At 68.7% G+C, this 55016-nt stretch carries 52 protein-coding genes (2 of these 52 cut by a window edge); 25 read left to right on the top strand and 27 right to left on the bottom strand.

Annotation, left to right across the window (positions count from 1 at the left end; genetic code table 11):
* On the top strand, nt 1-118 hold the 3' portion of the coding sequence (locus LVB77_RS07545; protein WP_232909533.1) for a hypothetical protein. Its footprint begins 404 nt before the window's first position; only the last 118 of its 522 coding nucleotides appear in the window; its start codon lies off the left edge, out of view; its stop codon occupies nt 116-118.
* A gap of 129 nt (nt 119-247) precedes the next feature.
* On the opposite strand, the gene LVB77_RS07540 is transcribed toward LVB77_RS07545, so the two are convergent.
* From LVB77_RS07540 to LVB77_RS07530, 3 genes are all read right to left on the bottom strand, one after another.
* On the bottom strand, nt 248-1672 hold the full coding sequence (locus LVB77_RS07540) for a pitrilysin family protein (RefSeq protein ID WP_232909532.1): 1425 nt from the start codon (nt 1670-1672) through the stop codon (nt 248-250).
* 10 nt (nt 1673-1682) lie between these two features.
* Nucleotides 1683-3071, bottom strand: a complete 1389-nt coding sequence (locus tag LVB77_RS07535) for a pitrilysin family protein (protein WP_232909531.1) — start codon at nt 3069-3071, stop codon at nt 1683-1685.
* 107 nt (nt 3072-3178) lie between these two features.
* Nucleotides 3179-3790 (bottom strand): hypothetical protein, encoded by a 612-nt coding sequence (locus LVB77_RS07530; RefSeq protein ID WP_232909530.1) that lies wholly within the window; start codon nt 3788-3790, stop codon nt 3179-3181.
* A 223-nt stretch (nt 3791-4013) separates the two neighbouring features.
* Between LVB77_RS07530 and bla the strand changes: the two genes are divergently transcribed.
* Nucleotides 4014-4892: a subclass B3 metallo-beta-lactamase gene (gene bla / locus LVB77_RS07525; protein ID WP_232910204.1), complete on the top strand. Its 879-nt coding sequence runs from the start codon at nt 4014-4016 to the stop codon at nt 4890-4892.
* Nucleotides 4892-5380, top strand: a complete 489-nt coding sequence (locus LVB77_RS07520) for an 8-oxo-dGTP diphosphatase (protein WP_232909529.1) — start codon at nt 4892-4894, stop codon at nt 5378-5380. Before bla ends, LVB77_RS07520 begins: the two co-directional genes overlap by 1 nt.
* Before the next feature lie 46 nt (nt 5381-5426).
* Here the strand turns inward: LVB77_RS07520 and LVB77_RS07515 are convergent, their stop codons facing one another.
* Complete coding sequence (locus LVB77_RS07515) at nt 5427-6059, bottom strand: LysE family translocator (RefSeq protein ID WP_232909528.1); 633 nt, start codon at nt 6057-6059, stop codon at nt 5427-5429.
* A 41-nt stretch (nt 6060-6100) separates the two neighbouring features.
* The gene (locus tag LVB77_RS07510; RefSeq protein WP_232909527.1) at nt 6101-7378 is read right to left on the bottom strand and encodes a dicarboxylate/amino acid:cation symporter; all 1278 of its coding nucleotides are present in this window, start codon (nt 7376-7378) and stop codon (nt 6101-6103) included.
* 139 nt (nt 7379-7517) lie between these two features.
* Here LVB77_RS07510 and LVB77_RS07505 point away from each other — a divergent pair, with 139 nt between their 5' ends.
* The gene (locus tag LVB77_RS07505) at nt 7518-9251 is read left to right on the top strand and encodes an alkaline phosphatase (protein ID WP_232909526.1); all 1734 of its coding nucleotides are present in this window, start codon (nt 7518-7520) and stop codon (nt 9249-9251) included.
* Nucleotides 9252-9534: 283 nt separating this feature from the next.
* Here the strand turns inward: LVB77_RS07505 and LVB77_RS07500 are convergent, their stop codons facing one another.
* Both LVB77_RS07500 and LVB77_RS07495 read right to left on the bottom strand, forming a co-directional pair.
* Nucleotides 9535-9672, bottom strand: a complete 138-nt coding sequence (locus LVB77_RS07500) for a hypothetical protein (RefSeq protein ID WP_232909525.1) — start codon at nt 9670-9672, stop codon at nt 9535-9537.
* Nucleotides 9673-10085: 413 nt separating this feature from the next.
* Nucleotides 10086-10508, bottom strand: a complete 423-nt coding sequence (locus tag LVB77_RS07495) for a CopD family protein (RefSeq protein WP_232909524.1) — start codon at nt 10506-10508, stop codon at nt 10086-10088.
* 111 nt (nt 10509-10619) lie between these two features.
* On the opposite strand from LVB77_RS07495, the gene LVB77_RS07490 reads away from it, so the two are divergent.
* Together LVB77_RS07490 and phaZ are read left to right on the top strand one after the other, a co-directional pair.
* Complete coding sequence (locus LVB77_RS07490) at nt 10620-11213, top strand: class I SAM-dependent methyltransferase (protein WP_232909523.1); 594 nt, start codon at nt 10620-10622, stop codon at nt 11211-11213.
* A 100-nt stretch (nt 11214-11313) separates the two neighbouring features.
* Entirely contained in the window at nt 11314-12558 is a 1245-nt protein-coding gene (phaZ, locus tag LVB77_RS07485) for a polyhydroxyalkanoate depolymerase (protein ID WP_232910202.1), read from the top strand.
* Between the two features lie 449 nt (nt 12559-13007).
* On the opposite strand, the gene LVB77_RS07480 is transcribed toward phaZ, so the two are convergent.
* Nucleotides 13008-13925, bottom strand: coding sequence for a sensor domain-containing protein (locus LVB77_RS07480; RefSeq protein WP_232909522.1), 918 nt, complete (start codon nt 13923-13925; stop codon nt 13008-13010).
* Complete coding sequence (locus LVB77_RS07475; RefSeq protein ID WP_232909521.1) at nt 13922-14287, bottom strand: PadR family transcriptional regulator; 366 nt, start codon at nt 14285-14287, stop codon at nt 13922-13924. The genes LVB77_RS07480 and LVB77_RS07475 overlap by 4 nt, the downstream gene beginning before the upstream one ends.
* A 158-nt stretch (nt 14288-14445) precedes the next feature.
* Between LVB77_RS07475 and LVB77_RS07470 the strand changes: the two genes are divergently transcribed.
* Together LVB77_RS07470 and LVB77_RS07465 are read left to right on the top strand one after the other, a co-directional pair.
* The gene (locus LVB77_RS07470) at nt 14446-14667 is read left to right on the top strand and encodes a hypothetical protein (RefSeq protein WP_232909520.1); all 222 of its coding nucleotides are present in this window, start codon (nt 14446-14448) and stop codon (nt 14665-14667) included.
* A gap of 144 nt (nt 14668-14811) precedes the next feature.
* On the top strand, nt 14812-15681 hold the full coding sequence (locus LVB77_RS07465; RefSeq protein WP_232910201.1) for a peptidylprolyl isomerase: 870 nt from the start codon (nt 14812-14814) through the stop codon (nt 15679-15681).
* A 22-nt stretch (nt 15682-15703) separates the two neighbouring features.
* On the opposite strand, the gene speG is transcribed toward LVB77_RS07465, so the two are convergent.
* A complete protein-coding gene (gene speG / locus LVB77_RS07460; RefSeq protein WP_232909519.1) occupies nt 15704-16252 on the bottom strand; it encodes a spermidine N1-acetyltransferase in 549 nt (182 codons plus the stop codon).
* 113 nt (nt 16253-16365) lie between these two features.
* Between speG and LVB77_RS07455 the strand changes: the two genes are divergently transcribed.
* Nucleotides 16366-16662 carry a hypothetical protein gene (locus tag LVB77_RS07455; RefSeq protein ID WP_232909518.1) on the top strand — a complete coding sequence of 99 codons (297 nt, stop codon included), beginning with the start codon at nt 16366-16368 and terminating at the stop codon, nt 16660-16662.
* Nucleotides 16663-16705: 43 nt separating this feature from the next.
* Here the strand turns inward: LVB77_RS07455 and LVB77_RS07450 are convergent, their stop codons facing one another.
* From LVB77_RS07450 to LVB77_RS07435, 4 genes are all read right to left on the bottom strand, one after another.
* Nucleotides 16706-17608, bottom strand: a complete 903-nt coding sequence (locus LVB77_RS07450) for a DUF2785 domain-containing protein (RefSeq protein WP_232909517.1) — start codon at nt 17606-17608, stop codon at nt 16706-16708.
* Nucleotides 17609-18430, bottom strand: coding sequence for a DUF4349 domain-containing protein (locus tag LVB77_RS07445; RefSeq protein ID WP_232909516.1), 822 nt, complete (start codon nt 18428-18430; stop codon nt 17609-17611).
* 165 nt (nt 18431-18595) lie between these two features.
* Nucleotides 18596-21241, bottom strand: coding sequence for a TonB-dependent receptor (locus LVB77_RS07440; RefSeq protein ID WP_232909515.1), 2646 nt, complete (start codon nt 21239-21241; stop codon nt 18596-18598).
* Nucleotides 21242-22285: 1044 nt separating this feature from the next.
* Entirely contained in the window at nt 22286-24190 is a 1905-nt protein-coding gene (locus LVB77_RS07435) for a S9 family peptidase (RefSeq protein ID WP_232909514.1), read from the bottom strand.
* Between the two features lie 196 nt (nt 24191-24386).
* Here LVB77_RS07435 and LVB77_RS07430 point away from each other — a divergent pair, with 196 nt between their 5' ends.
* Nucleotides 24387-26207: a DUF885 domain-containing protein gene (locus LVB77_RS07430; protein WP_232910199.1), complete on the top strand. Its 1821-nt coding sequence runs from the start codon at nt 24387-24389 to the stop codon at nt 26205-26207.
* Nucleotides 26208-26715: 508 nt separating this feature from the next.
* On the opposite strand, the gene LVB77_RS07425 is transcribed toward LVB77_RS07430, so the two are convergent.
* Nucleotides 26716-27066 (bottom strand): GFA family protein, encoded by a 351-nt coding sequence (locus LVB77_RS07425; RefSeq protein ID WP_232910198.1) that lies wholly within the window; start codon nt 27064-27066, stop codon nt 26716-26718.
* A gap of 212 nt (nt 27067-27278) precedes the next feature.
* Here LVB77_RS07425 and fdhD point away from each other — a divergent pair, with 212 nt between their 5' ends.
* From fdhD to LVB77_RS07395, 6 genes are all read left to right on the top strand, one after another.
* A complete protein-coding gene (gene fdhD, locus LVB77_RS07420; RefSeq protein WP_232909513.1) occupies nt 27279-28199 on the top strand; it encodes a formate dehydrogenase accessory sulfurtransferase FdhD in 921 nt (306 codons plus the stop codon).
* Nucleotides 28196-30547: an FdhF/YdeP family oxidoreductase gene (locus LVB77_RS07415; protein WP_232909512.1), complete on the top strand. Its 2352-nt coding sequence runs from the start codon at nt 28196-28198 to the stop codon at nt 30545-30547. The genes fdhD and LVB77_RS07415 overlap by 4 nt, the downstream gene beginning before the upstream one ends.
* On the top strand, nt 30531-30785 hold the full coding sequence (locus LVB77_RS07410) for a hypothetical protein (RefSeq protein WP_232909511.1): 255 nt from the start codon (nt 30531-30533) through the stop codon (nt 30783-30785). The genes LVB77_RS07415 and LVB77_RS07410 overlap by 17 nt, the downstream gene beginning before the upstream one ends.
* 165 nt (nt 30786-30950) lie before the next feature.
* Nucleotides 30951-31844, top strand: a complete 894-nt coding sequence (locus LVB77_RS07405) for a DUF72 domain-containing protein (RefSeq protein WP_232909510.1) — start codon at nt 30951-30953, stop codon at nt 31842-31844.
* A 116-nt stretch (nt 31845-31960) separates the two neighbouring features.
* Nucleotides 31961-32944, top strand: coding sequence for an aldo/keto reductase (locus LVB77_RS07400; RefSeq protein ID WP_232909509.1), 984 nt, complete (start codon nt 31961-31963; stop codon nt 32942-32944).
* A 7-nt stretch (nt 32945-32951) separates the two neighbouring features.
* A complete protein-coding gene (locus tag LVB77_RS07395; protein ID WP_232909508.1) occupies nt 32952-34271 on the top strand; it encodes an MFS transporter in 1320 nt (439 codons plus the stop codon).
* Nucleotides 34272-34277: 6 nt separating this feature from the next.
* On the opposite strand, the gene LVB77_RS21300 is transcribed toward LVB77_RS07395, so the two are convergent.
* The 3 genes from LVB77_RS21300 to LVB77_RS07380 all read right to left on the bottom strand — a co-directional run bounded on the left by LVB77_RS21300 (nt 34278) and on the right by LVB77_RS07380 (nt 37284).
* A complete protein-coding gene (locus tag LVB77_RS21300; RefSeq protein WP_305068929.1) occupies nt 34278-34910 on the bottom strand; it encodes a CatB-related O-acetyltransferase in 633 nt (210 codons plus the stop codon).
* Nucleotides 34911-34968: 58 nt separating this feature from the next.
* A complete protein-coding gene (locus LVB77_RS07385; RefSeq protein ID WP_232909507.1) occupies nt 34969-36528 on the bottom strand; it encodes a tetratricopeptide repeat protein in 1560 nt (519 codons plus the stop codon).
* Nucleotides 36529-36645: 117 nt separating this feature from the next.
* Entirely contained in the window at nt 36646-37284 is a 639-nt protein-coding gene (locus LVB77_RS07380; protein ID WP_232909506.1) for an NAD(P)-dependent oxidoreductase, read from the bottom strand.
* An 81-nt stretch (nt 37285-37365) separates the two neighbouring features.
* Between LVB77_RS07380 and LVB77_RS07375 the strand changes: the two genes are divergently transcribed.
* A complete protein-coding gene (locus LVB77_RS07375; RefSeq protein ID WP_232909505.1) occupies nt 37366-38268 on the top strand; it encodes a LysR family transcriptional regulator in 903 nt (300 codons plus the stop codon).
* A 1-nt stretch (nt 38269) separates the two neighbouring features.
* On the opposite strand, the gene LVB77_RS07370 is transcribed toward LVB77_RS07375, so the two are convergent.
* Both LVB77_RS07370 and LVB77_RS07365 read right to left on the bottom strand, forming a co-directional pair.
* Nucleotides 38270-39181: a cyclase family protein gene (locus LVB77_RS07370; protein WP_232909504.1), complete on the bottom strand. Its 912-nt coding sequence runs from the start codon at nt 39179-39181 to the stop codon at nt 38270-38272.
* 22 nt (nt 39182-39203) lie between these two features.
* Nucleotides 39204-40100 carry a DMT family transporter gene (locus LVB77_RS07365; protein WP_232909503.1) on the bottom strand — a complete coding sequence of 299 codons (897 nt, stop codon included), beginning with the start codon at nt 40098-40100 and terminating at the stop codon, nt 39204-39206.
* A 259-nt stretch (nt 40101-40359) separates the two neighbouring features.
* Here LVB77_RS07365 and LVB77_RS07360 point away from each other — a divergent pair, with 259 nt between their 5' ends.
* Nucleotides 40360-41244: a LysR substrate-binding domain-containing protein gene (locus LVB77_RS07360; RefSeq protein WP_232909502.1), complete on the top strand. Its 885-nt coding sequence runs from the start codon at nt 40360-40362 to the stop codon at nt 41242-41244.
* A 187-nt stretch (nt 41245-41431) separates the two neighbouring features.
* Here the strand turns inward: LVB77_RS07360 and LVB77_RS07355 are convergent, their stop codons facing one another.
* The 3 genes from LVB77_RS07355 to LVB77_RS07345 form a co-directional block, all read right to left on the bottom strand.
* Nucleotides 41432-41800: a TfoX/Sxy family protein gene (locus LVB77_RS07355; RefSeq protein ID WP_232909501.1), complete on the bottom strand. Its 369-nt coding sequence runs from the start codon at nt 41798-41800 to the stop codon at nt 41432-41434.
* A gap of 97 nt (nt 41801-41897) precedes the next feature.
* Entirely contained in the window at nt 41898-44330 is a 2433-nt protein-coding gene (locus LVB77_RS07350; protein ID WP_232909500.1) for a TonB-dependent receptor, read from the bottom strand.
* 134 nt (nt 44331-44464) lie between these two features.
* Nucleotides 44465-45148, bottom strand: coding sequence for a Pr6Pr family membrane protein (locus LVB77_RS07345; RefSeq protein ID WP_232909499.1), 684 nt, complete (start codon nt 45146-45148; stop codon nt 44465-44467).
* A 100-nt stretch (nt 45149-45248) separates the two neighbouring features.
* Between LVB77_RS07345 and LVB77_RS07340 the strand changes: the two genes are divergently transcribed.
* Nucleotides 45249-46196 carry a DMT family transporter gene (locus LVB77_RS07340; RefSeq protein ID WP_232909498.1) on the top strand — a complete coding sequence of 316 codons (948 nt, stop codon included), beginning with the start codon at nt 45249-45251 and terminating at the stop codon, nt 46194-46196.
* Between the two features lie 224 nt (nt 46197-46420).
* Here the strand turns inward: LVB77_RS07340 and LVB77_RS07335 are convergent, their stop codons facing one another.
* Nucleotides 46421-47347 (bottom strand): S41 family peptidase, encoded by a 927-nt coding sequence (locus LVB77_RS07335; protein ID WP_232909497.1) that lies wholly within the window; start codon nt 47345-47347, stop codon nt 46421-46423.
* A gap of 156 nt (nt 47348-47503) precedes the next feature.
* Between LVB77_RS07335 and LVB77_RS07330 the strand changes: the two genes are divergently transcribed.
* Nucleotides 47504-47899, top strand: coding sequence for a DoxX family protein (locus tag LVB77_RS07330; protein WP_232909496.1), 396 nt, complete (start codon nt 47504-47506; stop codon nt 47897-47899).
* Nucleotides 47900-47988: 89 nt separating this feature from the next.
* Here the strand turns inward: LVB77_RS07330 and LVB77_RS07325 are convergent, their stop codons facing one another.
* The 3 genes from LVB77_RS07325 to dbpA form a co-directional block, all read right to left on the bottom strand.
* Nucleotides 47989-48687: a hypothetical protein gene (locus tag LVB77_RS07325; protein ID WP_232909495.1), complete on the bottom strand. Its 699-nt coding sequence runs from the start codon at nt 48685-48687 to the stop codon at nt 47989-47991.
* A gap of 80 nt (nt 48688-48767) precedes the next feature.
* Nucleotides 48768-49829, bottom strand: coding sequence for a sensor domain-containing diguanylate cyclase (locus LVB77_RS07320; RefSeq protein ID WP_232909494.1), 1062 nt, complete (start codon nt 49827-49829; stop codon nt 48768-48770).
* 97 nt (nt 49830-49926) lie between these two features.
* Nucleotides 49927-51309, bottom strand: coding sequence for an ATP-dependent RNA helicase DbpA (gene dbpA / locus LVB77_RS07315; protein ID WP_232909493.1), 1383 nt, complete (start codon nt 51307-51309; stop codon nt 49927-49929).
* 123 nt (nt 51310-51432) lie between these two features.
* On the opposite strand from dbpA, the gene LVB77_RS07310 reads away from it, so the two are divergent.
* From LVB77_RS07310 to LVB77_RS07290, 5 genes are all read left to right on the top strand, one after another.
* On the top strand, nt 51433-52005 hold the full coding sequence (locus tag LVB77_RS07310; protein ID WP_232909492.1) for a hypothetical protein: 573 nt from the start codon (nt 51433-51435) through the stop codon (nt 52003-52005).
* A 146-nt stretch (nt 52006-52151) separates the two neighbouring features.
* A complete protein-coding gene (locus tag LVB77_RS07305) occupies nt 52152-53135 on the top strand; it encodes an acyl-CoA desaturase (protein ID WP_232909491.1) in 984 nt (327 codons plus the stop codon).
* A gap of 89 nt (nt 53136-53224) precedes the next feature.
* Nucleotides 53225-54142, top strand: a complete 918-nt coding sequence (locus LVB77_RS07300) for an SRPBCC family protein (RefSeq protein ID WP_232909490.1) — start codon at nt 53225-53227, stop codon at nt 54140-54142.
* A 127-nt stretch (nt 54143-54269) separates the two neighbouring features.
* Complete coding sequence (locus LVB77_RS07295; RefSeq protein WP_232909489.1) at nt 54270-54767, top strand: sigma-70 family RNA polymerase sigma factor; 498 nt, start codon at nt 54270-54272, stop codon at nt 54765-54767.
* Nucleotides 54768-54809: 42 nt separating this feature from the next.
* Nucleotides 54810-55016, top strand: partial view of a serine/threonine protein kinase gene (locus LVB77_RS07290; protein ID WP_232909488.1) — the 5' end (the start) only. 468 nt of this gene lie beyond the right edge of the window; only the first 207 of its 675 coding nucleotides appear in the window; it begins with the start codon at nt 54810-54812; its stop codon lies off the right edge, out of view.

The following is a 55016-nucleotide window of genomic DNA, read 5'->3' as shown; positions in this document are numbered from 1 at the left end:
CACCGTGCCCGCCAAAGCCAAGCTCAAGGTCGACGCCAGCTTCAGCTGCTCCGGCAAGAACGTCCCCGCGACCGTGCGGGTGTTCGACGTCGAGTACGCGGTCGCGACTCAGTCCTGAACAAACTCAGGCCAGAGGGGCCCGGCTAGGGCCCCCTCGGCCGGGCACGACACCCCTGCCCTCGTCTGCCCCTCTCCTTAGTTTCGGGAGAGGGGCTGGATGCGCAACGCGCAAGCGACGACGCGCACATCACTTCGCCGGCGCGACGAACTCCCCGTAGGCCTTGAGCTGCTCGGCCACCGCCTTGCCATCGCCGACCACCACGATCGACTGATCGCCGGGCACGAAATACTTCTTCGCCAAGGCCTGTACCTGCGCCGCATCGACCGCGCGGATACGCGGCACGTACTGGCCGAGGAAATCCGACGGCAGCCCCATCAGCCACTGATTGGCCAAGGTCGCCGCGACCGAACCCTGTTGCTGGTTGCTGATCATGTAACCGCCGGCGATGTAGCGCTTGGTGTCTTCCAGTTCCTGCGCCGGCACCGGCTCCTGGCCCAAACGTTCGAACTCGTGGAAGAACTCCTTCAGCGCCGCGCCCGTGACCTCGTTGCGCACGTCCGCGCCGCCCTGCACGCGGCCGCCGGCGCGCGCGGCCTGCAGACCGGCGCTGGCGCCGTAGGTGTAGCCCTTGTCCTCGCGCAGGTTCTGGTTGACGCGGCTGCTGAAGCCGCCGCCCAGCACCGTGCTGGCCAGTTGCATCGGCACGTAGTCCGGATCCGTGACCGCAATGGCCGGACGGCCCAGGCGCAGCGTCGACTGCACGCTGCCGTCGCGCTGGATCAGCACGAAGCTGGGCTTGGCCTCGCGGCGCGCGGACGGGGTGTCGGCCACCGCCTCGCCGCTGGCCTTCCAGTCGCCGAAGGAACGCTCGGCGAACTTGAAACCGTCCTCGGGCGTGACCCGGCCGGTGATCACCAACAGCGCGCGGTCGGGGCGGAAGCGGCGCGTGTGTTCGTCGCGCAGCTTCTGCGGCGTGACCGCGGCGATCATGCTCTCGGTCGGTTGGGTGCGGGCGTAAGGATGATCGCCGTAGGTCGCGGTCAGCAGCGCGCGCGCGGCCTTGAACGAGGGCTGCGCCTCGGCCGCCTTCAGCGCCTGCAGGGCGTTGGCCTGGGCCAGCTTGACCTCGTTGTCGGGAAACGCGGGCGTGCGCGCGATCTCGGCCAGCAGCGCCAGCATCGGCTCGGCATTGGACACCAGCGCGTCGCCGTAGAGGTTGATGCCGTCGTTGTTGGCCGCGGCGCCGATGCTGCCGCCGTAGCCTTGCGCGGCTTCGGCGATCGCCTTGGAGTCGCGCTGCGCGGTGCCCTCGTTGAGCAGACCCGCCAGTTGCGCGGCGAAACCGGACGCGTCGGCGGCGTCGGCGGCATAGCCGGCGTTGCGCATCGCCAGCACGTAGTCCACGCGCGGCATGCCGTCGCGCGGCAGCACCCACACTTCCAGCCCGTTCGACAGGGTCTTCTTGACGATGTTGGGCACCGGCAGCGGCCGGTCCGGCGCGTACGCGGGCAACTGCGCGGGCAAGGCGGCCTTGGGGCCGGCGTGGGCGATGCCGGCGACCGCCAGGCTCAGGGAAATCGCGACGGCGATCAGCTTCGGATGGGTATGCATCGTCGTCTCCTCAGTTCGGCTTGGCGGCGGCGGGCGCGGCGGCCGGAGCCAGCATCGCGGCGGGCTTGCGGTCGATCACGGTGCGGCTGGCCGGCGTCAGATAGGTCTTGGCCACGCGCTGCAGGTCGGCGGACGTCACGCCCTCGATCCAGCCGGGAATCTGATTGACCACGCGCGCGTCGCCCCACAGGGTCTGCAGCTTGGCCAGCGCGTCGGCGCGGTCGATGAAGGTTTCCAGGCCGTTGTACCAGTTGGCCAGCAACTGGGTCTTGACGCGCTTCAGCGTCGCCTCGTCCACGCCCTGCTCGGCGACCTTGGCGATTTCCTCGTCGAAGGCCTTGAGCAGCGCGTCGGCGCTGGAGCTGGGCTTGTACAGCGCGTTGACCACGAACAGGGTCGGGCCGTCGTATTCCCATTCGCTGGTCAGGCCGTACAACAGCTCCATGTTGAGCGCGAGCTCGCGGCCCTTGACCGTGCCCTGGTAGAAACGCGAGGCGTCGCCGTCGGCGAGCAACGCGCCCAGCACCGCCATCGGCGCCTGGTCCTTGCTGCCGCGGTCGGGCATTTTCCAGCCCACCGCGATCGCCGGCACCTGCGCCAGCGCGTCGGACTGCACGACGCGTTTTTCCTTAGTGTTCAGGCCTTCGCGGTAGTCCGGCGCGGCCGGCGTCTTGCGCGCCGGAATCCCGCCGAAGTATTTCTGCGCCAGCGCGAAGCCCTGCTCGGGCGTGATGTCGCCGGCCAGGCCGAGCACGGCGTTGTTGGGGCCGTAGTAGTCGCGATGGAACGCGGCCACGTCCTCGAGGCTGGCGTTCTCCAGATCCTGGAAGCTGCCGTAGCCGTCGTGGTTGTTCTCCCACTTCTGGAACGCCTGCTGGCCGATGTCGATCCACATGAAGCCGCCGTAGGGCTGGTTCTTCACGTTGACGCGGATCTCTTCCTTGACCACGTCCTGCTGGTTCTTGAGCGTGGTCGGGTTGAAGTCCAGGGTCTTCATGCGATCGGCTTCGAGCCACAGGATCGGCTCCAGGGCCGAGACCGGCGCGACTTCGATGTAGTTGGTGAAGTCGGCGCGGGTGGAGCCGTTGTTGCGGCCGCCGCCGCCGGTGATCACGCGGTCGAACACGCCTTCCTTCGCATTCGGCGTGCCCTCGAACATCAGGTGCTCGAACAGGTGCGCGAAGCCGGTGCGGTTCTTGGGTTCCAGGCGCATGCCGACGTGATAGACCACGCTGACGCCGACGGTGGGCGAGGTGTGGTCCTCGGACACGACCACGGTCAGGCCGTTGTCGAGTTTCTTGACCGCGACCGGCAAGGTCCAGCGATCGCCGTCGGCCGCGAGCGCGGCCGAGGTGGTCGTCAGGCCGGCCAGCAGCAGCGCGAGATGGCGCAGGCGCATGGAAGTCTCCGTTTTCCCCAGAAGACTCCCACCCTAACCCTGCCCTGGCGCCGGCATACCGGCCAGAAGTCATGCGGCCCGGCGTGGCGCCGGGCCGCGGTGCGAGGTCACTTGGCGATGAACTTCAACGGGCCCTTGTAGTTCGGCCACGCGATCGAGGCATCGCCGCGCAGGTTGAGCGGCTTTTCCTCGCCCGCGCCCGCTTCGGTGACGACGCGGGTCATCAGGGTGGGCACGTAGAAGTCGAGCAGGAACGCGTTGTCGCGCTTGATCACCGGATCGATGCGCAGCGTCGAGGTCTTGCCCGCCTCGATCCGGAACACCACCACGTCCTCGTTCACGAACGCGCCGCGATCGAGGATCTTTTGCACGTTGAAACCGGCGGTCATCTCCAGGCCGATACCGGTGACGCGGTACTCGCCCTCCGGCAGCACCAGGCTTTCGCTCTGGCCGTAGCGGGTCATGTGGTTGATCGGGAAATCCACGTGCTGCTTGCCGACGATGGTGAACACCAGCTGGCGGTCGCGGATGCCCCATTCCAGACCGCCGCTGCGCAGCTGCTTGTCGACCTTTTTCGGCAACTCCTTCTCGCTGCGGAACGGCTGGACGTCGACGAGCAGGGTGCCGGTCGCCGCTGGCGCCGCGGCCACGTCCTGGGCCGAAGCCGGCGCGGCGATCAGGCCGGCGGCGCACAGCAGCATGCTTGCGAAAAACTTCATGATTCCCCCTGTTGCGGTGATGTGCGAATGCGCGCGCATTCTCTCTGCCCGCGGCAGACGCTCACAAGCGTTCGGCGGCGTTTTCGCGAAATTTGATGCGAGCCGGTGGGCGCCCCCGAGAATCGGCGCGCTGCTGCACGAACCGTGCGCGGCGACCCTGGCTGCGCCGGCCCGAATCGCCCAAACTGGAGGCCCCACACCGCCGACCCCGCCGATGCCGTCGCTGCGCCCCGCCGCCCTCGCCCTCGTTCTCTCCCTGATCGCCGCCGGCAGCGCCACCGCCGCCGAACCCCTGCTCCCCGAAGCCCGCGCCTACCCCAGCCGCGACAGCTGGCGCCAGCCGGTGCCGCCGTTCCGAATCGCCGAGCGCAGCTGGTACATCGGCACCGCCGGCCTGAGCGCGGTGCTGGTCAAGACCGACGCCGGCGCGGTGCTGATCGACACCGGCCTGCCGCAGGCCGGCGACATGCTGCTGCAGCGCATGCGCGAACTCGGCGTGGAGCCTTCGCAACTCAAGCTGATCCTGCACAGCCACGCCCATATCGACCACATCGGCGCGCTGGCGCAGATCCAGCGCGCGACCGGCGCGCAGGTGATCGGCAACGCCGAGGCGGCGGTGCTGCTGGCGCGCGGCGGCAGCGACGACATCCATTTCGGCGAGGGCATGCTGTTCGCGCCGGTGCAGGTGCAGCGGCTGATCATGGACGGCGAGACGGTGGAACTGGGCGGCGTGCGCTTCACCGCCCACTTCACGCCCGCGCACACGCCCGGCAGCACCAGCTGGACCTGGGACGACCGCATCGACGGCAAGAACGCGCACATCGCCTATGCCGACAGCCTCAGCGCGCCGGATTACCAGCTGGTCGGCAACCCGCGCTACCCGCGCATCGTCGAGGACTACCGGCGCGGCTTCGCCGCCGTGCGCGCGCTGCCCTGCGACCTGCTGCTGAGCCCGCACCCCGACGCCAGCGGCTGGGACCCGGCCGACACCGCCGCCCCGCACAAGACGCCGACCACCTGCCGCGCTTACGCCGACAAGGCCGAACGCGCGCTCGACAAGACCGTGGCCGAACAAACCGCCAAGGCCAAGGAAGCCCGCTGATGCCCTACACCCCGATCGTCGCCACCTTGGGCTATGTGCTGTCGCCGGACGGGCGCGACGTGCTGATGGTCCATCGCAACGCGCGCCCGGACGATCACCAGCTGGGCAAGTACAACGGCCTGGGCGGCAAGCTGGAGCGCGACGAGGACGTGGTGGCCGGCATGCGCCGCGAGATCCTCGAAGAAGCCGGCATCGACTGCGACGAACTGCACCTGCGCGGCACCATCAGCTGGCCCGGTTTCGGCAAGCAGGGCGAGGACTGGCTGGGTTTCATCTTCACCATCACCCGTTACACCGGCACCCCGTACGCCAGCAATCCCGAGGGCACGCTGGAATGGGTGCCGCTGGAGCGGCTGCACGAGCTGCCGATGTGGGAAGGCGACCGCGAATTCCTGCCGCTGGTATTCGACGCCGATCCGCGCGCGTTCCACGGCGTGATGCCCTATCGCGACGGCCGCATGCAGTCCTGGCGTTACACGCGCGCTTGACGCCCGCAGGCGCGCAACGCGCGCGTGGGGCCTGAGCGCGCCAACCTCAGCGCCGCGCTTCGGTCGCCATGCGCACCGCCAGCGCGGCCAGCACCGTGCCCATCAGCCAGCGCTGCACCGACAGCCAGGTCGGATGGCGGCCCAGAAACGTCGCCAGCGAACCGGCGCTGATCGCGATCAACGCGTTCACCGTCAGGCTGATCGCGATCTGCAAACTGCCCAGCGTCACCGACTGCGCGAACACGCTGCCCTGTGCCGGGTCGATGAACTGCGGCAGCAGCGACAGGTACAGCACCGCGGCCTTGGGATTGAGCAGGTTGGTCATCAGGCCCATCACGAACAGCTTGCGCGGGCTGTCCTGCGGCAGCTCGCGCACCTGGAACGGCGAACGCCCGCCCGGCTTCAACGCCTGCCAGGCCAAATAGCCCAGATAGACCGCGCCGGCCAGGCGTAGCGTGTCGTATGCGTACGGCACCGCCATCACCAGCGCGGTAATGCCCAGCGCCGCGCACAGCATGTAGAACACGAAGCCCAGCGCCACGCCGCCCAGCGAGATCAGACCCGCCTTGGGCCCCTGACAGATCGAGCGCGAGATCAGGTAGACCATGTTCGGCCCGGGCGTGAGCACCATGCCCAGCGCGATCAGGGCGAAGGCGACCAGGTTGGCGGCATCGGGCATCGCGTGGGCTCCGTCGGGTTAGCGGCGAGTCTCGGACAAAATCAAACGCCGTCCTTGCCGGCCGCTTCCAGGCCGACATTGGTCGGCGCGGCCTCGTACACCGCGCGATCGAGCAACCCGGTTTCCTTCGCCACCAGCACCGGCACCAGCATCTGCCCGGTCACGTTGGTCATGGTGCGCATCATGTCGAGCACGCGGTCGATCGCGTACAGATAGCCGATGGTTTCCAACGGCAGGCCGGCCGCGCTGAGCACCACCGTCGCCATCACCACCGCCGTGCCCGGCACGCCGGCGGTACCGAAACTGCCCAGCACCGAGGCCAGCATGATCACCAGGTACTGCGCCAGCGACAGGTCCAGATCGGCGTATTGGGCGATGAACACCGCCGCCATCGCCGGATAGATCGCACCGCAGCCGTCCATCTTGATGGTCGCGCCCAGCGGCACCGCGAACGCGGCGTAGTTCTTGTCCACGCCCAGGTTGTGGGTGACGCTGCGCAGCGAGGCCGGCAGCGCGGCGAAGCTGGACGAGGCCACGAACGCCACCTGCATGCCCGGGAACGCGCCGCGGAAGAACTTCAGCGGATTCAGGCCGTGCGCCAGCAGCAGCGCGCTGTAGACCACCGCGATGTGCAGGCCGCAGGCCAGGTACAGCGCGATCACGAACTTGCCCAGGGGCAGCAGTTTTTCGAACCCGTAGCCGCCGATCAGCGCCGCGATCAGGCCGAAGGTGCCCAGCGGCGTGAACTCCAGCACGAAGCGGGTGATCTGGATCATGGTGTCGCTGGCTTCGCCGGCCAGCTTGCGCAAGCCGGCGACGCGATCGCCCAGCTTGACCAGGGCGAAGCCGACCAGACCGGCGAAGAAAATCACCTGCAGGACCTTGCCCTCGGCCATGGCCTGGAAGGGATTGGACGGCACCACGCCCAGCAGCACCTCGATCGGCGGCGGCACCTCCTTGGGCTTGTAGTCGCCGGCGATCTGCAGCCTGCCCACGCCCTCGCCGGGCGCCATCAGATGCGCCACGGTCAGGCCAACGCCGACCGCGAGCACCGCGGTGAAGGCGAACCAGGCGAAGGTGCGCCCGCCCAGCGCGGCCACCGATTTCTGACCGTGCAGCGACGCCACCGCGTTGATCACCGCGAACAGCACCAGCGGCACCGCGATCATCTTGATCAGGGTCACGTAGAGCTTGCCCAGCGGCCCGAACCAGGTCTCGGCCGCCGGCCCCATCAGCCAGCCGGCCAGCGCGCCGAGCACGAAACCGCCCAGCACCCGTTGCCAGAACGGGATCTTGAACCAGGCCGACACCAGGGTCATGCGCGCACCTCGCCGCTACGAACCGGCACCTTAGCCGAGCCGGCCCACCGCGGCGACCCCCGCCGCTGCAACACCGGTATCCCATTCCAGCAACAACCGCACGGCATAATCGCGGTTTCGTCCGCCACCGGTCCCCGAGATGTCCGCAACGCGCACCGCCTGCCTCGCCCTTGCCGTCACCCTGTCCCTGTCCGCCTGCGCCAGCTCGGCGCCGCGCGCCACCGCCGCTGCAGCCGCCCCCATGGGCAGCACCGCGCTGACGGTGGACGTCGCCGCCATCCGCCATCCCCAGGACGAGACCCCGCAGTGGTGGTTCCGCGACGGCGCCAGCCAGGCCGCCGCACGCGGCGCGATGGGCGGCAAGGCCAAGAACGTGATCCTGTTCGTCGGCGACGGCATGAGCCTGACCACGGTCGCGGCCGCACGCATCTTCGAGGGCCAGAAGAAGGGCGGACCGGGCGAGGAAAACCGCCTGAGCTGGGAGCGCTTCCCGTCCACCGCGCTCAGCAAGACCTACAACACCGACTCGCAGACCCCGGACTCGGCCGGCACCATGAGCGCCATGGCCACCGGCGTGAAGACCCGCGCCGGCGTGCTCAGCATCGGCCAGCAGGCCCCGCGCGGCAGCTGCACCGGCGCCCTCGCCGCGCCGATCCTGAGCCTGTGGGAACTGGCCGCCGGCAGCGGCCTGGCCACCGGCGTGGTCACCACCACCCGCGTCACCCACGCCACGCCCGGCGCGACCTTCAGCCATTCGGCCGACCGCAACTGGGAAAACGACGCCGACCTACCCGAGGACGCCAAGCGCGCCGGCTGCCAGGACATCGCCCGGCAGATGATCGAATCGCCGTACGGCACCGGCCCGGACGTGCTGATGGGCGGCGGCCGCACCAACTTCATGACCGTCGAACAGCGCGATCCCGAGTACGACGACAAGGTCGGCCAGCGCCTGGACGGCCGCGACCTGATCGCGGCCTGGAAGCAGCGCCATCCCGACGGCAGCTACGTCTGGAACGCCAAGCAGTTCGCCGCCGCGCCGGCCGGCAAGCCGCTGCTGGGCCTGTTCGAGCCCGACCACATGCAGTTCGACCACGACCGTCCCCAGGACGGCGCCGGCGAACCCAGCCTGGCGGACATGACCCGCGCCGCGATCGCGCGCCTCAACCGCCTCAGCGCCGACAAGGGCGACAGCGGCTGGGTGCTGCTGGTCGAAGGCGGCCGCATCGATCACGCCCACCACTACGGCAACGCCTACCGCGCGCTCACCGAGACCGTCGCCCTCAGCGACGCGGTGCGCGCCGCCAGCGAAGCGACCTCCGCCGACGACACCCTGATCCTGGTCACCGCCGACCACTCGCACACGCTCAGCTTCGTCGGCTACCCGGTGCGCGGCAATCCGATCCTGGGCAAGGTCCGCGGCACCAGCGGCGAAGACGGCGACGCCAACGACTACGCGCGCGATTCGCTGGGCATGCCCTACACCACGCTCAACTACAGCAACGGCCCCGGCTACGTCGGCGCCAGCGCGCAGCAGCCCGAAGGCCCCAAGCGCTTCCAGCACACCGCCAGCGGTACCCAGCAGGCCGAGCACGGCCGACCGGACCTGACCAAGGTAGACACCGAGCACCCCGACTACCTGCAAGAGGCGCTGGTGCCGACCGGCAACGAGTCCCACGGCGGCGACGACGTCGGCATCTGGGCCCGCGGCCCGGGCAGCGACGCGGTACGCGGCAGCGTCGAACAGAACACGATCTTCCACTTCATGCTGCAGGCGATGCCGAAACTGCGCGGCGCGCTCTGCGCCAAGGGCGACTGCGACGCCCATCAGGTCCCGGTGACGCTACCGAAGCCGGACGATTTCAAGAGCCGTTGAAACCCGCACCGGCCTGAGGGTGCGGCGATAACCGCACCCTACGCGTCGTATCGAGGCACGACGACGATGCGGTTCGCACGCGCCGGTTGAATGAGCGCTAGCCGTAGGGTGCGGTGACAACCGCACCATCGCGTCGCATCGAGGCATGGCGGCGATGCGGTTCGCCTTCGGCTCACCGCATCCTACAGCGGCAAGGGAAAGGTTCTCCGCGCAGTGACTGTTGCGCGGGTCTGCACATTGACGCGATCGCGGCTCACGCCGCTCCCACAGAAAGCCACAAGCGCTACCACGCAGCACATTTGCCGTTGCCGTTGCCGTTGCCGTTGCCGTTGCCGTTGCCGTTGCCGTTGCCGTTGCCGTTGCCGTTGCCGTCGAGTTTGCTCCGGCATTGAAGTCCATAGACCCGAAGCCACACGACCAACCGTAGACCCGGAGGGCGGCGCGCAGGACGCGCGCCGTTTTTCGATAGGACAGGGATGTCCTATCGAAAAATCCCCGCGCCAGAACCGAAGCCACACGAGAGCTCCTGGCTCAGACCCTTCTCTTTGGTTACTTTCTCTTGGGTCAGCAAGAGAAAGTGACCCGCATGCGCAGCAGGCGGAAGCCGTTGACCTTCGGTCAGAAGAAGCAGAGCAAGAACAAAAGCAAATCCTCCCCAACCCTCCTTTGTCAAAGGAGGGAGCCAAGAGCACAGCATCGGTTTCTGAAGGGCAATCAGAATAGGACAGGCGCGATCGCTGGAGTTCGCGGTCGCGGCTCACGCCGCTCCTACAGGGAGCATCCAAGAAGGCGCGTCGATGTGCGACAGGCGAAACACCACCCAACCCGAACCGGTCAGAACGGCTTAGCCAACACCAGATACACCACGCCCACCAGCAACAGCACCGGCAACTCGTTGAACAAGCGCAGCGTCCTCGCACTCGGCAACGCCCGCCCCTTGTCCACCCCCTTCAACCAACGCCCCGACAAAATGTAGTGCCCCAGCATCAGCACCACCAAGGTCAACTTGGCATGCAACCACTCCCCCGCGATGCCGAAATGCAGCCACAACGTCAGCCCCAACACCGCCGCCAACCCGAACATGATGTGGCCGAACCGATACAGCCGCCGCCCCATCAACACCAGCCGCGCCCGTACCGCCGGCTCGTCGCCGGCCTCGGCCAGATTGACCAGGATCCGCGGCAGATAGAACACCCCGCCCATCCACGCCATTACGAACACGACATGGGCGGTCTTGGTCCAAACGTAAGCATTCATCGCAGGCTTCCTGTGGGTGGCGGTTGCGGGCCGGGGGCACGGCCGCGCTAGGATGCCACGCCGCCGCCCGCGGCCGCCGCCACCCCAATCACGCAGCACGCGCAGGACACGATGAGCAAACAGTACGACCGCGACTACTTCCAGCGCTGGTACCGCGATCCCGAGATCGGCGGCCGCGCGCGCCTGGAGCGCAAGGTTGCCCTGGCCGTGGCCAGCGCCGAATACCACCTGGAGCGCCCGATCCGCAGCGTGCTCGACATCGGCGCCGGCGAAGCGGCCTGGCGCGCGCCGCTGCTGAAACTGCGCCCCAAACTGCGCTACCTGGGCTTCGACAGCAGCGAGTATGCGATTGCCCGCCACGGCGCGCGCCGCAACCTGCACTACGCGCGCTTCGGCGATTTCGAATCGCTGCGCCCCTGCCCTGCGGTCGACCTGCTGATCTGCAGCGACGTGCTGCATTACCTGACCCCGCGTGAACTCGAACGCGGCCTGCCCGGCCTGGCCGAGCTGTGCGCGGGAGTGGCGTTCCTGGAGACCTTCACCCGCGAGGACGGCGTCGACGGCGACACGGTCGGCTTCAAGCGCCGCCCGGCCCGCTATTACCGCCAGCGCTTCGAGGCCGTCGGCTTCGCCCCGCTGGGCTCGCACCTGTGGCTGTCGCCGGCCCAGCGCGAGGGCGCCGCCGCGCTGGAAACCACCGCCTGAAGCCCCGCCCCGGCCTTAACGCCGGGGCCCGCGCGATCGGCTATGCTGCGCCGCAGCAAACCGCCGTCCGCAACCGTCGTTCCTGGGGATCCGCCCGATGCTGCTTTACCAGATGCACGAACTCGGCCGCGCCTGGCTGGCGCCGATGACCTACTGGGCCGACGCCGGCGCCAAGATGTTCGCCGCCCCCGGCAGTTGGCTGTCGACGGTACCCGGCGCTTCGCGCGTGGCCGCCGGCTACGAACTGCTGTACCGGATCGGCAAGGACTACGAGAAGCCCGAGTTCGGCATCCACTCGCTGGAGATCGACGGCGACACCTATCCGGTGATCGAGCGCGAGATGAAGCGCAAGCCGTTCTGCCGCCTGCTGCGCTTCAAGCGCTATGCCGACGACGCCGACAACATCGCCGAGCTCAAGGACGATCCGCCGGTGCTGGTGGTCGCACCGCTGTCGGGCCACCACAGCACCCTGCTGCGCGACACCGTCAAGACCCTGCTGCGCGACCACAAGGTCTACATCACCGACTGGATCGACGCGCGCATGGTGCCGGTGAGCGAAGGCGCGTTCACGCTCGACGACTACATCGCCTACATCCAGGAATTCATCCGCCTGATCGGCGCCGAGCGGCTGCACGTGATCAGCGTCTGCCAGCCTACGGTGCCGGTGCTGGCGGCGGTGTCGCTGATGGCCGCGCGCGGCGAGACCACGCCGCGTTCGCTGGTGATGATGGGCGGCCCGATCGACACCCGCGAAAGCCCCACCCAGGTCAACGATCTGGCCGTGCACAAGCCGCTGTGGTGGTTCGAGGGCAACCTGATCCATCACGTGCCGGCCAACTATCCCGGCGGCGGTCGTCGCGTGTATCCGGGCTTCCTGCAGCACGGCGGCTTCGTCGCCATGAATCCGGAGCGGCATTTCCAATCGCACTGGGATTTCTACCAGGACCTGCTCAAGGGCGATCTCGAGGACGCCGCCTCGCACCGGCGCTTCTACGACGAATACAACGCCGTGCTCGACATGCCCGCCGAGTACTACCTCGACACGATCCGCGTGGTGTTCCAGGAACACCTGCTGCCGCGCGGCCTATGGGACGTCGCCGGCGAGCGCGTGAATCCGGCCGCGATCGGCAAGACCGCGCTGCTGACCGTCGAGGGCGAGCTGGACGACATCTCCGGCCAGGGCCAGACCCGCGCCGCGCACCGCCTGTGCACCGGCATCGCCGAAGCCGACCGCCAGCACATCGAGGTCAAGGGCGCCGGCCACTACGGCATCTTCAGCGGCCGCCGCTGGCGCGAACAGGTGTACCCGCAGGTGCGCGATTTCATCGCCAAATACGCAACGTAGCGGTTGCCTTTGCCTTTGCTGCGGCATTGAAGTCCAAAAGCCCTGCACTCACACAGACAAACGTAGACCCGGAGGGCGGCGCGCAGGACGCGCGCCGTTTTTCGATAAGACAGGGATGTCTTATCGAAAAATCCCCGCGCCAGAACCGAAGCCACACGGGAGCTCTGGGCTCAAGCCCTTCTCTTTGGTTACTTTCTCTTGGGCTAGCAAGAGAAAGTGACCCGCATGCGCAGCAGGCGGAAGCCTTTGACCTTCGGTCAGAAGCAGCAGAGCAACAGCAAAAGCAAATCCTCCCCAACCTTCCTTTAAAAAAGGAGGGAGTCAAAAGCTAAGCCTGCATTGCAGTCTCCACCTTTGTTGAGGGGAATAAGGAAGATTTGCTTCTTGCCCAAAAACGAAAGGCCCGACGGATCGCTCCGCCGGGCCTTCGCATGTCGACCACCGCCCGCTCAGTTGTACTGCGACGACTTCACCAGCAGATGCTTGGCCAGCGCGCCGTGGAAGATGCCGACGCCGCGCGCGATGTGCAGGGTCACGAACAGCAGCACGATGCCCAGGGCGATCGACAGCGGCCAGGTCCACGGCGCCGACGCCATGATGTTGGCGTCGTTGATCCAGAAGCCGGCACCCATGTGACCGAGCGCCAGCGCGATCGGCGCCATGATCAGCGACAGCGACAGGCTCAGGCCGGTCACCGCGACAGTGAAGTAAAGGATGCCCAGCGGCATCATCAACACCATGTACAGCAACGTGCCCCAGGTGCGCGGGTCGACGAACATGTCCTTGATGCGGTCCAGCAAGGGCTTGCCGCGCCCGCTGTACAAGGGCCGGCGCGGCATGCGCTCGCCCAGCATCACCTCGACCAGGCGGCCCTCCACCAGCGACAGCACCCGCACCGAACCCAGGAACAGGATCACGAACGGGATGCCGATGATCAGCACCGCCAGACCGGCCGACAGCGAAGCGCCGGTGACCACCCAGGTGAAGTAAAAGATGCCGGTGGCCAGCGACAGCAGCATGTAGAACAGCGCCGCGTAGGTGCGCGGCTCGGCGATCACGCCGAAGAACTGGCCCAGGGTCGACTTGCGCGGCTTCGGACGCGGCGTGCGCAAGGCGGTCTGCACCGTGACTTCGGTGTCGCGGTAGATATCGGCGACCTCGTCCGGCGCGCCGTAGCTGCCGGCGACCGAGGCGATCACCTCGGCCTCGCTCTTGCCGGGGTTCTCGGCCATCTCCGAGCGCAGGTACTCCTCGGCGTCGTAGAGCGCGTCCTGGACCAGCGCGGGATCGGCCCCGGTCAGCGCCGCGCGCAGGCGCTCCAGGTAGTCGGGGATCGAAGTCGGAAGCGTGGCGTTGCTGGCGTTCATGCGGACGGTCCTTCAAGGACGGAATCGACGGAATCTCGGGTGGCGCGCCAGGCCGCGGTCCATTCGATCAGGACCTCGCGACCGGCGTCGGTGATGCGGTAGTAGCGGCGCGGCGGGCCCGACACCGAGGGCTCGACGTGGCTGTCGAGCAGGCCCGCGGCGCCCAGGTTGCGCAGCACCGGGTACAGCGCGCTCTGCTTGCCGCTGAGCACGCCCTCGCCCTCGCGCTCCAGGCGCTTGGCGATCTGATACCCGTACATCGGCTCCTGCGCGGCGCCGAGCACGGCCAGCAATGCCAGCGACACGGTGCCGGCGCTGAGCTCTTTCTGGAACTTGCGGAGGTGGAGTTCTAGGTCGGTCATGGCCCCGGTCCTGCTAGCTTGGTGTCCACAGTAGTACTAAGTTCGGTATACCGCGCATGCCATTAGTAATTAGGCCTCCTTAGCCAGCCTCGCCGTGGCGGTCTGCGTCGTAGGCCAGCCCGATGCCGGGGCGGAGCGCGGGTCAGGGCGCCGCCGGCATGCCCAGCCCGGGCCTCGGGCGCGACCGCCGCGCCGACACCGCGGGGCGACCCGCGCGCACGAATCCGGACGCGGCCGGCTTCAGGACGGAACGACGCATACGGCGACGCATCATCGAGCCGCGCGACGCGGACCGCGCCCGCTTCGTGATCGAGCACCGGTTTCGGTGGCGCCGCGTGTTCACCCAGTTCCTGCGCGACGACTACACTCCCCCGACCTGAAGGGGAGATTCCACGATGCGTTCCAAGCCGTTGCCCAAGCCGCTCCCGTCCAAGACCGCGACCTGGCTGTCGCCCTGGCTGCTCGCCGCCGCCCTGTCGCTGCCGTTGGCCGCCGCGGCCGCCGATGCGGCCAAGCCGCGCTCGATGCAGGAAATCATCGACGCCACCAAGCCTGGCGATTGGCGCGCACTGGATCCGCGCGACACCTTGTACCTGACGCTGCCGCGCGGCCGCGTGGTGATCGAACTGGCGCCGGACTTCGCGCCCGCCCACGTCGCCAACATCCGCGCGCTGGCGCGCAACGGCTACTGGAACGGCCTGAGCATCAACCGCTCGCAGGACAACTTCGTCGTGCAGTGGGGCGACGCGGCCGAGGACGACAAGAGCCGCAAGCCGCTGGGCAAGGGCACCAAGGCCAAGCTGCCGGCCGAGTTCGCGCGCAGCAGCGACAAGCTGCCCTTCCACGTCCTGCCCGATCCGGATGGCTGGGCGCCGCAGGTCGGTTTCGCCGACGGCTTTCCGGCCGCGCGCGATCCCTCGGCCAAGTCGGCCTGGCTCGCGCACTGCTACGGCATGGTCGGCGCCGGCCGCGACGTCGCCGCCGATTCCAGCAACGGCACCGAACTGTATGTGGTGATCGGCCAGTCGCCGCGTCAGCTCGACCGCAACATCACCGTGGTCGGCCGCGTGGTCCAGGGCATGGAACTGCTGTCGGTGCTGCCGCGCGGCACCGGGGCGCTGGGCTTCTACGAGAATCCGGCCCAGCGCGTGCCGATCTCGTCGATCCGCCTGGCCGCCGACGTGGCCAAGAAGGACCGCGTCGCGATCGAAGTGCTGCGCACCGACAGCGCCGCCTTCGACGAGATCGTCGAGTCGCGCCGCAACCGCCGCGACGAGTGGTACAAGCAGCCGGCCGGCCACATCGATCTGTGCAACGTGCCGCTGCCCACGCGCGAAGTCGCCGAGGCGGCGCCGCCGGCCAAGCCGACCAAGGGCAAAGGCAAGGGCAAGTAAGCGACCAGCGCCGCCGCGACGCTCAGCCGTCGCGGCGGTGGTTCAAGACCTGGTGCTGGAACAGCGCCATCCGCACCACGCTGCGGTAACGGCCGTCGCTGAAGAACTCGTCCACCAGCACGCCCTCGCGCTGGAAGCCCGCGCCCTCGTAGATCGCGATCGCGCGCAGGTTGTCTACGTCCACCAGCAGATAGAGCTTGTACAGATTCAGCACCCGGAACGCGTAGCTGATCGCCAGCTTGGTGGCCACGCGCGCGTAGCCGCGCCGCTGCTGCTCGGGCGAGATCATGATCAGGAATTCGCCGCGCCGGTGCAGGTGGTCGATCTCGACCAGCTCGACAAGGCCGACGCGTTCGCCGTGCGCGTCCTCGACGATGAAGCGGCGCTCGGACTGGTCGTGGATGTGCTTGCGGAACAGCTCTTCCAGCTCGACGAAGGACTCGTAGGGCTCCTCGAACCAGTAGCCCATCACGCTGCGGTTGTTGTTGAGCTGATGGACGAAATGCAGGTCGCCGCGTTCGAGCGGACGCAGGGTGACGGCCGGTGCGGCGGCGGATTCGTTGGCGTTCATGCGCGCACCCTACTCCATCCGGATAAACGGCGGATGACGCGCACGCATCCTCACATCGCCTTTTCCCCGCCGCGCCTAGCCTCGTCCTGCTCCCTTGCGATAGGACTGGACCCATGCCCCTGCTGCGACTGCGCGTGACCGGTAGCGAAGACGATGCCCGCGCCATCGGCAACCTTCTGGTGAGCCTGGACGGCATCGAGCACGTCGAGGAGGTCGCCGACCTGATGCCGCGCATGGACGATTCCGATTCCAGTTCGGCCGGCCTGCCCGACGACCAAGGCCCCGGCACCCACGAAATCGAGATCGAGGCGCCCAACCGTTCCAGCGCCGAGAAAGTGCGCGAAGCGGTCGAGGCACTGGCCTTCGACCTGGACGTGCTGGTCGAGTTCGAGAGCGAGGAAGAACGCTGAGCCGCTGCGCACGCTGGCGAGCCGCGCCGGCACCGCGAACCGGTTAACGCAAGGCCTTCAACGCCGCCGTCGCGCCCGGCAGCAGCGTGCGCACGCGCGCGTCGTCGGAAGTCGCGGCTCCCACGTAGACCGCATGCAGGAACGCGACCAGATCGTGGCGGCGCGCCAGCCAGGCCGGGTCGCGATAGGCCAGGGCGGCATCGCCCAGCCGCGACGGCAGCGCCGCGAACCAGGCCGTCCACTGCGCCTCATCGCGAAAGCCGCGCCGCGCCGCGTACAGCACCGGCGCAGCCAGCCGCTCGGGCTCGCCGAAGGTGTAGGCATGCGCACGCTCCGGCACGGCCTGCGACGCGACCGCATCGGCGATCGCCGCCAGTTGCGCATCGTCCACGGCCGGATTCAGGCTCAACTGCATCAGCCAGTCGGCGCCGTGGGCGACGCCGTGGCGCCAGCCGCCGACCGGCTCATAGCCGCGGTAGTCGCGCACCGAGGTCTCGTAGCGCACCGCGCGCGCGACCATCGCCGCGCGCTCGTCCGCGCTCATCCAGGCCGCGATGCGGTCGGTGCGCGCGACCTCGGCCAGCACCAGCGCCGCGAACGGATGCGCGTAGCCCGCGCCCTCCGGACCGTCCAGGCTCGCATACAGATCGTCGCGCAACGCGCGCAAGGTCGGCGTCGGCAATGCGCCCTGGCGCATCCATGCCGACAACGCTTCGAAGGCGATGCCGTCGCGCAGGGCGGGATCCGGATCGGACAGACAGGCCGTCAACGCACGCACCAGGGCGTCGCGACGCGCTGCATCCGACACAGCGAACTGTTCGCGCTTCAACGTGTTCAGCGCGGCGCGGTCCCAGCCCGCCGGCGGGCAAGCCGCGACCGGTGCCGCGACGGCTTGCGCCGAAGCGGCCAGCAGCCACAGCGACAGCGCGCACGCCGCGGCGCGCACTCAGGCCGCCTTGCGCCCGCGCCGGCGCAGCAGGCGCACCAGCCACACCACGCCCAGCACGACCACGCCCAAGGGCAGCAACACCGCGAACGCGCGGATCATCCAAGCCACCACGCCGGTCACGATGGCGCCGAAATCGCCCAGCGCCTGACCGATCTCGCTGCGGTTGGCCTGCGACTGCGGCGCGTTGAAGCGCAGCGTCAGCAATTGGGTATCGACCCGGCGCTGTTGCTGCGCGCCTTCCTGTTGCGCGCCCTGCAACTGCGCCTCGATCTGCGCGATCTGATTGGACAGGACCATCATGTCCTGGATCTTGAGATCGCTGCGGCCCTGGAATTCCAGCAGGCGCGCATGCTCCTTGCGCAGACGGTCCTGCAGCAGGGTGTTGTCGCGCATCACCACCGCCAGGTCCTCGGCGTGCGTGTTGCGACTGGCGATCTCGTCGCCCTTGCCGGCCAGCGCGATCAGCGGGTCCACGCCCGCGGGCACCACCCGCACCTGCAGGCTGGCGCTGGGAACGTCGCCGCCCTGCTGCTGCAGGCCCAGCACCGCGCAAGGACCGAACTTGCCGCCGTTGCAGGCGTCCTGTGCGGCGCGCAGGCGTTTGGGAATGTCGGCCGCTTCGACCTTGAGGTCCACTTCGTGTTCGTAGGCCAGTTTCACGCCCAGGCTCTCGGCGGCGCCACCGGCGCGGCCTGGCGCGGCGGACGCGCTGTCGGCCGGGGCCGCCGCGGAGGCCATCTCGGCCTGCTTGCTGTTGCTGCAGGCGACCAGGGTCGCCAAGCTCAAGGCCAGGACGGCCGTGGTCCAAACGCTGCGCATCGCGATGCTCCCCGCGCCCCCTGTGGGCTGGGCCGACTATGGCATCGCCCCGCCGGCGTTCGCCAGCGGGGTGGCCAAGGGGCGTTCAGCGCGGCGCAAGCCGCTCGTCAGGCGGTCGCAACCGCTGCGGCCCCGCGCCCGAGACGCGGCTCCGCAATGCCGGTCTCAGAACCGGTGCTTGAAGCCGACCGTCACGAACCGGCCCAGTCCGTCGTATTGGGTGATGTCGTAGGGCAGCGCGCCACCGGCCGGATCGAACGGCGGATCGCGGTCAGTGAGGTTCTGCACCGACAGGTAGACGGTGCTATCGCGCACGCCTTGGTAAGCCAGATACAGGTCGAAGGTATGGCTGTCCTCGACCTTGCCGCGCAGTCCGGGATTGCTGCGCGCATCGACCACCTGCTGGGCGTAGCCGCCGATGTAGCGCCACGACAGTTGCGCGTTCCAGTCGCCGCGGCCGACGCCCAGCGAGGTGATGCCGCGCCACTTCGGCAGCGCGCCGAAGCGATTGCCGCCCGCGCCTTCCAGCGCGCGCTCGCCGGCGACCTGCGGCTGCTCGTAGCTGAGCAGGCGCGTCCAGCTGCCGTCCAGGGTCCAGTCGACGTCGCCGGCATGCCAGACCTGGCGCCCCTCGATGTCGAAACCGGTGGTCGTCAGCGTGCCCTGGTTCGCGTAGCGGTTCTCGATCAGCTGCAGACGCCCTTGCGCGTCGCGCGTCACGCGGCCGGGATACGCCGCCGGGTTGGACACGATGGCCTGCAGGCTGTCGGGACCGATCAGGTCGCGCTGGCGGATGCGGTACAGGTCCACGCCCAGGCTGGTGTCGGCGCTGGGCGACCACAACGCGCCCAGGTTGACGTTGCTGGAACGCTCGGCGTCCAGGTCCGGGTTGCCGGCGCGCAGGATGGTGACGCCGCGCGAGCCGCCGGGCTGCACCGGATCGTAGGGGTCGATCACGCTGCCGTAGCTGATCGTGGTGCTCTGCGCGATTTCCGGCAGCGACGGCGCGCGGAAGCCACGCGAGGCGTTGAGCCGCAGCAGCCAGTCCTCGCTGGGCTGCCAGCGCACGCCCAGCTTGGGCGAGAACGCGCTGCCGAAGTCGCTGTAATGGTCGCCGCGCCCGGCCAGCTGCACCTCCACGTTCTCGAACGGCTTGAGGCTGAACTCGACGAACGCCGCCGACACGCGGCGCTGGCCGTCGATCAGGTTGATCGCCGGGCGCAGCTCGGTGCCCGACAGCACCTGCGGGCTGGTGCGTGCGTCCTGCGCCTCGTCGCGGAACTCGACGCCGCCGGCGACGCCGACGTCGCCCGCGCGCCACTGCCAGGGGAAGCCGGACACCTTGGCGTTGACCGTGGCCAGACGATAGGTACCCGGGCGGCGCGTGGACAGGCGCAGCGATTCCAGCGCCAGCGGCGTGCTAGCCGGATTCAGGAAATCGTAGCTGCCGTCGGCGAGCACGCGCTCGAACGCATAACGGTCGACGAAGTTGCGCACGTACTCGCGCTGCCGGCTCTCGGAGTAGTTGGCCGCCAGTTCCCAATCCCACACCTCGCCGCGTCCGCGCAGTCCGACCAGGGTGCGCTGGAACTGCGACTTGTTGATCTTGTAGCGCGCGCCCAGGTCCAGGAACGTGGTTTCGAACGGCGTCGGCACCCCGAACGGGTTGTTCGGATGCCCGACCGGCAGCACCACCGGAATATCGACCAGGCGGCCGGTGTTGCGGTCGTAGGCGCGCAGGCCCGCGCCCACCGACAGCGGCGCGCCGAAATAGGTGCCGTTATGGCTGGTGCTGTACAGCAGTTCGGCGAAGCCCTGCACCGAATCGTTGAACCAGTAGTCGCCGGCCAGCGAGGCCTGATAGCGCTCCACGTCCGGCAACAGGGTGCGATAGGGCTGGGTGTTGAACGCGCAGGCCTCGCCCGGCAGCGGGCTGCCGAAATCGGCGTAGGGCCGCGCCTGCGTGCCGGGCTGGCAATGGGCGAAACGCTGCGGCGCGCGCGGATTGCTCAGATACGCACCGCCCTGGGTCGACCAGCCCGCCAGCCGTCCGCCGGGCTGGTCGCGGTAGTCGCCGTCGCGCGTCAGATCGCGCTCGTCGGCATCGAGACGGCCGCGGTCCAGCACGTCCAGGCTGAAGCGCAGGCTGTAGCCGTCCTTGTCCGGATCGCCCAGGCCCGCACGCACACCGATGCTGCGCTGGTCGATGCCGCCTTCGGTGGCGGCGCCGTACGCCGCATCCAACTCCACGCCCTCGATCTTGCGGCGCAGGATGATGTTGACCACACCGGCGATCGCGTCGGAACCGTACAGCGCCGAGGCGCCGTCCTTGAGCACCTCGATCCGCTCCACCGCGCCCAGCGGCAGCGCATTGAGATCGACGAAGTTGTCCTGGGTGTTTTGGGCGAAACCGTAGGCGGCCACGCGGTAGCCGTTGACCAGCACCAGCGTGTTCTTCTGGCTCAGGCCGCGCAGCGACACGCCGGCCGAACCGTTGGCGAAGCTGCCGGTGTACTGCTCGTTGAAGCTGTTGCCGCTGTTGGCGGTCAGGCTGCGCAGCAGGTCGGACACCGTGACCTTGCCGCTGCGTTCGATGGTGGCGCGATCCAGCACCAGCACCGGATTGACGCCGGCCTCGTCGCTGCGGCGCAGATTGGTGCCGGTAACCTGCACCGCATCGAGGGTGACGCCGGCATCGGCGGCGGTTTCGTCGGCCTGCGCCAGCGGCGCGGCCAGGGCCAGCGCCAAGGCCAGGATCAGCGGACGCGGACGCGGCGGAGAAAAGCGGGATACGGCATCGGACAACGACATGCGAACACTCCAGTAAGCGATCAAGAGAAGGCAAGAACGACGAAAGGTCCGCCCGTAGCGGCACGCCGCAGCGCACCCGCGCCACCACGCGTGAGGCGCGACCTGGGAGAGGGAGAGAAGCCGCGAGTCGGATGCGCTCGCGTGCCGCTACGGGACGGTAGGCGTTGGCAGGCTCAGCCGATGTAAGGCATCGCCTGCGATCTACACCGGCCGGCGCGGACGCGCGGCATATCGGTGCGTAGACGGCGCGCCAGCGGCGCGCGGAAGTAGGAGTGCGGGGTCATGCGGAACTCGTGAGGACAGCGGCGGAACGGAAGTCGACGGTCGCCTCAGCGACAACACCGCTTCGTACAGCGCAGGGCGTTGGCCGGCATGCGGCGGAAACGCGATGAAAATTGTCCGGTGACGATCACGAGTTGCGGGTCTTGCAGTGGCCGCGTGCTGCGGCGATGAGCAATTTGTTGCATTGCGTCAGACACGCGTCAAGCGGCGGCGGCGACCCAGGCAGGGCCACAAGGCCGACGCGAATCGCTTTTCCAAACGAAGCCTGAATGCGAAGGCCGTGAGGGCGAAGACGGCTGCGCATTCAAGTCCGAGGTCGGCGGCCGATGTCTCGAGACGGGACCGCACCACAGACCGCGGCCGACGCGCAGTCCATGCGCCACCACACAGCGCTGGTGCGAAGAAGGCTGAAACCCAGCAGCCGCAAGGACTTCCGGTGCCGGCGCGGCCGCGAGCAGGCCGCCGCGCACGAGCGGGGACGGTCTCGCACGCGGGTGTTCGTACCGTGCACTACCGCCGCGAAACAGGCAGCGTCCCACCCGCCGGCCGCCTTTGCGCGCTCTCTGCGACAGCACGGCCTGGCGGCGTCCCGACGAGCCGATGCTCCATGAGCGCATAAGCGATGGTTATGTGGGGCCCGCCCGAAGATCGGACCAAATTCCGCACTCGCTATCGCCTTGCGCGCGCGTTTGCGCGGAATCGGCACGGACGCAGCCGGGGCCATCGGGCCGCGCACGACCGCGCCGGAACGCATACGCGTACTCAGCGCAGGTGCTTGTCCAGGAAGGCCAGCACGGTGTCGTAGTACTTACGCCGGCTGGCGTCACCGTAGAACCCGTGCGCTTCCTGGGCGGGGAAATAGGTCTCGTAGTACTTGCCCGCCTTATCCAGCGCGCGCTTCATCGCCTTGGCGTGGGCCGGCGGCACCCGCTCGTCCAGCATGCCGTGCACCAGCAAGATGCCGGCCTTGATTTCGCCGGCATGACTGGCCGGCGAAATCCGCTCCAGCTCCGCTTCGTCCTTGCCCAGCGTGGTGCGCAGGAAGCCACGGCCGTAACGGCTGCGACGGATGTCGCCCTTGCTGTACATCAGAGAAAGATCGTAGGGCCCGGCAAAGCCGACCACGCAGCGGTACAGATCGGGCTCGCGCACCGCGCCCATCAACGCCGCGTAGCCGCCGTAGCTGCCGCCCCAAATGCAGATGCGGCGCGCATCGACGCCCGCATTCGCGATCGCCCACCGGGTCGCATCGGTGAGGTCGTCCTGCATCGCCGCGCCCCATTGACGGTACCCGGCTTCCATGAAGTCGCGTCCACGCCCGCCCGAGCCGCGGAAATTGACCCGCAACACCGCGTAGCCGCGCGTGGCCAGCATCTGCACTTCGCTGTCGTAGTACCACTCGTCCTCGACATCGAACGGCCCGCCGTGCGGCATCAGCACCAGCGGCACCGGGGCGCTGCCTTCCGGACGCGTCAGCCAACCGCGGATGCTCAGCCCGTCCCTGGCCTTGAACTCGACCGGACGCGTCGGCGCCATGTCGGCGGCATTCAACCAGGGCCGGCTCTTGACCAGCAATTCGAGCTTGCCGGTGCCGGTATGCAGCAAGTAGTAGCGCGACGGTTCCTTGGCGCCCTCCACCATCACCACCGCCAGGCTGCCGTCGCGGCTGGCACTGGTGATGTGCGCGAGTTCGTTCGGAAACTCCTGCTCCATCGCGCGCAGCAGGCGCGCGTGCGGATGGGCCTCGTCGAAGAACTGGGTCTTGGGCTGCATGCCGCCGTAGACCGCACCGACCGGCTCCCTGCGATCCAGCGACCACACCAGGCCCTGCGGGTTGCTGTCCGGATCGGAGGCCACGACGATGCGTTCGCCGTTGTCCAGGTCGATACGCTCGATGACGTCCGGCCCCTGCTTGCGCTCGCTCCACAGGTAACCGTAGCGCCCGTCGGCGCTGGTGCCGTACGGCGTGACGCTGACGCCGCTGACGGATTCGTCGTTCACCAGCAACCACTGCTCGCCCTGGCGCCGATACAGGTGTTGCTTGCTGTCCTTGTCCCAGCTCCAACTGAACGACACCCGGCCTTTGCTGTCGGCCAGGAACTCGGAGTCCGGTTCGGGCGAACCCACCACTTCTTTGCGCTTTTTTCCAAGCTCATCGTCGAGGTGGCGTTTGTACACTCCGGATGCGCATTCAAAACGATCGCCACTGCGCAAACGGCTACGGCTCGGGTCGCAGCCCCTCACCAGGACCATGCCCGGCTCGTCGAGAAAGCTCAGTACATTGGCGCCCCAGCTCGCGCCGTTCTTGCCGTCCACGTCCAGCCAACGAACGCCCAGCATCTCGTCCGGCTGCTCGGCCTTGCCTTCGCGCTCCAGAATCGTCGCGTACACGCGTCGGTCGGATACCCAGTAGTAGTCGTCGACGAAGCGGTTCGCCCCCGGATTGAAATGGGCGACCAGCTTGAGATCGTCGCGGCGCAGGATCGCCATCACCGTCCGATCGGCCTGCGGCACCTTGACGACGAAATACTCGCCACTGGGCGACAGGATCAACTGCTCGAAACGCGCGTCCTTGAGAAAGTCGTCCAGCGTGGGCGTCCCGGCCCAGGCATTCGCGGCCGTAGCCGCGGTCGTGGCCAGCAAGGCGGCCAACAGCAGTACACGCATGATTTCCCCTGATGCCGGATTGCCCGGCGCGGCTAGGGTAGCCCGTTCCCGCGCGTCCAGGAACCGGCCGCGCCGGCCTCAGCGGCCGGATCGGCAAAGCCCCAGGCGCGACCAACGGCCTATGCGGGCCGCCCCGCGCGCGCGATATCCTGAGCGGATCGCGGCGTCCGCCGCCTCCTAGAGACCCCGTATGCGCCTGCGTAAGTCGCCGCTAGCCCTGGCCCTGCTGACCGTCACCCTCGCCGCCTGCCAGCCGAAGACGGCCGACGCGCCGCAGGCGCCCGCAGCCGCCGCCGGTGCCGCGACCGCCAGCGCCGACGCCGCCGTCGACGCCCGCTTCGCGGCCCTGTCCAAGCAGTGGCTGGACGGCTGGCTCAAGCTCAATCCGGTCTCGGCTACCCAGATCGGCGAGCACGCCTACGACAGCGAGGTCGACGACCTCAGCGAGGCCGGCCGCAAGGCCCAGGTCGATTTCGCCAAGAAGCTGCTGGCCGAGCTCGACACGGTCGATCTGGGCAAGCTGTCGCGCGAGAACCAGATCGACGCGGCGATCCTGCGCAACCAGCTGCGCTCGGACGTGTGGGGCATCGAAACCCTGCAGAGCTGGGCCTGGGATCCGCAGGTCTATAGCGGCCTGGCCGGCGGCGCGATCTACAACCTGATGGCGCGCGAGTTCGCGCCGATGCCGCAGCGCCTGAAGGCGGCGACCGCGCGCATGGAGAAGATCCCGCAGATCTTCGCCCAGGCCCGCGCCAACCTCGACCCGACCCGGGTGCCGAAGATCCACGCCGAGACCGTCGCCAAGCAGAACGCCGGCGTGCTCAGCCTGGTCGACACCTTCATCGTGCCCAACGCCGGCAAGCTGCAGGGCGCCGACCGCAAGCGCCTGGACGCTGCCGTCGCCGGCCTGCGCAAGGCGGTGGCCGAGCAGCAGAAGTGGCTGGACGAGACCCTGGTGCCCAACGCCAAGGGCAATTTCCGCATCGGCCAGACCCTGTACGACGAAAAGCTGCAGTACTCGCTGAACTCGTCGCTGTCGCGCGCCGAAATCAAGCAGCGCGCCGAGGGCGAGCTGGTGCGCGTGCGCAACGACATGTACGCGATCGCGCAGAAGGTGCTGAAGGACAAGGCCGGCGCGCCCGCGCTGCCGGACAAGCCCAGCGCCGAGGAACAGCAGAAGGCGATCGAGGCCGCGCTGGAACTGGCCTACGCCGAGAAGCCCGCACGCGACAAGGTGGTCGACTTCGCCAAGCAAACCCTGGCCGACGCCACCGCGTTCACGCGCGCCAAGGACCTGGTCACGGTGCCCAACGACCCGGTCAAGATCATCCTGATGCCGGAGTTCCAGCGCGGCGTCGCGGTGGCCTATTGCGACTCGCCCGGCCCGCTGGATCGCGGCCTGGACACCTACTACGCGATCTCGCCGATCCCGGACGACTGGAGCGACAAGCAGGTCGATTCGTTCCTGCGCGAGTACAACAACCGCATGATCCACCTGCTGTCGATCCACGAGGCGATGCCCGGTCATTACCTGGAAGGCGCGCATTCGGCCAAGTCGCCGTCGACGCTGCGCGCGGTGCTGCGCTCGGGCCTGTTCGCCGAAGGCTGGGCGGTCTACACCGAGGACATGATGGCCGACGCCGGCTATCTGGATAACGACCCGCTGTTCCGCCTGGTCCAGCTGAAGTTCTACCTGCGCACCATCGCCAACGCCATCCTCGACCAGGGCGTGCAGGTCGACAACTGGAGCAAGGAACAGGCGATGGAGCTGATGACCAAGCAGGCCTTCCAGCAGGCCAGCGAGGCCGAAGGCAAGTGGGTGCGCGCGCAGCTGACCTCGGCGCAGCTGCCGACCTACTTCGTCGGCGCGCAGGAGCACTTCGACATGCGCAAGGCGGTGGAGACCAAGCTGGGCGCGCAGTTCAACGCCAAGGCCTACCACGACCGGGTGCTGTCCTACGGCGCCCCGCCGGTGCGGTTCGTGCGCCAGATGATGCTGGACGAGCCGATCAAGTGACGCATCGGCCCGCGTGCGCAGCACGCGGCTTTACCGATGCGTCATCCCCGCGAACGCCCGAGCGCGTAGCGCTCGGGCCGGGACAGCAAGTCGCGTCGCAGTGCGCCGAAGGCGATACGAAGCATGGCGCTGAAGCCACTGGATCCCCGCTTTCGCGGGGATGACGAATCGGGGGTGGCGTTGCCGCCAGGAGCTTCGACGGAATCGCGCGACATGGGACATATCGCACGACACGGGGCATGGCGCTGAAGCCACTGGATCCCCGCTTTCGCGGGGATGACGAATTGGGGGTGGCGTTGCCGCCGGTAGCTCCGACGGGGATCGCACGGCAGATCAGTCGAAAGCAATTCCGCTTCCGCTCCATCTCCGGCTTCGGCCTCATCTCCGGCTCCTGCTTCGGCTTAAGCTCGTCATCCCCGCGAAAGCGGGGATCCAGGAACTTCAGCGCGGACGGCACCAATCGCGGTTCACGGCCCGCGAGCCGTCAACGACCGCAACAGCCGTCCCCTCAATGATCCCGTCCGTTCCACTTCATTACGTTCAACGACGACAGATCCACGCCCTCCAAGCAACGCACATTCACGCACCCCATCGGCGACCCATCCGGTCCCGTGCCTTCGCTGAAAGGCGACACACCGCAATTCGTGCAGAAGTGGTGCGCGATCGCGCCGGTGTTGAAGCGATAGGTGCCCAGGTTCGCCTCGTCCGTGGTCACCTGCAGCGCCGAACGCGGCACGAACCAGAGCAGGCCGCCGCGCCGATGGCACATCGAGCAGTTGCAGTCCAGAACCTGATCGATGTCGCCTTCGACCTGGTAGGCGACCTTGCCGCAATGACAGCTACCGGTATGCGTCGTCATCTCGTCCTCGTGGGTGGGCACGCCGCGATCGGCGCGTGCGGAGCTTAACTCGGGCGCGCCGTGGTCCGCGCGTGACCCGGGCATCCGATCGGCTCGGATCGTGGCGGTCGACGCCGCTGACGCCGCGGTCGGCGTACCCTTGGCGCTGGGGCCTGCGGCTCGCCCCGCAGGCCCGCTCCGAACGCCACCGCCGCACGACCCGGCACGATCCGATGAAACCAGCGCCCTCCAAATCCGCGTCTCGCCAGCCTGCCGCCCCGTCCGCCGCGGGCGCCGTGCAACGCCGCGTGCATCGCCGCCGCGGCGCGCGCGTGAGCGAAGGGCTGGACGCGATCGCGGACGAGGTGCCGATCGCGCTGAGTTACAACGGCAGCGCGTTCGCGGTGATGATGGCCACGCCCGAAGACGTGGGCGATTTCGCGTTGGGCTTTTCGCTCAGCGAGGGCATCGTCGCCCGCGCCGACGAGCTGCGCGTCGACGGGATCGCGACCTCGCTGGAAGGCATCCGCGTGTCCATGACCATCCCCGAGCCGCGCGCGGCCGCGCTCGAGCAGCGCCGCCGCAACCTGCAAGGCCGCAGCGGCTGCGGCGTGTGCGGCAGCGAGAGCATCGAGGCGGTGCTGCGTCCGCCGCCGCGGGTCGGCGACGGTATCCGGATCCGGACCGATGCGCTGCACCGTGCCCTGCACGAGTTGCAGCAGGGCCAGCCGCTCAACGCCCTGACCGGCGCCACCCATGCCGCGGCCTGGGCCGACGGCGAAGGCCGGGTGCGGCTGGTCCGCGAGGACGTCGGCCGCCACAACGCGCTCGACAAGCTGATCGGCGCGCTGGTCGCGGCCGGACACGAGCCGTCGCAGGGCTTCGCCGTGGTCACCAGCCGCGCGAGCTACGAGATGGCGATGAAGGCCGCGCAGGCCGGGATACCGCTGCTGGCCGCTATCTCGGCGCCGACCGCGCTGGCGATCGCGCTGGCGCAATCGGCGAATCTGACCCTGATCGGCTTCGCCCGCGACGACGGCCATGCCGTCTACACCCACAGGCAACGCCTGATCGAAGACGATGCCGACGACGCCGCGCGCGCCATGCGAGCGGCGCCCTCCCGCGCGCGCAAGGCCACGGAACGCAAGCCATGAGCAAGAAGACCATCCGCCCCTACGACGGCCCGGCCGGCGGCTGGGGCGCGCTGCGCAGCGTCGCCAAGCATCTGTTGGAGCAGGACGTGCCGGTGCACGGCGCGCGCACCCTGCTGTCGGCCAACCAGCCCGACGGCTTCGACTGTCCCGGCTGCGCCTGGCCCGACCGCGACCACACTTCGACCTTCGAGTTCTGCGAGAACGGCGCCAAGGCCGTGGCCGCCGAGGCCACGCGCCATCGCGCCACGCCGGAACTGCTGGGCGAGTACACCGTCGCCGAACTGGCCGGCTACAGCGACCAGTGGCTGGAGAACCTGGGCCGCTTGACCCATCCGATGCGCTGGGACGCAGCCAGCGACCGCTACCGGCCGATCGCCTGGGACGAAGCCTTCGCCCGCATCGGCGCGCACCTCAACGCGCTGGACTCGCCCGACCAGGCGCTGTTCTACACCTCCGGGCGCTGCAGCAACGAGGCCGCGTTCCTGTACCAGTTGTTCGTGCGCGAGTACGGCACCAACAACTTCCCCGACTGCTCGAACATGTGCCACGAACCTTCGGGCACGGCCATGAAGGCGCAGCTGGGGACCGGCAAGGGCACCGTGCAGCTGCACGATTTCGAGATCGCCGAGGCGATCCTGATCTTCGGTCAGAACCCGGGCACCAACCATCCGCGCATGCTCGGCGAGCTGCGCAAGGCCGCGCAACGCGGCGCGGCGATCGTGTCGTTCAATCCCTTGCGCGAACGCGGGCTGGAGCGGTTCGCCGATCCGCAGGACAAGCTGCAGATGCTGCACAACGGTTCGACGCGGATCTCGTCGGATTACTTCCAGTTGCGCATCGGCGGCGACCTGGCCGCGGTCAAGGGCATGATCAAGCGCACGCTGGAAGTCGATGCGCAGGCCCAGCGCGAAGGCCGCGAACGGGTGATCGACCTGGATTTCATCGCCGAGCATACGCAGGGTTTCGAGGCTTTCGCGGCCGAGGTCGCAGGCGAATCCTGGGACACCATCGAGACCGAGTCCGGCCTCAGCCGCGCGCAGCTCGAACGCGCCGGCGACATCTATCTGCAGGCCAAGAGCGTGATCTGCTGCTGGGGCATGGGCATCACCCAGCACAAGCACTCGGTCGCGACCATCCAGATGCTCTGCAACCTGCTGCTGTTGCGCGGCAACATCGGCCGCCCCGGCGCCGGCCCCTGCCCGGTGCGCGGCCACAGCAATGTGCAGGGCGACCGCACCATGGGCATTTACGAGAAGCCCGCGCCCGAATTCCTGGATCGCCTGCGCGAGGTGTTCGGTTTCGAGCCGCCGCGCGAACACGGCCACGACACCGTCGGCGCGATCGAGGCCATGCTCGACGGCCGCTGCAAGACCTTCTTCGGCCTGGGCGGCAATTTCGCCACCGCCACGCCGGACACCGAGGCCACCCACCGCGCGCTGCGGCGTTGCGAGCTGACCGTGCACGTGACCACCAAGCTCAACCGCAGCCACCTGGTCCACGGCCGCGACGCCTACATCCTGCCCTGCCTGGGCCGCACCGAGATCGACATCCAGGAAGGCGGGGCGCAGGCGGTGACGGTGGAGGACTCGATGAGCATGGTCCACCTCTCGGCCGGCATCAACGCGCCGGCCTCGCCGGACCTGCTGTCGGAACCGGCCATCGTCGCGCGCCTGGCTGCGGCCACCCTGGGCGCGCGCAGCCGGCTGCCGTGGCTGTGGCTGATCGGCGACTACGACCGCATCCGCGACCGCATCGCCGCGGTGTTCGACGACTTCCACGATTTCAACCAGCGCGTGCGCGTGCCCGGCGGTTTCCATCTGACCAATCCGGCGGCCGAGCGGCGCTGGACCAATGCCGCCGGCAAGGCGCTGTTCAAGGCCCACGCGGTGCCGACCGATCTGCCCGTGCATCGCGCCCGCGCCGGCCGCGAGCAACCGGTGTTCACGCTGGCGACCACGCGCTCGCACGACCAGTACAACACCACCATCTACGGCAGCAACGACCGCTACCGCGGCGTGTTCGGCGAACGCCGGGTGCTGTTCATCCATCGCGACGACATTGCCCGACTCGGCCTGCAAGCCGGCGACTGGGTCGATCTGGAAAGCCTGTGCGAGGACCAGGTCCGACGCATCGCCCGGCGTTTCCTGCTGGTCGAGTACGACATCCCGCGCGGCTGCCTGGCCGCCTACTACCCCGAGACCAACGCGCTGGTGCCGCTGTCCAGCTTCGCCGACGAGGCGCGCACGCCGACCTCCAAATCGATCCCGGTGATCGTGCATCCGCACCAGCCGCAAGCGGCGCAGGGCCTGCAATCGCCTCGGGACATCGGCCTTGTCCGAGTTGACTGAGCCGCTGCTGGCGGCGTTGGCCGAACATCCGGCCGGGGTTTCGCTGCCGCGCCTGTGCAAGCGTCTGCGCGTGCGCATGAGCGTGCTGCTGCGCGAACTGGCCTGGATCGGCGACGACGCGATCGGCGGCGAGCCGGGGCCGGGTTGGGTGCGGGTGGAAACCCAGGGCGAAAGCCGGTTGGCGGTCCTGACCGAACGCGGACGCGAGCGCCTGCGGCAAGGCGGCATCGCCGGCTGAGCGCGGTGTCGCGGTTCGGATGCGACACGGGTCCACGAGCGCTTCACCTCGCACGGCTATGCTCGGACACGATGCGATCGGCGGCCGCCGCTGGCGGTACGATCTGCCTCCCACGATGCCGCGTCTGCGATCGAGCGGCCGCCCCTTCCGGATGACGACACCCGCATGAGCCCCTCGCGCACCCAGAAAACCGCTCCCGCCGGCGACTTGTTCTCCGCGCCGCCCGGCCACGACGATGCGGCGCGCCGCGTGCCGCCGGTGGACGGCATCCGCGTCGGCATCGGCGGTTGGACCTACGCGCCCTGGCGCGACAATTTCTATCCCAAGGGACTGGTGCAGCGCCGCGAGTTGGAATACGCCAGCCGCGAGCTCAGCAGCATCGAGATCAACGGCACCTTCTACAGCGCGCAGAAACCGGCCACCTACGCCAAGTGGGCCGCGGAAACGCCGGACAGCTTCGTGTTCTCGCTCAAGGCACCGGGTCGGATCACCCAGTCGGGCGCGCTGGCGCGCAACATCAAGGCCGCGCAGGCCTTCGTCGACGGCGGCCTGGCCGAGTTCGGCACGCGTCTGGGGCCGATCCTGTGGCAGTTGGCGCCCAGCCGCGTGTTCGATCGCGACGATGTCGCCGCCTTCCTCGACGGTCTGCCGCGCGAACTCGAGGGCCGCGCGCTGCGGCATGTGCTGGAGGTGCGCAACGACAGCTTCCGCGATCCCGACTACCTGCGCCTGGCGCGCGAGCGCAAGGTCGCGACCGTTTACACCGACTCCGACGAATACCCTTCGCTGGCCGACATCACCGGCGACTTCGTCTACGCGCGCCTGATGCGTTCGCGCGCCGACGTGAGCACCGGCTATGCCGATGCCGAACTCGACGCATGGGCGGCTCGCGCCCGCGCATGGGCCGGCGGTGGCGATCCGACCGATCTGCCGCATGTCGGCGGCGTCGGCGAGGCCGGCGCGCGCCCGCGCGAGGTCTACCTGTATTTCATCAGCGCCGCCAAGGCGCGCAATCCGGCCGCGGCCATGGCCTTGCTGCAGCGTCTCGGCGCGCGCTGATTCGCGACCGCGCCGGCCTGGCGCCGGCGCACATGGCTAACGGCACTGTCCGCGGCCGCCGCCAGCGGCGAGGCTGCGGTGGATCCACGCCTACTCCGCAACGCGAGAAACGCGCCATGGCCAGCCGTCGGGATTTCATCGCCACCGCCACCCTCACCGCCACCGGACTGGCGCTGGCGCCTTTGGCGGCCTGCAGTCAGGACACGCCGCGCCCCTTGAGCGGCGAGCCGGCGAAACCCACCGGCGCACTCACCGCCGAGCAACCCTTCCGCGGCCCGCTGCTCAAGCGCGCGATCCCGGCCAGCGGCGAGCAGCTGCCGGTGATCGGCATGGGCACCTCCGGCAGTTTCGAAGTCGGCGCCGGCACCGACGCGCGCGCGCCGCTGCGCGAGGTGCTGGCGCGCTTCATCGACGCCGGCGCGACCCTGATCGACACCGCGCCCACCTACTCCAGCGCCGAGGACGTGCTGGGCGACCTGCTGGCCGAAGCGCAGGCACGGCCGAAGCTGTTTCTGGCCACCAAGCTGTCCGGCGTCAGCGGCCGCGACGAGGGCCTGGCGCAGTTCGGCGAATCGCTGCGGCGCCTGCGCACCGACAAGATCGACCTGCTGCAAGTGCATAACCTGCGCGACACCCGCACCCAGCTGGCGCTGGCGCGCGAGCTCAAGCAGCAGGGCAAGGTGCGCTACGTCGGCCTCACTCACTACCGCGACGATGCCCAGGCCCAGCTCGCCGAGGAAATGCGCGCGCTGAAGCCGGAATTCGTGCAGATCAACTACTCGCCGGTTTCGCGCGGCGCCGAGCGCACGATCTTTCCGCTCGCGCGCGAATTGGGCATCGCGGTGATCGTCAACCGCGCGTTCGAGGACGGGCGCCTGTTCGCGCAGGTGCGCGACAAACCGGTGCCGGCGTGGGCGGCCGAGGTCGGCGCCGACTCCTGGGCGCAGCTGTTCCTGAAATTCGTGCTCAGCGAACCGGCGGTGACGGTGGTGATACCGGCTACCTCCAAGCCCAAGAACCAGACCGACAACCTCAAGGCCGGCGTCGGCGCCCTGCTGGACGCCAAGCAGCGCGCGGCGCTGGTCGCCGCGATCGGCTGAGCCGCGCATGAGCGCCACTGCGCTGCAACGCCGTCTGGCCGGCCTGTTCGGCATCGACGAACGCGAGGCCGAGCCGGCGGCGATGGGCGTGCTGCTGTTCTTTCTGCTGTTCGCCGGCTATTTCATGCTGCGCCCGGTGCGCGAGACCATGGGCATCGCCGGCGGCGTGGACAATCTGCAATGGCTGTTCACCGGCACCTTCGTCGCCACGCTGGCGGTGATGCCGCTGTTCGGCTGGCTGGCCGCGCGCGTGCGGCGCCGGCGCGTGCTGCCCTGGACCTTCGGGTTCTTCGCCGTGAATCTGGCCGGCTTCGCGCTGGGCTTCCATTGGGCGCCGGACAACCTGTGGTTCGCGCGCGCGTTCTACATCTGGCTGTCGGTGTTCAACCTGATCGCGATCTCGGTGGCCTGGAGCGTGCTGGCCGATCTATTCCCGATCGACCAGGCCAAGCGCGTGTTCGCCCTGATGGCCTCGGGCGCGAGCTTCGGCGGACTGGTCGGCCCGCTGCTCGGCGTCGCCCTGGTGGGCCGCATCGGTCACGCCGGCTTGCTGTGGCTGTCGGCGGCGCTGTTGATCGCGGCCATCGACGTCGGCCGGCGCCTGCAGCGCTGGCGCGACGCCCATCCGCTGCCTGCGCAAGCCAGCGCCGCTGCGCGCGCGCGGCCGCTGGGCGGCAGCCCGTTCGCCGGCTTCACCGATGTGCTGCGCTCTCCGTTCCTGCTCGGCATCGCCGCCTTCGTGCTGTTGCTGGCCAGCGTCAGCACCTTCCTGTACTTCGAGCAGGCGCGTCTGGTCGAACTGACCTACCCCGACCGCGCCGACCAGACCCGCGTGTTCGGCACCATCGACGTGGTGGTACAGAGCCTGGCGATCCTGTCGCAGTTGTTCCTGACCGGCCGTCTGGCGCAGCGACTGGGCATCGGCGTGCTGCTGGTGGCGGTGCCGCTGGTGACCGTGTTCGGCTTCCTGTGGCTGGCGCTGGCGCCGACCTTCGCCGTGCTGGCGGTGGTGATGGTGGTGCGGCGCGCCGGCGAGTACGCCTTCGTGCGTCCGGGCCGCGAGATGCTGTTCACCACGGTGCCCACGCAGGCCAAGTACAAGGCCAAGAACTTCATCGACTCGGTGGTTTACCGAGGCGCCGATGCGGTCAGCGGCTGGGCCAAGGCCTTGCTCGATGCGCTGGCCCAGCATCCGGCGCTGGCCGCCCTGATCGGCGCCGCGATCGCGCTGGTGTGGGCCGGCACCGGCTACGCGCTGGCGCGGGCGCAGAGCCGCCGCGGCGCCGCCGATGCGGAGCTGCCGCAGAACGCGGCGTCTACGCCCTGACCGCGCTCACTGCGCGGCTTCCAGGGCGTCCAGGTCGCCGCCGACGATCGATTCCAGATTGCGGCTGACCTTGGCCGCGTCCCACTCCCACCAGGCGATGCGCAGCAGGCGTTCGACCTGATCCGGCCGGTAGCGCATGCGCAGCACGCGCGCCGGATTGCCGCCGACGATCGCGTACGCGGGCACGTCCGCGGTCACCACCGAACGCGCGGCGACGATGGCGCCGTCGCCGACGTTCACGCCGGGCATCAGCAGCGCCTGATAGCCGATCCAGACATCGTTGCCGATCACCGTATCGCCCTTGTACGGCAGCTCCTCCGGCAACGGCGTGGTCCGCTCCCAGCCGTTGCCGAAGATATTGAAGGGATAAGTCGAGAACCCCGACATGCGGTGATTGGCGCCGTTCATGACGAAGGTCGCGCCGCGCGCGATCGCGCAATAGCGGCCGATGACCAGGCGGTCGCCGATGAACGGAAACAGGTACAGCACATTGCGCTCGAACCCTTCCGAATCCTCGGGATCGTCGTAGTAGCTGTATTCGCCGACCTGGATCTGCGGATTGTCGACGGTGTTGCGGATGTAGCAGATCTGCGGGAAGCCGCGCATCGGATGCGGGTCGTTAGGATCGGGGCCGTGCATGCGGGCTCCTGCCTGGGCCGTGGCGCCCGAGTATGCCAGCCGCCAGGATGGGCGACGCTCAATCCATTTCGTTCGTGGCATGGATGCCGTAGGACTCGATGCGGCCCACCTGTGCGATCGCGGCCTGCACGCGCTCGCGCGCGATCAGTTCGGCTTTGCGCGCGCGCCGGTCGCGATCGCCCGGCAGCGCATCGGCCTCACGGAAGCGTTGCAACCAGTACAGCGCGTCGGCGCGTTCGCTGGCGGACGCCAGCGACGCCAACAGCGCCTGCTCGGCTTCGTCCATGCGGCCGGCTTGCAGCAGCCCTTCCAACAGCACAGTCCCGTCCTCCCGACGATGCTCGCGCAAGTAAGCCAAGGCGCGCGCGACCTGCGCGGCATCGCCACGCTGCGACTGCGCGCGCAGCTCCACCAGAGCCTGCACCATGCGGCCATAGCCATTGATGTCCGTGCCCACGGCGGCGACCGTCGCCAGCGCCTCGTCCGACCGTCCCAGGGAGGCGTAGTAGTCGCCCAGATTCAGGATCTGGCTGACGTTGACGCTGTCGCCCTCGCGCCGCTCGCTGGCGCGTCGCAATTCCTGCAGGGCCTCGTCCAGACGGCCCAGCCGGCGCAAGGCGATCGCGCGGTTGTTCATCAGCCACACGCGGTACTCGGCGTCGTCGGCATAGGGCGGACGATCGGCCGGGGCATCGGCGATGGCTTTCAGTGCGTCGTCGCACAAGGCCAGGGCCTCTTCGCTGCGGCCCAACATCAGCAGGGCGCGACTGAGCTGGGTGTGCAATTGCAGCGAGTCGGGCCGCGCCGCCAACAGCGTGCGTTGCAGCTCCACCTCGCGCAGCGCCGCGTTGTCCACGTCGAAGGCCATGGCTTGGCGATCGACCAAGCCGTCGAAACGACGATCGGCGCGCAACAGGATCAGCTCGCGCGAGGCGGATATGCGCCGGATCGCCGCGCGCGCGGCGTCGGCTTCGCCGCGATCCACGCGCATCAGCGCCAGCTCGTACCAGGCCGTGTCGGCGCCCTGCCCCTTGCGCTGCCAGTTGGCGTCGTACAGCGCCTGCAAGAGATCCAGGCGGACTTGCGCGCGCGGCTCAAGCTGATGAATCAGCGCGAAGATCGATTGATCTTGAACGTGATCCAGCAATTCCGGCCAATGTTCGATCACATGGATCATCGCGCGCGCCGAGGCTGCGTGATCGCCTTGCACGCGCTCCAGCACGGACAGGCGGTACCAGTCGTCGGCTTCGTCGGGAGATAGTGCGACCACACGGCGATACAGATCGCGCGCCTGCGGGTAGTGCTGCAATTGCCAGGCATTGGTCGCCGCAGCGGACAACGTGGTGTATCGGTCCTGCACCGACAGACGCGCGAAGCGTCGGTCGTCGATAGCGGTGGCCAGGGCGCGTTCGGCCTCCGGACGGTAGGCGCATTCGGCCAATACCAGCGCGACCAGCCGACGTTTTTTATAGGTGCGGAACCAGAACGGCCGGCCCTGCCGCTCGGCGGCGACGGCCTGCGCGCCCAGATGCTCGCACTGCGCTTGCGCGGACGCATCGCCGGCCACGCACAACCCGAAAACCAGCGCGAACGCCGCCCCCGCACGCTTGAAGCCCATGTGTCCCCTGCCGGCGCATCGCCACGACCGCCCCCGATGCGGGCAGGTTAGCCGATCCCCACGCGCGGGACGAAGCGACGGGGCGCGGCGCGACCGCGCTGCGCCCCGTCGTCGCGCTCAGTACGCGATGCTGAAACGGCGGCGGCTGTGCGCGGGCTGCTCCAACTCGTCGATCAGCGCCAGCGCGTAGTCCTCGACCGAGATCTTGGAATCGCCGGCCTCGTCCACCAGCAGCTGCTCGCCGCCGAGGCGGTAGCGGCCGGTGCGTTGGCCGGGTTCGATCAGCGCGGCCGGACTGAGGTAGGTCCAGTCCAGCGTCGGCTCCTGGCGCAGCGCTTCGAGCACGTCGCGGCCGCCCAGCGCTGAGCCCTTCCACTGCGCGGGGAACTCGGGCGTGTCGACCAGTTGCAGGCCGGGGGCGACTTCCAGGCTGCCGGCGCCGCCGACCACCAGCAGGCGCGGCACGCCGGCCTGTTTGACCGCGGCGACGATCGCCGCGCTGCCGCGGTTGAAATAGTCGCGTACGTCGTCCTGGCTGTGGCCGCTGAAGGCGCTGATCACCGCGTCGTGGCCGGCCAGCTGCTGGGCCAGGCGCTGCGTGTCGAGCACGTCGGCGGCGAACGCAGTCAGGCCCGGCGCGGCCTCCAACCGCTGCGGGCGGCCGACCAGGGCAGTCACGCGATGGCCGCGCGACAGGGCTTCGTTACGCAGCGCCGAGCCGATGAAGCCGCTGGCGCCGATCAGGGCGATGTTCATGGGATTGCTCCGGTGTGGTCAGGTGGCGCTAGTATTCCCACTACAAGATTGGCCGATAAGACCAGGATTCGGACTAGAACCATGAAGCTGGACTTCACGATAGACCGCCTCAAGCGCATGGCCCTGTACGCCCGCGTGGTCGAACTGGGCTCGATGAGCGCGGCCGCGCGCGAGCTGGACATGACGCCGTCGGCGGTCAGCCAGCAGCTGCGGCGGCTGGAGGAGGAGATCGGCGTGGTGCTGCTGCACCGCTCCACCCGCAAGCTCACCACCACCGAGGCCGGCCAGGCCTACTACGAGGACTGCGCCGGCATGCTGCACGCCGCGCGCGCCGCCGAACGCCGGCTGGGCGATCTGCGCGACGAGCCGCGCGGCGAATTGCGCGTCGCCGTGCCGGTGGGCTTCGCCCGCTATCTGGCCGAGGCGCTGGCGCCGTTGCTACGTGCGCATCCGGCGCTGTCGCTGCGCCTGTTCGCCGAAGACCGTCAGATCGACCTGATCGGCGAGCGCATCGACCTGGCCGTGCGCGTGGGCACGATGGGCGATTCCAGCCTGATCGCGCGCCGTCTGACCGAGTGGCGTTATCTGCTGGTGTGCACGCCTGCGTACGCGCAGGCGCACGGGCTGCCGCAAACGCCGGAGGAACTGAGCGAACATCCGCTGCTGATCTTGAGCGTGATCAACCAACCCGAGTACGTCGAGCTGCATCGTCCGGGCGAGCCGTCGCGGCGCGTGCGCGTGGGCGGACGCATCGTCGGCAACAGCGCCGAGGCGCTCAAGCAGATGATGCTGCAGGACCTGGGCATCATGCGCCTGCCCGGGCCCGACGCGACGCAGTTGCTCGCCGACGGCGGCGTGGTCGCGGTGCTGCCGGAATGGTCGATGTCGCCGCTGGGCGTGTACGCGGTCACCGCCCAGCGCGATTCGCAACCGGCCAAGGTGCGGCTGGCGATCGCCGCACTGCAGGCCTATCTGAGCGACTGACTCAATCCAGCCGCGCCAGCGCGCGCACCGGGAAGGTTCCGGCACCGCGCACCTTGGGCGGCACGGCGCTGAAGCTGAAGCCCTGGTCCGGCAGCGCGGCCAGATTGCGCAGATGCTCGACGATCAGAATGTCGGCGCCCAGCAAGGTGCTGTGCACCGGCCGCGCGCGGCCGCGGGTGTCGTCGATGTTCATCGAATCGATGCCGACCAACTTGACCCCGCAATCGCGCAGGTACACCGCCGCGTCCTCGGTCAGGAACGGATGCCCGACCGCGTAGCTGGGATCGGCCCAATGCGCGTCCCAACCGGTGTGCACCAGCACGGCGCGGCCGCGGATTTCCTTGTCGCGGAACCAGGACGCATCGATCGCGTTGACCTGGCGATGGTCGGCGCGGATCACGATGCCTTCCAGATCCGCGCAGGCCTCGGGCCGCAATCCGGCCAGGTCGTGGCCGTGCGCGTAGCGGTGCGAGGGACAGTCGATGTAGGTGCCGGTGTTGGCGACCATTTCGATGCGCGCGATCTGGAACTCGGTGCCCTCTTCGTAGATCGCACGCGAGGCCTCGCGGCTGAGGTAGTCGCACACGCGCGCCGCCGGCATGCCCGGATACGTGACCAGGCCGTCCTCGATGGTGTGGCTGAGGTCGACGTAGACGCGACGCCCGGGATCGGCGGCCTCGCCCTTGCGCTTGTGCGCCTCGACGATGATCGCCTTGTTGAGGATGCGCGCCTGGCCGACCATCAGCAGACGCAGGTCGCGCACGATGTAGTCGACCAGCGCGGCGTCGGCGATGTCGTCGCCGTCGATGTCGAGGCGGAAATCCTGGCCCTGGATGCCGCCGCCGTTGGTGAACTCGATCTCGAAGTCGAAGCGGACGCGGTGTTGCACGGAATCGTGGGACGTGTCGTTCATGGATGTGCGGTTCCTATGCCGATCAACGCGCGCTGCGCTGGCTGAGCGCGACGCTGCCCAGGATCATCGCGCCGGCGATGCCCATGGTCAGGGTCAGCGGTTCGTCCAACAGCAGCCAGGCCCAGGCCACGCCGAACACCGGGATCAGATAGGTCACGGTGGAAGCGCGGTTGGCGCCGATGCGCGCGATCAGGCGGTAGTACATGACGAAGGCCGCGCCGGTGCACAGCACGCCCAGCAGGGTCGCCGAGAACCAGGACTTCATCGGAATCGCATGGGTCGGCCAGCTGCTGAGCGCGAACGGCAGCACCAGCAGCGCCGAAACGCCTAGCGTGGCCGAGGCGACCGCGGCCGGCGGCAGGCCGGTCAGATGACGGCGCACCAGGTTGATGCCGATGCCGTACAGGAAGGCCGCGCCGGCGCCGGCCGCCACCGCCCAGCTGATGCTGGCACCGGCGGTCTTGCCGCTGGCCAGCACCACCACGCCGAGAAAACCGACCAGCAACGCGACGCTGCGGCGCCCGCCGATCTTTTCGCCGAAGAACAGGAAGCCGACCAGCGCGGTGAACAGCACGGTCATGGCGTTGGCGATCGCGCCGATGCCGGCCGGCGCGCGTTGCGCGGCCCAGGCGAACAGCATGAAGGGCACCGCCGAGTTGATCGCGCCGATCACCACGATCTTCGGCCACAGTTTGGCCGGGAACTGCGCGCGGGCGCGCCACAGGAACGGCAGCAGCACCAGCGAGCCCAGCGCCAATCGCACCTCGACCAGCGGTATCGCGCCGAAGTCGTGCACGGCCACGCGCATGAACAGAAACGAGGCGCCCCAGATCGCGCCCAGCACGCCCAGTTCCAGCGGCGTCAGCCAGGCCCGTGTCGCGGGCGTTTCCAAGGGAACGACGGTATCGATCGAAGGCATGACGGGGCTCGCATGGGGGCGGTGGGGGTGCTGCGGTCTTGCGCTGCGGTGCGCTGCAGGTCGATCGGGCGGGCGCTCAGGGACTCGCACGCCGGTGAAGTGACGGCGGTTCGGCCGCCCGGGTCGTCGCGACCAAGGCCGTGTCCGAGCCGGGCTGCGGCAACAGCCAAATTGCTGTCTGCGACCATTGTCCTCACCCGTATCGGCGCCACAAGCGCATACTTTGGAGGTCAGGCACAAACAGGATTTGAGGCTAACCATGGCCCTGCGTTCCGACCTGCTGCCGGCGTTGGCCGCCTTCGAAGCCGCCGCCCGCCATCAGAATTTCGCCCATGCCGCCGACGAGCTGCACCTGACCGCCAGCGCGGTCAGCCACCACGTGCGCAAGCTCGAGGCACGGCTGGAGGTCAGCCTGTTCCAGCGCCACGCGCGTGGCGTGTCGCTGACCGCCGAAGGGCGCCAGCTCGCCGACGCCGCGGGCTCGGCGATGGCCGACATGGAGGGCGTGCTGCGCAGCCTGCGGGTGGCGCGCGCCGAACACGACCGCGTGCGCGTCACCACCCTGCACTCGCTGGCCTACACCTGGCTGCTGCCGCGCCTGCCCGGCTTCGTTGCCGCGCACCCGCAGTTGCGCCTGAGCGTGGACACCGAGATCGCCCTCACCCGGTTCGACGAAGGCGGCCCCGACCTGGGCATCCGCCACGGCCCCGGTCATTGGCCGGGCCTGACCGCGCATCACCTGATGGACGATTCCCTGTTTCCGGTCGCCGCGCCGAGCCTGCCCGGCGTGTCGGAATTGCGCGAGGCCGCGCAGGTCGCGCGCCTGCCGCTGATCTCCGACCACGCGCGCCAGGGCTGGCACGACTGGTTCCGCGCCGCCGAGGTGCACGGCGTCAAGCTGGACGAGCGCTACAGTTTCAGCGACACCACCGACGCCCTGCAGGCCGCGGTGCACGGCCTGGGCGCGGCGCTGGCGCGCGAACAGATCGCGGTGCCTTACCTGCGCTCGGGCGAACTGGTGCGCCTGCCCGGCCCGTCGGTGAAGGCGCGCTGGGGCTATTACGCGGTCTATCCCTCGCACCGCCGGCTGCGCGCCTCGGCGCGGCTGTTTCTGGATTGGTTGTTGGCGGTGGAGAAGGAGTGACGCCGCTGCCCGCTGCCGGGGCCTGGGTGTAGGAGCGGCGCAAGCCGCGCGCCTGCCTTCTGTGGGAGCGGCGTGAGCCGCGATGGGACTGAGTCGCTGCGAGATCACGATCGCGGCTCACGCCGCTCCCACAGAGAGCACACCCGCCTGGTTTTCCGGTCGCAACGACGGCCCTAACCCACCGCCGTCACTTCGGCTTGCGCGCGCTTCGCAGCTTCTTCTTCGGCCCCGCCTCGCGCTTGCGCAAGGCCGCTTCGTAGGCAAGATCCAGCCACGGCCGCAGATCCTCGGCCGAATCCAGCGCCGATTCGGGCGCCGACCAATAGCTCGTTTCGACCCGCTGCCCCTGCTTGAGGAAACCGAACGGGGCGCAGCCCGCCGCTTCGAAACGCGCGCGGCTGGCGTCATCGGCCTTCAGATAGAGCACATCCTCGTCGACCAGGGCGAAGAACACCTCGTCGCGGTACAAGCCGTGCCCGCCGAACATGCGCCGCACCGTGACCGTGCCGAAGCCGGCCATCAGCTCGCGCAGGTAATTCAGATAGTCGCTGCTCACCAGTACCCGGCTCCTTCCGGCGCGGACGCCGGAAGGATACGCGCATCGGATGCGGTCGGACTGTACCGATCAGACCGCATCCGCCAGGCCGCACCGATCAGAACCGGTGCCACAGCCTCACGAAGTAAGCCGCGCCATTGAGGCCGAACTGCACGCTGTCGAACACGTGGCCGTTGTCGGTCTCGTTGGGGTCCTGGCGGGTCGGCTTGACGTCGAACACGTTGGCGCCGCCGACGGTGAGCTTGGTGTTCTCGCCGAACGCGTAGGTCACGCTGATGTCGGCCGAGGTCTTGGCGTCGTAGCGCGCGTTGGGCACGCCGCCGGCGGTGCCGGAGAAGGTGCCCAGGGTCTGCGGGCCGAAGTAGATCACCTTCAGATCGCCTTCCCAGGCGCCGCGGCTGTAGTCGAAACCGACCACGGCCTTGGACTTGGGCGCGCCCTGCTCGATGAACAGACGCTCGCGCTCGGACAGCAGCACGTCCTCGCGCCCGACCAGGGCCGGCGGCGCGTGGATGCCGGTGACCTTGGTGCGGTTGAGGTTGAGCGCGACGAAGGTGCCGAGCTTGCCGCCGCCCCACTCCGCCTCGTGATTGAAGGTCAGGTCCACGCCCTCGGTCTTGGTGTCGACCGAGTTGACGAAGAACTGCGCCTGGCCCACGCCCAGCGACTGCAGGATCGCGCCGATGGTCGGATCGGTGGTGTCGAAGCGGCCGCTGAGCACGATGCGGTCGTCGATGTTGATGCGGTAGGCGTCCAGCGTGAACGAGGTGTTCGCGGTCGGCGACCAGGTCAGGCCCAGCGTGTAGTTGCGCGAAGTTTCGTCCTGCAGCAGCGGCAGGCCGGCGGCGTTGGCGATGGTGCCGCCGTTGGGCGCGATCACCACGTCCACCGGTTCGCCGTTGATGAAGTCGGTGATGGTGGAGGAGAAGTACTTCTGCTGCAGCGACGGCGCGCGGAAGCCGGTGCTGGCCGAGGCGCGCAGCATCAGGGTATCGGTGGCACGGAAACCGGCGGCGAGCTTGCCGGTCAGGGTGTCGCCGAAGTCGCTGTAGTCCTCGTAGCGCAGCGCGAAACCGGTGGTCAGGCGGTCGGTGAAGTCCGCTTCCAGGTCCACGTAGGCGGCCCAGCTGTCGCGCTCGTGGCTGCCGGCGTCGCTGGGCTGGAAGCCCGGGAAGCCCTGGCTGCCCGCATTACCGCCCACGCCCACGCCGTCGGCGTCGATGTAGGAACCCGGCTCGCCGGCGTAGATGCTGTAGCGCTCGTCGCGGCGTTCCAGACCGAAGGCGGCGTTGAAGCCGTTGAAGACGGTGTCGAAGTAGCGGCTGACGTCGAAGTTGTAGGTGTTCTGGCGGAACGAGAACCCACCGGCATCGAAGCGGCTGGCGCTGACGCCGCGGCCGCCATTTTGCAGATCGAGGTTGGCGATGGAAGCGTTGAGGGTGTGGTTGATGTCGTAGCGCAGCTCGTTGTAGCCGTAGGTGGCCGACAGGTCGGCCTGCCATTCGCCCATGCCCCAACGCAGACCGACGGTGCCGAAGCGGTCTTCCAGGTCGCCGTCGATGAAGGGCACGAAGCCGTTGGGGTACATGGCCTCGGAGTTGCGCGAGGGGATGTCTTCCGAACCGATGCCCTCGCGCGCGAACGCGGCCGAGGACGCATCGCGGTTCTGCAGGCCGGCGGTGAAGTACAGCGTGGCGTTCTCGCTCAGCGGCTTTTCGCCGTTGAGGAACAGGGTCTGATTGCGGATCTTGGAGTCGCCGATGATGCGCGGGCTGCCCTTGGGTTCGGAGCGGTCGGAACGGCCGCGGTCCTGATACTCCACGGTGATGCCGAGCACGCCGTCGGTGCCCAGGCCGACGCCGCAGTAGCCCGAGGCCAGCCAGTTCTCGCCGTCGCCGCGCGAGTATTGGCCCCAGCCGGCCACCGCTTCGCAGCCCTTGCGCTTCTTCAGCGCGATGTTCATCACGCCGGCGATCGCGTCCGAGCCGTACTGGGCGGCGGCGCCGTCGCGCAGGATCTCGACGCTGTCGATGGCCATCAGCGGGATGGTGTTGAGGTCGGTGCCGGTGTTGCCGCGGTTACGTGCGCCGAACAGGTTGACCAGGGCGGTGGTGTGATGGCGCTTGCCGTTGACCAACACCAGCGTCTGATCCGAACCCAGCCCGCGCAGCGCGGCCGAGTCGATCAGGTCGGCGCCGTCGGCGCCGGTCTGGCGGGTGGAGTTGAACGAAGGCGCGGCGTACTGCAGCGACTGCGCCAGATCGAACTGCGCGCCCTCCTCGGTGGCCTGCGCCATCGGCAGCACGTCCACGGGCGAGATCGAGGCGGTGTCGGAGGAACGCTGGCTGCGACGCGAGCCGAGCACGGACACGGTGTCCAGGGTCTTGGCCTCGCTGGCCGGCTCGGCCGGCGCGGCGGCGTCCTGGGCCAAGGCCGGCGAGACGGCGGCCAGGCCACCGGCCAGGCAGAGCGCGTAGTGGACGGCGCGGAACAAGCGTGCACGCGGGAAACGGGTGCGGTGTTGCGTCATTGGCCTAACCCCAGGTGTCGAAACTGGCGCCTAGCCTAAGCCGACTCGCCGCCGAATGGCCAAAATCCGTAAAGAATCCGCTAAGAATTTGCAAAGCAGGTCCGGTATACGCCCCGGCCCGGCTCGCGACCGCCTCAGCCGGCCCGGCCGCGACGCCCCAGCAGACGGTCGACCCCGAGCAGCCCGGCGCCGAACGCCAGGAACAACGCCAGCACCCCACCGGCATTGCGCAGCACCGTCGGCCAGCCCAGCTGCAGCACGTCCAGGAACGGATACGGGTACTGCTGCACGGCCGCGCCGCGCAGGAAGGTCCACACCAGGTAGCAGGCCGGAAACCACAGCCAGCGCCACAGGTCGCGCCCGCCCAGGCGGCCGTGCGGCACCGCCAGCAGCCACCACGCCAGATACAGGGCCGGCGTCGCGTAGTGCAGGCCGGAGTCCACCCACCATTGCGCGCCTTGCGGCTGCCACAGGTGGCGCAGGACGACGAAGTAGACCGTGCCGGTCACCCCGATCGCCAGCGCGACCCCGCCGCGCACGCGCGCGCCCGCCAGCCAGCGCCCCAGCCGCGCACCGCCGCCCAGCGCGGCCTGCACGCAGACCGCGCTGACCAGCAGGTTGCTGAGGATGGTGAAGTAGCTCAGGTAGCGCAGCGTCGCCGCCGCGGGCCCCTCGGTGTGCAGCGTCGCCGCGATCAGCAGCCAGTACTGGCCGATCAGCGCGGCCAGCGACACCGCCGCGACCAGGGCGGCCAGCGCGCGGCTCCAGGCCGGGGCCGGCTCGGGCGCGGCGGTGGAACGGGCTTCGCTGCTGGGCATGGCGCTGCGCTCTCTCCCTGGCTCGCGGCGCAGCTTCGCACGCGCACGCGCGCCGCGCATCAGGCTCGCGAGGGATAATGCGCTTCCGTCCGCGACCGCGATGCCGATGACCCCGACCGCCAAGGCGCAAGTCCAGATCCACTTTTGCGTGTTGCTGTGGGGCTTCACCGCGATCCTGGGCAAGCTGATCTCGCTGCCGGCGCTGCCGCTGGTGTGGTGGCGCATGCTGATCGTGGTCGCCGCGCTGGCCTTGCTGCCCAAGGTCTGGCGCGGCCTGCGCGCGATGCCGGCGCGCTTGCTGTGGTCCTACGCCGGCATCGGCGTGCTGGTGGCGCTGCACTGGCTGACGTTCTACGGCGCGATCAAGCTCGCCAACGCGTCCGTCGCCGCGACCTGCATCGCGTTGGCGACGGTGTTCACCGCGCTGATCGAACCCAAGCTGGCCAAGCGCCGGTTCTCCAAGCGCGAACTCGCCTTGGGCGTGGCGGTGCTGCCAGGTGTGGCGCTGGTGGTCGGCGGCGTCCCGCACGGGATGCGCCTGGGCGTGGCGGTCGGCGCGCTGTCGGCGCTGCTGGTGGCGCTGTTCTCCTCGCTCAACAAGCGCCTGGTCGAACACGGCGATCCGCTGACCGTGACCGCGCTGGAACTCGGCGCCGGCACGCTGGCGCTGACCGCGCTGGCGCCGGTGATGCCGCTGCTGTTCCCGGCCTTCGCCGGCGAGCTGCTGGTGCTGCCCGGCGCGCGCGACGCGGCGCTGCTGGTGCTGCTGTCGCTGGTCTGCACCCTGCTGCCGTTCGCGCTGTCGCTGGTGGCGCTGCGCCACATGACCGCGTTCGCCGCGCAGCTGGCGATCAACCTGGAGCCGGTCTACGCGATCGTGCTGGCCATCGCCTTGCTGGGCGAGCAGCGCGAACTGAGCACGCTGTTCTACGTCGGCGTGGCGATCATCCTGTCGGCGGTGTTCGTGCACCCCTTGATCAGCCGCCCGCGCGGCGCGCCGCAGCCGGAGCTGTTGGGCACGTCCGAGGCCAAGCAGGTGTCGGAGTAGGCGTTCGCGATAAGGGCATCGATGCCGCGGCGTCGCCTTGCCCGGCCGATCACTCCAAGCGCGTATCCAGACCCGCCGCCGCGCGCCGGATCAGCCAGGGCTCGATCAGCTTGAGCGCGATGCGACGGGTACGCGTTTGCGGGCGTATGGGGATCCTTCCGCGTGGGAGACGTCTGCCGCAATACCGGACGGCTGCGCGAACGCGGCAGGCACCCGCGTAACCGTCAGCGACGGCATTGCGCGCCGATCCAGTCGGCCGCATCGCCGATCGGATCGGCGGACTGCACGTCGGGCACGAGTTCCTGCTCGTAGGCGCGTCCGTTGCGATCCAGTGTCGCGGAGGTGGTCAGCAACAACAGGCCGCCGTTCGGCAAACGTATCGTGGCGTTCGAGGTCGAATAGCCCGCCGTCTCCGTACCAAAGAAGCGGACATTGGCCTGACCGCGGAACATGATCGGCGTGATCTCGCCCGAGCTGGCCGAATGCTTGCCGATCACGAACGCGATGGACTTCGGCAGGCGCGGCGGCAGCTGGCTCAGCACCTGGTTGAGAAAGTGCGCACCGCCGTCGTAGTGAATGATTCCGCCTCGGTTTTCGATGACGATCTCCCCGCCCTTGGCATCGCGAAACGCACCGACCTGTCCCTCCGACAACAACGGCGCCAAGCCGATCAGCATCGGCCACATGTTGCCGCCCGTGTTCGACGAGAAATCCAGGATCAGGCCGCAATCGGACACTTGCAGCGAACGGATCAGGCTCTCGCGCACGCTGACGGCCGCGGCGCGTTGTTCCTGGGCGTTGCCGCTCCAGGCATTGATCCGCAGCACCGGGATGCCTTGCCGGGCCGGAAGCTCGACGGCGATTGCCGGAACCGCGGCGGCGGCGGCGGAACCCGCCGCGGGCGGTCGGGTTTGATTGGCCGAACGGTAGAAGGTGTGCCGGTCGCCCAGCGCACTCACCACATACGCGATCGCGGCGTCTTCGCCCTCGCTGCGCTCGACGGCCGCGGCCTGGGTCTCCACCTGCGGCCAGTCGACGCGCGAAGAGCGATACGCCCGTTCCTTGGCCGTGGCGATGACCATGCTCAGACTCTCCGCCGCCTGCGCCGTCAGTGTCGCGGCCAACAACGAGAACGCCAGCAGGATGCGCATGCGACCGGTTCCACCAGGGAGGTGGGGCCGATTCTGGCCGTCGCGTCGCGAGCCGGTCAAACCCGGCGGGACGGCCCGAAGTCGGCGCCCCCGCAGACACGAACGCCCGCGCCGACTATCCTGCGCCAGGTCCATGCTCACGCCCCAGGAACCCCGATGAACCCGAACACCCAACAGGATCTCGCCCGTCTGTTCATGCGCATCGTCCTGGGCGCGCTGATCCTGTTGCACGGCATCGCCAAGCTCAAGGGCGGCATGGGCGGCATCGTGCGCCTGGTCGAATCCCACGGCCTGCCCGGCTTCCTCGGCTACGGCGTGCTGCTGGGCGAAGTGTTGGCGCCGATCCTGCTGATCGTGGGCTGGCATGCGCGCGTCGGCGGCGCCCTGATCGCGATCAACATGCTGTTCGCGATCTTTCTGGTCCATCTGGGCCAGCTCAACAGCCTCAACGACCAGGGCGGCTGGGCGTTGGAACTGCAGGCGATGTTCCTGGTCTCGGGCGTGGCCATCGCCCTGCTCGGTCCGGGCAGCTTCAGCGCCAACGGAAAATAAAGGCGCACCTGAGCGTGCGGTTCGGACGCGCTCGCGAGGCTGCGTCCGGTGCTTGGGATAGTCTGGAGGCTACGAGCGCAGCTCCTGCCCTACGGCTGCGTTTTTTGCTTGCAAACCTCAATCAGCGCATCGGCCGAGACGCACCAGACTCGTAGACTTTCGATGTAGTCTTCCAGGTACCACACATAGGTTTCCGCTGCGTCGTTTTCGTACCGACGGGCGTTCTTGATAGCCTCCACCGCCTTTGCCGCATCGTAGGCGTTGCCGAGCAGGGGAATCTGCGCCACTGCGTGGTCGAGCAGCTTGAGCACGGCCTCGGCATTGAAACGCTTTTCATTGGGCTCGAATATCTGCTCGAACAAGGTACTCGCGAGCGACAGGGCCAGAGACCCCGGCGAAGGCTTCAATCCCTGTACTTGGAGCTCAATTTCCCGCCTGCTAAGAAAAAAGCGGTAGGTCTGTTTCTGGATTGCATAAAACGTCTTCGCCAACCGTCGCTGCGCCTCATCGGGCGCAGCAGCGATCGCTCTATTCGCTTCAGCCAGCTGCCGCTCATACCATTCCTGTTGGTCGTCATGGCCTGCATTGTCCGCATCCATACGCTCGCGGCGTGCGAGCTCGTAGCCTCCGACAGCCTCGAACAACGCTTCCGCTTTCATTGAGGCGCTTTCTGTAGCCTCCAAGGCCGACTGCTTAAGTCGACGCAAAGTGTCGGTCGTGCTGCTCGCCACCTGCTCCTGCAATTGATCCATGCGGCGCACGTAAATGGCTCCCCACCTGTCGTCCATACGCCCCCTTGTCGTCGCAGATCATCGTTATGCCAAGTGCGGGCAGCTTCAGCGCCAACAACAAGTAAGCGCGGCGCCGCTCACTCCTCGGACGCGACCACGCGGTTGCGTCCGCCGCGCTTGGCCGCGTACAGGGCCTGGTCGGCGCGCGCGAACAAGTGCTCGGCGCTTTCGCCCTCGCGCGCGGCGGCCACGCCGATGCTGGTGGTGACCGCCAGGGTCTGGGTGGTGTGCTCCACCGATTCGCGCAAGTACTCGCATTGCAGCACCGCGTCGTTCAAGCCGCGGTCGTGGATCAGCCAGACGAATTCCTCGCCGCCGTAACGCGCGACCAGACCGCTGCCGCCGCTGGCCGAACGCAGCACACGCGCGACGTCCTGCAGCACCTCGTCGCCGACCGCGTGGCCGTGGACGTCGTTGACGATCTTGAAGTGGTCGATGTCCAGCACCGCCACCGCGGTCGGGCGGCCGGCTTGCAGCGCCTGCTCCAACGCGACGGCGAACGCGCGCCGGTTGGCCAGGCCGGTCAGGACATCGGTGCGGGTCTGTTCGGTGAGGTCGGCGTTCTGCGCTTCCAGCGCCTGCTGGTAATGCTGCAGCTGCTCCTCGTACCACTGGCGCTCGTTGAGCTGGTGGCTGAGTTCGTGACTGACGCGGCGCAGCTCCATCAGGTGGGTGACCTGGCGCGACAGGGCTTCCAGCGCCTTGATCTGGAACGGCGCCAGCTCGCGCGGCTGATCGTCCAGCACGCACAAGGTGCCCACCGGATACCCGTCGGGCGTCACCAGCGGCGCGCCGGCGTAGAAACGGATATTGGGATCGCCGGTGACCAGCGGATTGCCCTGGAAGCGCGCGTCGTCGCGCGCGTCGGGCACCACCAGCACTTTCTCCGGTTCCAGGATCGCATGCGCGCAGAACGCCAGATCGCGCGGCGTTTCCTCCGCTTCCAGCCCGCGCCGGCCCTTGAACCACTGGCGCTCGGCGTCGATCAGCGACACCGTGCTCATGGGCGTGGCGCAGATCGCGCCGGCGATCGCGGTCAGGTCGTCGAACGCCGAATCCGGAGGCGTGTCCAGGATCGCGTAGCGCTGCAAGGCGGCCAGGCGCTGCGTTTCGTTGGCGGGCTTCTGCGGCTTGATCATCGTCACTCTCTTGGACAGTGGCGGCGTCGCGGCCGTGACGCGGCGACCGGCGCAGCTTCGCGCAACCGCGCGCGGCCCGCCAGCCCACGTCGCGTGCTTACAGTTTATGCACGCGGAACTTGCGCCCCTTGATCTTGCCTTCACGCAACCGTGCCAGCGCCTGCGGCGCCTGCGCGCGCGCGACGGCCACGTAGCTGCGGGTCGGGAACACGTCGATCTTGCCGACCTGGTCGGCCTTGAGGCCGGCGTCGCCGGTGAGCGCGCCCAGCACGTCGCCGGGCCGCAGCTTGTCGGTGCGGCCGGCGTCGATGCGCAAGGTCGTCATCGGCGCGGTCGGCACGTTGCTGGCGCGGCCGGCCAGCGGCGCGGCGCGTTCCCAGCGCAGCGGACGGCCCTGGCGCTCCTCGATCGGCTGCGCGCGCGCGATCTCGCGCGGGCTGCACAAGCTCAGCGCCACACCGCCGCGGCCGGCGCGACCGGTGCGGCCGATGCGGTGGATGTAGACGTCCGGATCGGTCGGCAGCTCGTAGTTCACCACCGCCGCCAGGTCCTGCACGTCCAGACCGCGCGCGGCGACGTCGCTGGCGACCAGCACGTTGCAGCTGCGGTTGGCGAAGCGCACCAGCACCTCGTCGCGGTCGCGCTGCTCCATGTCGCCGTGCAGGGCCAGCGCGGCGAAGCCGTAGTGATTGAGCGAGCCCACGACTTCCTCGGTGTCGCGGCGCATGTTGCAGAACACCACGCAGGAGTCGGGGCGGAACTCCAGCAGCAGCGCCGCCAGCAGCGGCGTCTTGCGGTCGGGCTCGACCTCGTAGAAATGCTGTTCGACCGCGGGCTGGTCGGCCGCGCCCTCGACCGTGACCTCGGCCGGCTCGCGCATCATCTTCGCCGCCAGGGTGCGGATCGCATCCGGGAACGTCGCCGAGAACAACAGGGTCTGGCGCTTGCGCGGGGTCTTGCCGACCAGCTCGCGGATCGGCTCCTCGAAGCCCATGTCGAGCATGCGGTCGGCCTCGTCCAGCACCAGCACCGACACCGCGTCCAGGCGCAGCGCTTGCTTGCGCACCAGCTCCTGCAGGCGGCCGGGCGTGCCGACCACCACGTGCGGGGCGTGCTCCAGCGAGGCCAGCTGCGGGCCCAGCGGCATGCCGCCGCACAGCACCGAGACCTTGAGGTTGGGAATCGCGAACGCGAGCTTGCGCAGCTGGCGCCCGACCTGGTCGGCCAGCTCGCGCGTGGGGCACAGCACCAAGCCCTGGGTGCGGCCGTCGGCCGGGTCCAGCTTGTGCAGCAGGCCCAGCCCGAAGGCCGCGGTCTTGCCGCTGCCGGTCGGCGCTTGCGCGATCAGGTCGCGGCCCTGCAACAGGGTCGGCAGGCCCTGGGCCTGGATGGGGGTCATGCGCTCGTAGCCGAGCGCGGCCACGCCCTGCAACAGGGCGGGCGACAGCGGGAGGGAGGCGAAATCGTCGGTCTGGCTCATGCGCCATGATCGCAGCATTGGCCCGAGCCTGCGCTCCAACCGCGCCGCGCCGTTCCCGCCGGGCTTATGCTGCCCCCGTCGGCGCCGGCCGCAGCCGCCGGCGCCACCGATCTGGGAGCGCGCATGGAGCCGCAATTCGTCCACGTCCGGATCCTACTCGGCATCGTCCTGGGCCTGGCGATCACCACCCTGCTCAAGGGCATGGCGCGCTTCGTCCAGCACCCGGGCCGCGAACGCATCTACTGGGTGCACCTGGGCTGGGCGCTGTCGATGTTCGTGTTGCTCACCCATTTCTGGTGGTGGGAGTTCCGCCTGATCCACGTCCATCCGTGGAGCTTCACCGCCTACGCGTTCCTGATCGTGTACGTGGTGGTGCTGTTCCTGCTGTGCACCCTGCTGTTTCCCGACGACATCGGCGACTACAGCGGCTGGCAGGATTATTTCCAGTCGCGCCGCGGCTGGTTCTTCGGAATCATGGCGCTGAGCTACGCGATCGACCTCATCGACACCGCGATCAAGGGCCGCGCCTATTTCGCCAGCATGGGGCCGGAGTATCCACTGCGGAACCTCGCCTACATCGCTGCGTGCCTGATCGCGATACGCACGCGCGCGGAGTGGTTCCACCGCGCGTTCGTGATCGCCGGCATCGTCTACGAGCTGTCGTGGATCTACCGGCTGTACGACTTCCTCGACTGAACCCTTCGGGTCGCGATGCCGTCCGTCGGCGTGCGCTTGACAGCGGCCCTGGCAAGAAATAAACATTTAGCGAATTAGTTAAATATTGAAATCACATCCGCGCCCCGCCACGGCGCGGAACGCCGAAGGTTCAGCCGGAGTCGCCCATGGATGTACTGCCCGACAGCCTGCGCACGCACCGCGTGCGCGCTTCCAGCGATAGCGCCCTCGCCGTGCGCTCGGTCAGCCGGGGCCGCGTGGCCTGGGAGCCGGTGCGTTCGCTGTGGTTCACCGCCATGGCGCTGGGCGCCTCGATAGGCGGCGCGCTGACCTTCAGCCTGTCGGCCCTGGTCCTGTTCGTCGCCAGCACCGCTACCGTGCTCCTGCTCGGCCATTCCCTGGGCATGCATCGCAAACTGATCCACGACAGCTACGACTGCCCGAAGTGGCTGGAGTACCTGCTGGTCTACTGCGGTGTGCAGGTCGGCCTGGCCGGCCCGCTGGGCCTGGTCCGCGCCCACGACCTGCGCGACTACGCTCAGCGCCTGCCGCATTGCCACGACTTCCTCGCCCATCGCCAACCGTTCCTGATCGACGCCTGGTGGCAGCTGCATTGCGAACTGCGATTGCAGAATCCGCCGCCGATCGCGATCGAGGCGCGCATCGCCGACGACGCCTTCTACCGTTTCCTGCAACGCACCTGGATGCTGCAGCACCTGCCTTGGGCGCTGCTGTTCTTCGCGCTCGGCGGCTGGGGCTGGGTGTGCTGGGGCGTGTGCGCGCGCGTGACCGCGGGCGTGTTCGGCCACTGGTTGATCGGCCATTTCGCCCACAACCAGGGCGACATGCACCACGAGGTGCGCGGCGCCGCGGTGCAAGGACGCAACGTGCGCTTCGCCTCGCTGCTGACCATGGGCGAGAGCTGGCACAACAACCACCACGCGTTTCCGGGCTCGGCGCGGTTGGGGCTGTATGCGGGCGAATGGGATCCGGGCTGGTGGACGCTGCGCGCGCTGGAACGCATCGGTTGGGTGAGCCGGCTGCGCTTGCCCGAGGATCTGCCGGCGCGGCCGGAGCTGCATCGCCTGCCCGAACCGGCACCGGCGCCGTGCGCGTTCTGTCAGGGGCTGCGCGCGCGGGTGCTGCCGTGAACGGCCGCGTTCCGTCGACGCCAGCGACACCTTCGCGGCGCTGGCATTGGCTGTGGCCATTGGTCGCGGGCGTGGCAACCGGACTGGCCTTGCGCACAGTTTTCAATGGCCGGCTCGACGGCCGCTACGAGGCCATGATGTTCTCGTTCATGGTGCTGGCGCCGCTGCTGGTCGGCATGGTCGCGGTTTACGTAGCCGAGCGACATGTGCGCCATGGCTGGGGGCATCACGCTGGCGTCGGCGCCCTGGCGAACATCATTTTCACCGTGGGCACACTGGCGATCGGCCAGGAAGGCCTGATCTGCGTGATCATCGCCGTACCGATGTTCGCGACCATCGGCGCCGTCGGCGGCCTGTTGATGGGCGCCATCTGCCGTTACCTGAAGCGCCCCCGCCAGACCCTGTACGGCTTCGTGCTGCTGCCGCTGGCCCTGGGCGCGATCGAAAATCCCAACCCCGAAGGCCGCGTCGAACGCGTCGAGCGCCGCATCCTCATCGCCGCGCCGCCGGCGGAAGTCTGGCGTCAGCTGATGACCGTCGACGCCATCCGCGCGGACGAAGTCGACAGCGCCTGGACCTACCGCATCGGCGTGCCCAAGCCGCTGGCCGGCGTCGTGCGCGAAACGCCGACCGGCCTGGTGCGCGAAGTGACCATGGGCAAGGGCATCCACTTCCAGCAGATGTCGACCGATTGGCAGCCGCAGCGTTACGTCAACTGGCGCTACCACTTCGATGCCGACTCGGTGCCGGCCGGCGCACTCGACGACCATGTGCGCATCGGCGGCAAATATTTCGACCTGCTGGACACCGCCTACACCCTGACCCCGCGCGCTGGCGGCACCGAGCTGTCCATGACCCTGGACTACCGCGTCAGCACCGCCTTCGACTGGTACGCCGCACCGCTGGGGCGCTGGTTGCTGGGCGGTCAAAGCGAAACCCTGCTGGCCTTCTACCGGCGCCGCGCCGAAGCCCGGCACCGCCCGGCCGCCCATCCTCCAGCGGGCTGAGGCCGCTTTCGGAGCCATTCGACCCCGGCTGTGATATTTCGCCCCCACCCCGCGAATCATGTGTTCGACTAGGGCGGAACCGGCGGCAGCGGCGATGGAACGGGCGGAATCACAGGGGGCGATCGGCATGGACAAGGCGCGGCAGCGCTTCGGCGAACTGCTGGAAGCGCATCGCAAGATCGTGTTCAAGGTCGGCAATACCTATTGCCGGCACCCCGACGATCGCGCCGACCTGGCCCAGGAGATCGCCACCCAGCTGTGGCGCGCCTACCCCAGCTACGACCCCGCGCGACCGTTCTCGACCTGGATGTACCGGATCGCGCTGAACGTGGCGATCTCCTACGTGCGTAACGAAAGCCCGCGTCAGCGCAACGCCGTGCCCCTGGACGAAGACCTGCACGAGCTCGCCGACGAAGCCGCCGGCGACCCCGAAAGCGCCCAGCGCGTGCGCGACCTGCACCGTTTCATCGGCCAGCTGGAACCGCTCAATCGCGCGCTGTTGCTGCTGTACCTGGAAGACCGCAGCTATCGCGAGATCGCCGAAGTGCTGGGCATCAGCGAAACCAACGTGGCCACCAAGATCAGCCGGCTCAAACAACGCATACGCAGCGAAATGCCGGCCTGACGCCAGCACGCTCCCCTCTCCCCCCACGCGGCACACATCACGATGAGCGCAACGACGATGGAACTCGACGATCTCAAACAAGCCTGGCAGGACCTCGACCGCAAGCTCGACCGCCAGTACAGCCTGGACCTGCTGCGCTTCCGCGAGGAACGCGGCCGCAAGATGAAGTCCGGCCTGCGCCCGTTGGTCTGGGGGCAGGCGTTGCAGATGCTGGTCGGCGTGGCGGTGCTGCTGTTTGGCGTGGACGTG

Source organism: Lysobacter sp. 5GHs7-4, assembly GCF_021284765.1.
Classification (GTDB): domain Bacteria; phylum Pseudomonadota; class Gammaproteobacteria; order Xanthomonadales; family Xanthomonadaceae; genus Lysobacter.
Note: the sequence above shows the minus strand (reverse complement) of the source record. Positions and strands in the feature narration are given on the sequence as shown.

What these genes read in the sequence shown, in the direction of transcription:
- LVB77_RS07540 (WP_232909532.1), bottom strand. Translation starts at nt 1,672, where the DNA reads ATGCATACCCATCCGAAGCTGATCGCCGTCGCGATTTCCCTGAGCCTG.
- LVB77_RS07535 (WP_232909531.1), bottom strand. Translation starts at nt 3,071, where the DNA reads ATGCGCCTGCGCCATCTCGCGCTGCTGCTGGCCGGCCTGACGACCACC.
- LVB77_RS07530 (WP_232909530.1), bottom strand. Translation starts at nt 3,790, where the DNA reads ATGAAGTTTTTCGCAAGCATGCTGCTGTGCGCCGCCGGCCTGATCGCC.
- LVB77_RS07520 (WP_232909529.1), top strand. Translation starts at nt 4,892, where the DNA reads ATGCCCTACACCCCGATCGTCGCCACCTTGGGCTATGTGCTGTCGCCG.
- LVB77_RS07515 (WP_232909528.1), bottom strand. Translation starts at nt 6,059, where the DNA reads ATGCCCGATGCCGCCAACCTGGTCGCCTTCGCCCTGATCGCGCTGGGC.
- LVB77_RS07510 (WP_232909527.1), bottom strand. Translation starts at nt 7,378, where the DNA reads ATGACCCTGGTGTCGGCCTGGTTCAAGATCCCGTTCTGGCAACGGGTG.
- LVB77_RS07505 (WP_232909526.1), top strand. Translation starts at nt 7,518, where the DNA reads ATGTCCGCAACGCGCACCGCCTGCCTCGCCCTTGCCGTCACCCTGTCC.
- LVB77_RS07495 (WP_232909524.1), bottom strand. Translation starts at nt 10,508, where the DNA reads ATGAATGCTTACGTTTGGACCAAGACCGCCCATGTCGTGTTCGTAATG.
- LVB77_RS07490 (WP_232909523.1), top strand. Translation starts at nt 10,620, where the DNA reads ATGAGCAAACAGTACGACCGCGACTACTTCCAGCGCTGGTACCGCGAT.
- LVB77_RS07480 (WP_232909522.1), bottom strand. Translation starts at nt 13,925, where the DNA reads ATGAACGCCAGCAACGCCACGCTTCCGACTTCGATCCCCGACTACCTG.
- LVB77_RS07475 (WP_232909521.1), bottom strand. Translation starts at nt 14,287, where the DNA reads ATGACCGACCTAGAACTCCACCTCCGCAAGTTCCAGAAAGAGCTCAGC.
- LVB77_RS07470 (WP_232909520.1), top strand. Translation starts at nt 14,446, where the DNA reads ATGCCCAGCCCGGGCCTCGGGCGCGACCGCCGCGCCGACACCGCGGGG.
- LVB77_RS07465 (WP_232910201.1), top strand. Translation starts at nt 14,812, where the DNA reads ATGCAGGAAATCATCGACGCCACCAAGCCTGGCGATTGGCGCGCACTG.
- speG (WP_232909519.1), bottom strand. Translation starts at nt 16,252, where the DNA reads ATGAACGCCAACGAATCCGCCGCCGCACCGGCCGTCACCCTGCGTCCG.
- LVB77_RS07455 (WP_232909518.1), top strand. Translation starts at nt 16,366, where the DNA reads ATGCCCCTGCTGCGACTGCGCGTGACCGGTAGCGAAGACGATGCCCGC.
- LVB77_RS07445 (WP_232909516.1), bottom strand. Translation starts at nt 18,430, where the DNA reads ATGCGCAGCGTTTGGACCACGGCCGTCCTGGCCTTGAGCTTGGCGACC.
- LVB77_RS07440 (WP_232909515.1), bottom strand. Translation starts at nt 21,241, where the DNA reads ATGTCGTTGTCCGATGCCGTATCCCGCTTTTCTCCGCCGCGTCCGCGT.
- LVB77_RS07435 (WP_232909514.1), bottom strand. Translation starts at nt 24,190, where the DNA reads ATGCGTGTACTGCTGTTGGCCGCCTTGCTGGCCACGACCGCGGCTACG.
- LVB77_RS07425 (WP_232910198.1), bottom strand. Translation starts at nt 27,066, where the DNA reads ATGACGACGCATACCGGTAGCTGTCATTGCGGCAAGGTCGCCTACCAG.
- fdhD (WP_232909513.1), top strand. Translation starts at nt 27,279, where the DNA reads ATGAAACCAGCGCCCTCCAAATCCGCGTCTCGCCAGCCTGCCGCCCCG.
- LVB77_RS07415 (WP_232909512.1), top strand. Translation starts at nt 28,196, where the DNA reads ATGAGCAAGAAGACCATCCGCCCCTACGACGGCCCGGCCGGCGGCTGG.
- LVB77_RS07405 (WP_232909510.1), top strand. Translation starts at nt 30,951, where the DNA reads ATGAGCCCCTCGCGCACCCAGAAAACCGCTCCCGCCGGCGACTTGTTC.
- LVB77_RS07400 (WP_232909509.1), top strand. Translation starts at nt 31,961, where the DNA reads ATGGCCAGCCGTCGGGATTTCATCGCCACCGCCACCCTCACCGCCACC.
- LVB77_RS07395 (WP_232909508.1), top strand. Translation starts at nt 32,952, where the DNA reads ATGAGCGCCACTGCGCTGCAACGCCGTCTGGCCGGCCTGTTCGGCATC.
- LVB77_RS21300 (WP_305068929.1), bottom strand. Translation starts at nt 34,910, where the DNA reads ATGCACGGCCCCGATCCTAACGACCCGCATCCGATGCGCGGCTTCCCG.
- LVB77_RS07385 (WP_232909507.1), bottom strand. Translation starts at nt 36,528, where the DNA reads ATGGGCTTCAAGCGTGCGGGGGCGGCGTTCGCGCTGGTTTTCGGGTTG.
- LVB77_RS07380 (WP_232909506.1), bottom strand. Translation starts at nt 37,284, where the DNA reads ATGAACATCGCCCTGATCGGCGCCAGCGGCTTCATCGGCTCGGCGCTG.
- LVB77_RS07375 (WP_232909505.1), top strand. Translation starts at nt 37,366, where the DNA reads ATGAAGCTGGACTTCACGATAGACCGCCTCAAGCGCATGGCCCTGTAC.
- LVB77_RS07370 (WP_232909504.1), bottom strand. Translation starts at nt 39,181, where the DNA reads ATGAACGACACGTCCCACGATTCCGTGCAACACCGCGTCCGCTTCGAC.
- LVB77_RS07365 (WP_232909503.1), bottom strand. Translation starts at nt 40,100, where the DNA reads ATGCCTTCGATCGATACCGTCGTTCCCTTGGAAACGCCCGCGACACGG.
- LVB77_RS07360 (WP_232909502.1), top strand. Translation starts at nt 40,360, where the DNA reads ATGGCCCTGCGTTCCGACCTGCTGCCGGCGTTGGCCGCCTTCGAAGCC.
- LVB77_RS07350 (WP_232909500.1), bottom strand. Translation starts at nt 44,330, where the DNA reads ATGACGCAACACCGCACCCGTTTCCCGCGTGCACGCTTGTTCCGCGCC.
- LVB77_RS07345 (WP_232909499.1), bottom strand. Translation starts at nt 45,148, where the DNA reads ATGCCCAGCAGCGAAGCCCGTTCCACCGCCGCGCCCGAGCCGGCCCCG.
- LVB77_RS07340 (WP_232909498.1), top strand. Translation starts at nt 45,249, where the DNA reads ATGCCGATGACCCCGACCGCCAAGGCGCAAGTCCAGATCCACTTTTGC.
- LVB77_RS07335 (WP_232909497.1), bottom strand. Translation starts at nt 47,347, where the DNA reads ATGCGCATCCTGCTGGCGTTCTCGTTGTTGGCCGCGACACTGACGGCG.
- LVB77_RS07330 (WP_232909496.1), top strand. Translation starts at nt 47,504, where the DNA reads ATGAACCCGAACACCCAACAGGATCTCGCCCGTCTGTTCATGCGCATC.
- LVB77_RS07325 (WP_232909495.1), bottom strand. Translation starts at nt 48,687, where the DNA reads ATGGACGACAGGTGGGGAGCCATTTACGTGCGCCGCATGGATCAATTG.
- LVB77_RS07320 (WP_232909494.1), bottom strand. Translation starts at nt 49,829, where the DNA reads ATGATCAAGCCGCAGAAGCCCGCCAACGAAACGCAGCGCCTGGCCGCC.
- dbpA (WP_232909493.1), bottom strand. Translation starts at nt 51,309, where the DNA reads ATGAGCCAGACCGACGATTTCGCCTCCCTCCCGCTGTCGCCCGCCCTG.
- LVB77_RS07310 (WP_232909492.1), top strand. Translation starts at nt 51,433, where the DNA reads ATGGAGCCGCAATTCGTCCACGTCCGGATCCTACTCGGCATCGTCCTG.
- LVB77_RS07305 (WP_232909491.1), top strand. Translation starts at nt 52,152, where the DNA reads ATGGATGTACTGCCCGACAGCCTGCGCACGCACCGCGTGCGCGCTTCC.
- LVB77_RS07295 (WP_232909489.1), top strand. Translation starts at nt 54,270, where the DNA reads ATGGACAAGGCGCGGCAGCGCTTCGGCGAACTGCTGGAAGCGCATCGC.